Origin of the sequence: Micromonospora tarensis, assembly GCF_016803395.1 — a bacterium.
Taxonomy (GTDB): Bacteria; Actinomycetota; Actinomycetes; order Mycobacteriales; family Micromonosporaceae; genus Micromonospora; species Micromonospora tarensis.
On the sequence record NZ_JAEVHL010000011.1, the window covers coordinates 1 to 57,671 of the forward strand.

At 72.7% G+C, this 57,671-nt stretch carries 39 protein-coding genes, 1 tRNA gene and 11 pseudogenes (1 of these 51 running past the window's edge); 20 read left to right on the forward strand and 31 right to left on the reverse strand.

The window, feature by feature from the left end:
* A partial coding sequence (locus JM949_RS04245) for a single stranded DNA-binding domain-containing protein (RefSeq protein WP_203147133.1) occupies positions 1–714 on the reverse strand: 714 nt, incomplete at its 3' end.
* 98 nt (positions 715–812) lie between these two features.
* Here JM949_RS04245 and cofD point away from each other — a divergent pair.
* Both cofD and JM949_RS04255 read left to right on the forward strand, forming a co-directional pair.
* Positions 813–1,759 (forward strand): annotated as a pseudogene (cofD, locus tag JM949_RS04250) (2-phospho-L-lactate transferase).
* Positions 1,756–2,841 carry a coenzyme F420-0:L-glutamate ligase gene (locus JM949_RS04255; protein WP_203147134.1) on the forward strand — a complete coding sequence of 362 codons (1,086 nt, stop codon included), beginning with the start codon at positions 1,756–1,758 and terminating at the stop codon, positions 2,839–2,841. Before cofD ends, JM949_RS04255 begins: the two are co-directional and overlap by 4 nt.
* A 20-nt stretch (positions 2,842–2,861) precedes the next feature.
* Here the strand turns inward: JM949_RS04255 and JM949_RS04260 are convergent, their stop codons facing one another.
* The gene (locus JM949_RS04260) at positions 2,862–3,860 is read right to left on the reverse strand and encodes an ArsR/SmtB family transcription factor (RefSeq protein ID WP_203147135.1); all 999 of its coding nucleotides are present in this window, start codon (positions 3,858–3,860) and stop codon (positions 2,862–2,864) included.
* 370 nt (positions 3,861–4,230) lie between these two features.
* Between JM949_RS04260 and JM949_RS04265 the strand changes: the two genes are divergently transcribed.
* Positions 4,231–4,848, forward strand: coding sequence for an NUDIX hydrolase (locus JM949_RS04265; protein ID WP_203147136.1), 618 nt, complete (start codon positions 4,231–4,233; stop codon positions 4,846–4,848).
* Here the strand turns inward: JM949_RS04265 and JM949_RS04270 are convergent.
* Positions 4,817–5,908: a mannose-1-phosphate guanylyltransferase gene (locus JM949_RS04270; protein WP_203147137.1), complete on the reverse strand. Its 1,092-nt coding sequence runs from the start codon at positions 5,906–5,908 to the stop codon at positions 4,817–4,819. The genes JM949_RS04265 and JM949_RS04270 overlap by 32 nt on opposite strands.
* A gap of 61 nt (positions 5,909–5,969) precedes the next feature.
* The gene (locus JM949_RS04275) at positions 5,970–7,115 is read right to left on the reverse strand and encodes a glycosyltransferase family 4 protein (protein WP_203147138.1); all 1,146 of its coding nucleotides are present in this window, start codon (positions 7,113–7,115) and stop codon (positions 5,970–5,972) included.
* 154 nt (positions 7,116–7,269) lie between these two features.
* On the opposite strand from JM949_RS04275, the gene JM949_RS04280 reads away from it, so the two are divergent.
* Positions 7,270–7,959 (forward strand): TIGR03089 family protein, encoded by a 690-nt coding sequence (locus tag JM949_RS04280; protein ID WP_203147139.1) that lies wholly within the window; start codon positions 7,270–7,272, stop codon positions 7,957–7,959.
* A gap of 20 nt (positions 7,960–7,979) precedes the next feature.
* Here the strand turns inward: JM949_RS04280 and JM949_RS04285 are convergent, their stop codons facing one another.
* Complete coding sequence (locus JM949_RS04285; RefSeq protein WP_203147140.1) at positions 7,980–9,989, reverse strand: acetoacetate--CoA ligase; 2,010 nt, start codon at positions 9,987–9,989, stop codon at positions 7,980–7,982.
* A gap of 142 nt (positions 9,990–10,131) precedes the next feature.
* Positions 10,132–10,650, reverse strand: coding sequence for an acyl-CoA thioesterase (locus JM949_RS04290; protein ID WP_030337966.1), 519 nt, complete (start codon positions 10,648–10,650; stop codon positions 10,132–10,134).
* A gap of 23 nt (positions 10,651–10,673) precedes the next feature.
* Here JM949_RS04290 and JM949_RS04295 point away from each other — a divergent pair, with 23 nt between their 5' ends.
* Positions 10,674–11,348, forward strand: a complete 675-nt coding sequence (locus JM949_RS04295; RefSeq protein WP_203147141.1) for a hypothetical protein — start codon at positions 10,674–10,676, stop codon at positions 11,346–11,348.
* 65 nt (positions 11,349–11,413) lie between these two features.
* Here JM949_RS04295 and JM949_RS04300 read toward each other — a convergent pair whose 3' ends face one another.
* On the reverse strand, positions 11,414–12,706 hold the full coding sequence (locus JM949_RS04300) for a multidrug effflux MFS transporter (protein ID WP_238432570.1): 1,293 nt from the start codon (positions 12,704–12,706) through the stop codon (positions 11,414–11,416).
* A gap of 459 nt (positions 12,707–13,165) precedes the next feature.
* Between JM949_RS04300 and JM949_RS04305 the strand changes: the two genes are divergently transcribed.
* Genes JM949_RS04305 through JM949_RS04315 form a run of 3 tightly spaced genes read left to right on the forward strand, consistent with a single transcriptional unit; the run spans position 13,166 to position 15,884 of the window.
* Positions 13,166–13,405, forward strand: a complete 240-nt coding sequence (locus tag JM949_RS04305) for a hypothetical protein (RefSeq protein ID WP_238432571.1) — start codon at positions 13,166–13,168, stop codon at positions 13,403–13,405.
* Positions 13,402–13,977: an RNA polymerase sigma factor gene (locus JM949_RS04310; RefSeq protein ID WP_203147143.1), complete on the forward strand. Its 576-nt coding sequence runs from the start codon at positions 13,402–13,404 to the stop codon at positions 13,975–13,977. Before JM949_RS04305 ends, JM949_RS04310 begins: the two co-directional genes overlap by 4 nt.
* Positions 13,978–13,979: 2 nt before the next feature.
* On the forward strand, positions 13,980–15,884 hold the full coding sequence (locus tag JM949_RS04315; RefSeq protein ID WP_203147144.1) for an EAL domain-containing protein: 1,905 nt from the start codon (positions 13,980–13,982) through the stop codon (positions 15,882–15,884).
* A gap of 75 nt (positions 15,885–15,959) precedes the next feature.
* On the opposite strand, the gene JM949_RS04320 is transcribed toward JM949_RS04315, so the two are convergent.
* Entirely contained in the window at positions 15,960–17,129 is a 1,170-nt protein-coding gene (locus JM949_RS04320; RefSeq protein WP_203147145.1) for an acyl-CoA dehydrogenase family protein, read from the reverse strand.
* 250 nt (positions 17,130–17,379) lie between these two features.
* On the opposite strand from JM949_RS04320, the gene JM949_RS04325 reads away from it, so the two are divergent.
* Both JM949_RS04325 and JM949_RS04330 read left to right on the forward strand, forming a co-directional pair.
* Positions 17,380–18,807, forward strand: a complete 1,428-nt coding sequence (locus tag JM949_RS04325) for a UDP-glucose dehydrogenase family protein (protein ID WP_203147146.1) — start codon at positions 17,380–17,382, stop codon at positions 18,805–18,807.
* A 150-nt stretch (positions 18,808–18,957) separates the two neighbouring features.
* A pseudogene (locus JM949_RS04330) lies at positions 18,958–23,843 on the forward strand (SCO7613 C-terminal domain-containing membrane protein).
* A 162-nt stretch (positions 23,844–24,005) separates the two neighbouring features.
* On the opposite strand, the gene purE reads toward JM949_RS04330, so the two are convergent.
* The 7 genes and pseudogenes from purE to mca form a co-directional block, all read right to left on the reverse strand.
* On the reverse strand, positions 24,006–24,497 hold the full coding sequence (gene purE / locus JM949_RS04335; protein ID WP_203147147.1) for a 5-(carboxyamino)imidazole ribonucleotide mutase: 492 nt from the start codon (positions 24,495–24,497) through the stop codon (positions 24,006–24,008).
* 50 nt (positions 24,498–24,547) lie between these two features.
* Positions 24,548–25,722 (reverse strand): annotated as a pseudogene (locus tag JM949_RS04340) (5-(carboxyamino)imidazole ribonucleotide synthase).
* 128 nt (positions 25,723–25,850) lie between these two features.
* Positions 25,851–27,886 (reverse strand): annotated as a pseudogene (locus tag JM949_RS04345) (thioredoxin domain-containing protein).
* A gap of 116 nt (positions 27,887–28,002) precedes the next feature.
* Positions 28,003–28,725 (reverse strand): hypothetical protein, encoded by a 723-nt coding sequence (locus JM949_RS04350; RefSeq protein WP_203147148.1) that lies wholly within the window; start codon positions 28,723–28,725, stop codon positions 28,003–28,005.
* Between the two features lie 287 nt (positions 28,726–29,012).
* Positions 29,013–31,544 (reverse strand): putative bifunctional diguanylate cyclase/phosphodiesterase, encoded by a 2,532-nt coding sequence (locus tag JM949_RS04355; RefSeq protein WP_238432573.1) that lies wholly within the window; start codon positions 31,542–31,544, stop codon positions 29,013–29,015.
* A 179-nt stretch (positions 31,545–31,723) separates the two neighbouring features.
* Entirely contained in the window at positions 31,724–32,017 is a 294-nt protein-coding gene (locus JM949_RS04360; RefSeq protein ID WP_203147149.1) for a hypothetical protein, read from the reverse strand.
* Between the two features lie 47 nt (positions 32,018–32,064).
* On the reverse strand, positions 32,065–32,946 hold the full coding sequence (gene mca / locus JM949_RS04365; RefSeq protein WP_203147150.1) for a mycothiol conjugate amidase Mca: 882 nt from the start codon (positions 32,944–32,946) through the stop codon (positions 32,065–32,067).
* A gap of 202 nt (positions 32,947–33,148) precedes the next feature.
* On the opposite strand from mca, the gene JM949_RS04370 reads away from it, so the two are divergent.
* Positions 33,149–33,589 carry a DUF4307 domain-containing protein gene (locus JM949_RS04370; RefSeq protein ID WP_203147151.1) on the forward strand — a complete coding sequence of 147 codons (441 nt, stop codon included), beginning with the start codon at positions 33,149–33,151 and terminating at the stop codon, positions 33,587–33,589.
* A 156-nt stretch (positions 33,590–33,745) separates the two neighbouring features.
* Entirely contained in the window at positions 33,746–34,243 is a 498-nt protein-coding gene (gene greA, locus JM949_RS04375; RefSeq protein ID WP_151490837.1) for a transcription elongation factor GreA, read from the forward strand.
* A gap of 60 nt (positions 34,244–34,303) precedes the next feature.
* Here the strand turns inward: greA and ilvA are convergent, their stop codons facing one another.
* The 4 genes from ilvA to JM949_RS04395 all read right to left on the reverse strand — a co-directional run bounded on the left by ilvA (position 34,304) and on the right by JM949_RS04395 (position 39,311).
* Complete coding sequence (gene ilvA, locus JM949_RS04380; RefSeq protein WP_203147152.1) at positions 34,304–35,524, reverse strand: threonine ammonia-lyase; 1,221 nt, start codon at positions 35,522–35,524, stop codon at positions 34,304–34,306.
* A gap of 64 nt (positions 35,525–35,588) precedes the next feature.
* Positions 35,589–36,998, reverse strand: coding sequence for an amidase (locus tag JM949_RS04385; protein WP_203147153.1), 1,410 nt, complete (start codon positions 36,996–36,998; stop codon positions 35,589–35,591).
* Positions 36,999–37,010: 12 nt separating this feature from the next.
* Complete coding sequence (locus JM949_RS04390; protein WP_203147154.1) at positions 37,011–38,153, reverse strand: cystathionine gamma-synthase; 1,143 nt, start codon at positions 38,151–38,153, stop codon at positions 37,011–37,013.
* A gap of 111 nt (positions 38,154–38,264) precedes the next feature.
* Positions 38,265–39,311: a YncE family protein gene (locus JM949_RS04395; RefSeq protein ID WP_203147155.1), complete on the reverse strand. Its 1,047-nt coding sequence runs from the start codon at positions 39,309–39,311 to the stop codon at positions 38,265–38,267.
* Positions 39,312–39,439: 128 nt separating this feature from the next.
* On the opposite strand from JM949_RS04395, the gene JM949_RS04400 reads away from it, so the two are divergent.
* The 4 genes and pseudogenes from JM949_RS04400 to JM949_RS04415 all read left to right on the forward strand — a co-directional run bounded on the left by JM949_RS04400 (position 39,440) and on the right by JM949_RS04415 (position 42,441).
* The gene (locus JM949_RS04400; protein ID WP_203147156.1) at positions 39,440–39,862 is read left to right on the forward strand and encodes an HIT family protein; all 423 of its coding nucleotides are present in this window, start codon (positions 39,440–39,442) and stop codon (positions 39,860–39,862) included.
* 76 nt (positions 39,863–39,938) lie between these two features.
* Positions 39,939–40,600: pseudogene (gene msrA, locus JM949_RS04405) on the forward strand (peptide-methionine (S)-S-oxide reductase MsrA).
* A 407-nt stretch (positions 40,601–41,007) separates the two neighbouring features.
* Positions 41,008–41,936 (forward strand): annotated as a pseudogene (locus JM949_RS04410) (ribonuclease Z).
* Positions 41,933–42,441, forward strand: a pseudogene (locus JM949_RS04415) (N-acetyltransferase family protein). Before JM949_RS04410 ends, JM949_RS04415 begins: the two co-directional pseudogenes overlap by 4 nt.
* A gap of 214 nt (positions 42,442–42,655) precedes the next feature.
* Here JM949_RS04415 and JM949_RS04420 read toward each other — a convergent pair.
* Both JM949_RS04420 and JM949_RS04425 read right to left on the reverse strand, forming a co-directional pair.
* Entirely contained in the window at positions 42,656–44,026 is a 1,371-nt protein-coding gene (locus JM949_RS04420; protein ID WP_203147157.1) for a cystathionine beta-synthase, read from the reverse strand.
* A gap of 69 nt (positions 44,027–44,095) precedes the next feature.
* Positions 44,096–44,452: a YkvA family protein gene (locus JM949_RS04425; RefSeq protein ID WP_088946255.1), complete on the reverse strand. Its 357-nt coding sequence runs from the start codon at positions 44,450–44,452 to the stop codon at positions 44,096–44,098.
* Between the two features lie 150 nt (positions 44,453–44,602).
* On the opposite strand from JM949_RS04425, the gene JM949_RS04430 reads away from it, so the two are divergent.
* The 3 genes from JM949_RS04430 (at position 44,603) to JM949_RS04440 (ending at position 47,805) form a co-directional block, all read left to right on the forward strand.
* The gene (locus JM949_RS04430) at positions 44,603–45,655 is read left to right on the forward strand and encodes an SGNH/GDSL hydrolase family protein (protein ID WP_203147158.1); all 1,053 of its coding nucleotides are present in this window, start codon (positions 44,603–44,605) and stop codon (positions 45,653–45,655) included.
* A complete protein-coding gene (locus JM949_RS04435) occupies positions 45,652–46,464 on the forward strand; it encodes an SGNH/GDSL hydrolase family protein (protein ID WP_203147159.1) in 813 nt (270 codons plus the stop codon). The genes JM949_RS04430 and JM949_RS04435 overlap by 4 nt, the downstream gene beginning before the upstream one ends.
* Positions 46,465–46,542: 78 nt before the next feature.
* A complete protein-coding gene (locus JM949_RS04440; RefSeq protein ID WP_203147160.1) occupies positions 46,543–47,805 on the forward strand; it encodes an acetyl-CoA C-acetyltransferase in 1,263 nt (420 codons plus the stop codon).
* A 45-nt stretch (positions 47,806–47,850) separates the two neighbouring features.
* On the opposite strand, the pseudogene JM949_RS04445 reads toward JM949_RS04440, so the two are convergent.
* The 4 genes and pseudogenes from JM949_RS04445 to JM949_RS04460 form a co-directional block, all read right to left on the reverse strand.
* Positions 47,851–48,170, reverse strand: a pseudogene (locus tag JM949_RS04445) (hypothetical protein).
* A 45-nt stretch (positions 48,171–48,215) separates the two neighbouring features.
* Positions 48,216–48,974, reverse strand: a complete 759-nt coding sequence (locus JM949_RS04450) for a Bax inhibitor-1/YccA family protein (RefSeq protein ID WP_203147161.1) — start codon at positions 48,972–48,974, stop codon at positions 48,216–48,218.
* Between the two features lie 136 nt (positions 48,975–49,110).
* Positions 49,111–49,926, reverse strand: a complete 816-nt coding sequence (locus JM949_RS04455) for a Bax inhibitor-1/YccA family protein (RefSeq protein ID WP_203147162.1) — start codon at positions 49,924–49,926, stop codon at positions 49,111–49,113.
* A gap of 108 nt (positions 49,927–50,034) precedes the next feature.
* Positions 50,035–50,115: transfer RNA gene (locus JM949_RS04460), tRNA-Leu, on the reverse strand.
* A 102-nt stretch (positions 50,116–50,217) separates the two neighbouring features.
* Between JM949_RS04460 and JM949_RS04465 the strand changes: the two genes are divergently transcribed.
* Complete coding sequence (locus JM949_RS04465; RefSeq protein WP_203147163.1) at positions 50,218–52,077, forward strand: hypothetical protein; 1,860 nt, start codon at positions 50,218–50,220, stop codon at positions 52,075–52,077.
* A gap of 54 nt (positions 52,078–52,131) precedes the next feature.
* Here the strand turns inward: JM949_RS04465 and JM949_RS04470 are convergent, their stop codons facing one another.
* The 6 genes and pseudogenes from JM949_RS04470 to JM949_RS04495 all read right to left on the reverse strand — a co-directional run.
* Entirely contained in the window at positions 52,132–53,463 is a 1,332-nt protein-coding gene (locus tag JM949_RS04470) for an NAD(P)/FAD-dependent oxidoreductase (RefSeq protein ID WP_203147164.1), read from the reverse strand.
* A 102-nt stretch (positions 53,464–53,565) separates the two neighbouring features.
* Positions 53,566–54,126 (reverse strand): hypothetical protein, encoded by a 561-nt coding sequence (locus tag JM949_RS04475; protein WP_407664689.1) that lies wholly within the window; start codon positions 54,124–54,126, stop codon positions 53,566–53,568.
* A 111-nt stretch (positions 54,127–54,237) separates the two neighbouring features.
* Positions 54,238–55,679 (reverse strand): annotated as a pseudogene (locus JM949_RS04480) (DUF58 domain-containing protein).
* A pseudogene (locus JM949_RS04485) lies at positions 55,679–56,684 on the reverse strand (AAA family ATPase). Before JM949_RS04485 ends, JM949_RS04480 begins: the two co-directional pseudogenes overlap by 1 nt.
* Positions 56,684–57,270, reverse strand: a pseudogene (locus JM949_RS04490) (hypothetical protein). The pseudogenes JM949_RS04485 and JM949_RS04490 overlap by 1 nt, the downstream one beginning before the upstream one ends.
* Positions 57,260–57,671: the 3' portion of a DUF4129 domain-containing protein gene (locus tag JM949_RS04495; protein ID WP_203147166.1), read on the reverse strand. 380 nt of this gene lie beyond the right edge of the window; 412 of the gene's 792 nt are visible here — the last part of the coding sequence; its start codon lies off the right edge, out of view; it ends in the stop codon at positions 57,260–57,262. Before JM949_RS04495 ends, JM949_RS04490 begins: the two are co-directional and overlap by 11 nt.

Consider the following 57,671-nt stretch of genomic DNA (forward strand, 5'->3'; position numbering starts at 1 on the left):
CTGCGGGAACGGCGGCGCGGACTGCGGGTGTGGCGGGGCGGACTGCGGTGCCTGGAACGGCGGGGACGGCTGGGCGTACGGGCTGGAGAACTGCCCCTGCGGGTAGCCGCCCGGCTGGCCGGGAGCAGGCCAGCCGCCCGCCGGCTGACCAGCGGGCTGACCCGGGGCGGGCCAGCCGCCCTGCTGCTGCGGCCAGCCTGGCTGCGGCTGGCCGTAGACGCCCGGCTGGGGCTTGGGCCGCGGCACGTAGTAGTGGGCGCGCCAGACGGTGTAGACCACCCAGGCGGCGATCGCGAAGATCACCATCCAGGCGAACCGGCTGAGCACACCGAGCAGCGCGTCGAGCACCTCGGCGTCGGCCAGTCGGCCCACCGTCCAGATCAGCATGGTCAGCGTGCCGAACAGCGCGCTCACCGCGTACTCGATGAGAGCCGCCTGCGTGATCAGCTTCGCCTTCGGCAGCACCGGCGAGACGTGCGTCGCCAGCAGCACGGCCAGCAGCGGGAGGACCACCGCCTCCAGCCCGATGAACGCCCAGAAGGCGCCTCCCGCACCGTTGGTGAAGTCGTCCGAGGCCATCCAGCGGAGCAGGCCCACGAAGAGCAACACGGCGTTGGCGCCGAGCAGCGCGAGCGCGGCTAGCTCACGAAGCGGCTTGGTCAGCTGACGGGCCTGCGTCGCGTCGGCGGACGCGGGCTCGGCGGGGCTGGTCACGAGCTCCCCCTCGGGGCATGAGCGGACAGGGCGCACGTGAGCCTAGTCTCCTGGGCCGCCGACGGATCGGAGGCGTCACGTGCGCGAGGATGGTCGACATGCGCATCGTGGTACTGGCCGGCGGCATCGGCGGCGCCCGGTTCCTGCTCGGCGTCCGGGCGTACGCCCGGGAGGTCGGCGCGGAGGTGACCGCCGTGGTCAACGTCGGCGACGACCTGTGGCTGCACGGGTTGAAGATCTGTCCCGATCTGGACAGCGTCATGTACACCCTCGGCGGCGGCGCGACCCGGAGCGGGGCTGGGGTCGGGTGGGCGAGAGCTGGACTGTCAAACAGGAGCTGGCCGCGTACGGGGCGCAGCCGACCTGGTTCGGCCTCGGTGACAAGGACATTGCCACCCACCTGGTGCGCTCCACCATGCTCACCGGCGGTTACCCGTTGAGCGCGGTCACCGAGGCGTTGTCCAGCCGGTGGCAGCCGGGGGTGCGTCTGCTGCCGGCCACCGACGACCGGCTGGAGACGCACGCGGTGGTGGAGGACGACCAGGGCCAGCGGGCCATCCACTTCCAGGAGTGGTGGGTGCGGTACCGGGCCGAGATCCTGACCCACCGCTTCGTCTTCGTCGGCGCGGAGGCGGCGAAGCCGGCACCCGGTGTGCTGGACGCGATCGGCGCCGCCGACCTGGTGCTTGTCGCGCCCAGCAATCCGGTGGTGAGTGTGGCACCGGTCCTGGCCGTGCCCGGGCTGCGCGAGGCGGTGGCCGACGGTCCGGCACCGGTGGTGGGCGTCGCGCCGATCATCGGCGGCGCTCCGGTGCGGGGGATGGCGGACCGCTGCCTCGACGTGCTCGGTGTCGAGTGCAGCGCGGCCGGGGTGGGCCGACTGTACGGCGGTCGGGCGGACGGCGGCCTGCTCGACGGCTGGCTGGTGGCCGAGGAGGACGCCGGCACTGTGGTGCCCGACGTGACGGTCCGCGCGGTGCCGCTGTTGATGACCGACGAGGCGGCGACGGCGGCCATGGTCCGCGCCGCGGTGGAGTTGACGTGAGGCTGGAGATCCTGCCGGTGCTCGGCATCGGCCACGTGACCGAGGGTGACGACCTGGCCGCGATGATCGCGACCGCCGCGCCGTGGCTGCGCGACGACGACGTGCTGGTGGTGACCAGCAAGATCGTCTCCAAGGCGGAGGGGCGGCTGGTGGATGTCCCGGCGGACGGGCCCGAGCGGCTGGCCGCCCGGGACGAGGTGCTGGCCGGTGAGACCGCCCGGGTGGTCGCCAGCCGGGGGGCGACCCGGATCGTGCAGACCCACCACGGCTTCGTGATGGCCGCCGCCGGAATCGACGCGTCGAACGTGGACAAGACCCAACTGGTGCTGCTGCCGGTCGACCCGGACGCCTCGGCGCGGGCGCTCCGCGACGCGCTGCGGGAACGCTACGACCTGGACGTGGCCGTCATCGTCAGCGACACGATGGGTCGGCCCTGGCGCAACGGGCTCACCGACGTGGCGCTCGGGGTGGCCGGCATGCCGGCCATCCGGGACCACCGGGGCGAGGTGGACCCGTACGGCAACGAGTTGCAGTTGACCCAGATGGCCGTGGTGGACGAGCTGGCCGGTGCCGGTGAGCTGATCAAGGGCAAGTGCGACCAGGTGCCGGTCGCTGTGGTGCGGGGCTACCTCTCCGCCACGAGCCAGGACGACGCCGGTGGCGCGCGGACGCTGATCCGCGATGCCGCGCAGGACCTCTTCTCGCTCGGTACCGCCGAGGCCCGCGCCGCCGGGCTGACCGACGCCGCCACCCTGGCCGACGGGCCCGGCCCGACGCCGGCCGACCTGACCGCGGTGCGACGGGCGATCGACGCGGTGGCCGAGCTGGTCGCCCCCGGCACGGTCTTCACCCTGGTCGACGAGGTGGAGGTACGCGCCGGACTGGTCGCCGAGATGCCCGGGTGGCCGGACGGCGCCGCCCTGCTGCTCGGCTCGGCCCCGACGCCCGTCGAGCCGATGGGTCTGGTCCGGTTCGGCGCCGACCTGCACCGACTGCGCATCGCGCTGGCCGCCGAGGGCGTCGGGTCGACCCTGTTGCCACCGCCCCCGGGCAGCCCGGCCAGCGCCGCGCTCGCCCTCTGAGAGACGGCCGAACGGCCGGGTCAGGCGTTTAGCATGGCCCGGCCGAGCGGGGTCAGCGTGTGCAGCACGCTGTTGCGTTCCCGGTGGCTGACCAGCAGGCCGGCGTTGCGCAGCACGGTGGCGTGCTGGCTCGCCGCCGCTGGTGAGATGTTGAGTTGCCGGGCGACCTCGCCGGTGGTGCAGCCCTCGTCGCTGGCCTGCAACACCGCCGCCCGGGTACGGCCGAGCAGCGCGGCGAGGGAGTCGCGGGTGACCCCTGCCGATCCCGCTCCGACGCGGTCCGCCGGCGCCAGCCCGCCCAGCCTGTCGACCGGGTAGACCAGCACCGGCGGCAACGCGGGGTCGAGCAGGGCGACCGGGGTGGCCGCGCAGAAGAACGACGGCACCAGCAGTAGCCCCCGACCGTCCAGGTGCAGCTCCCGACTGTGCGGGTAGTTGTGGATCTCGAGCACGCCGCTGTCCCAGCGCATCGCGGGCCGGAGGCTGGCGAGCAGACCCTCGACGCCGCCGTCGAGCAGCGCCCGGGCCCGACGTGCGCGGTCCGCCGCGACCGCGGTCTGGATCCGGCTCCAGTACGGGCTGATCGCCAGGGACCGGTACTGCTCCATCGACTCGGCGAGGTGGTGCAGGGTGGCCACCTCGCCCCGAGCCAGCGCGGCCGCCGAGGAGGGCAGCTGGTTCTCGGTGGCCAGCACGCTCAGGTCCCGGCGCAACAGCTCGGTGGGAGTCCGGCGGAGCGCGTCCAGCCCGGCTTCGAAGCCGTCGACGCTGTCGTAGGGGGTGAGGAAGTCGGGGAAGTACCCGCGCGGCGGGCTCAACGCGAGAAGTAGGCGGAGCTGCTCCGAGGCGGCGTCGTGGCGCAGCTTCCGGGAGACGTTCCGGCGCCAGTCGGCGGTCAGCGGATCGCGGTCGCGGCCCCGCAGCACGTGCAGGCTGAGGACCAGCTCCCAGACCGGGTCCGCCGCCGGCGCCACCCGGGTCCGGAGGATGTCCTCCCCAGAAAAGTGGATCTTCAGCATGGAGCGCTCCAGTGTCGCCGGCAGGGGGATGCCAGGTGACCGTTCGACTCTACCCGGCCGGCGATAATCTCCATCTTTAAGCCAGGACTGAAAAACCTCGACGCTTCCGGGGCCGGTTCGGCATGCTTCGAATGCCCGAACACGGTGCCGACGCGTCCTTGATGCACAGGTGCTGGGCACCGGGGCCGGACAGGCCCCGACGATCGGACGGCACCACGAGGGTCTGCGGCCCTTGCTCCGCAGAGGTGCCGTCCGGTCATCCCGCACGCGCACCCCGCCTGACTCCCGGCCGGGTGGCCGCCACCGCGAAGTTGCCGAGTCGCCGGGTCACCCAGCCACCAGACAGGGCACGCGCTCGTAGAGTGTCGGGGTGCCCGACACCGCGATCACCGGACCGACCACCCCTTCGACCGACCCCGAGGCGTACGCCGCGCTGCACGCCGACGCCACCGCGCTGCTCGAAGGCTGGCAGCCCACCAGCCCGGAGTCGGCCACGGCCCGCGACCGGACCCTCGCTCTGCTCGCCGCCGGCCCGGTCGCGATGAGTCGGCAGCACCGCCCGGGGCACCTCACCGCCAGCGCGTTGGTGCTCGACGCCACCGGCTCGCGGGTGCTGCTCTGCCTGCACGGCAAGTTCGGGCGTTGGGTGCAGCTCGGCGGGCACTGCGAGCCGGTCGACCAGACCCTGGTCGCCGCCGCCCTGCGCGAGGCCACCGAGGAGTCCGGCATCGCCGGCCTGCGGATCGACCCGGTGCCGATCGACGTGGACGTGCACGAGGTGCGGTGTCAGGGCGGCTCCCTGCACCACGACGTACGGTTCGCCGTGCTGGCCCCACCGGCGGCGGTGGAGCAGGTCAGCGACGAGGCCGAGGCGCTGGGCTGGTTTCCGGCGGACGAGCTGCCCGAACCACTGGCCGGTGGGACCGTGCAGCTGGTCGCACCGGCCCTCGCGGCGCTCAGACGTAGCCCTCTTCGCCTCGCTCCTTGAGCTCGTCGACCAGGGTCTTGACGTCCTGGGCCCGGTCGCGCGGACAGACCAGCACCGCGTCCGGGGTGTCCACCACGATCAGGTCGCGCAACCCGAGAACGGCCACCAGCCGACCTGACTGCGGCACCACCACCAGGTCGCTGCTGTCCCGCAGCAGCACACCCGGCTTGGCCTCGGTGCCGAGCACGACGTTGCCCGCCTCGTCAGCCGGCAGCACGTCACCCAGGGTGTGGAAGTCGCCGACGTCGTTCCAGCCGAAGTCGCCCGGCACCGTCGCCACCCGGCCCGCCGTGGCCGCGCCCTCCATCACCGCGTAGTCGACGGAGATCTTCGGCAGGGTCGGCCAGATCGCGCCCAGAACCTCGTCCTGCTCGGGGGTGCCCCAGGCGGCGGCGATCGCGGTGACGCCGGCGTGCAACGCCGGCTGCTGCCGGGCCAGCTCGGCGAGGAAGACGTCCACCCGCCACACGAACATGCTCGCGTTCCACAGGTGCCGGCCCGAACGGACGTACGCCTCGGCGACCTCCGCGCCCGGCTTCTCCTTGAACTCGGCCACCGGCCGCCACGGCGAATCCGCTGTCTCGTCGCCGGTCTCCAGGTAGCCGTAGCCCGTCTCGGCCCGGGTCGGAGTGATCCCGACGGTCATCAGCATGCCCTGCTCGGCCCCGCGAACCGCCTCCTGAACGGTGCGCACCCAGCTGTCCGGGTCGCGGATCAGGTGGTCCGCCGCGAAGCTGCCCATCACCGCGTCCGGGTCGCGTATCGCGATCACCGCCGCGGCCAACGCGATCGCCGCGCAGGAGTCCCGGGGAGAGGGCTCGACCAGGATGTTCTCCTCCGGCAGACCGGTCAGCTGCCGAGCCACCGCCGCGACGTGCGCGGCCCCGGTGACCACCAGGGTCCGATCCGGTGTGGTCAACGGCGCGAGCCGTGCCACTGTCGCCTGGAGCAGCGACGCGCTGGTACCGGTCAGCGGGTGGAGGAACTTGGGGTGGCCAGCGCGGGACAACGGCCACAACCTTGTGCCGCTGCCACCTGCCGGAATGACCGCATAAAGCATCCGCACATCATGCCCGACGGACCTGCCCGTAGTGGCACCGGTCACGATCAGCGGCGACGGATCAGGACCGGGCCCGACTCCAGGCCGCGATGTGCACCTCGGCGCTGGACTCCCAGGTGAACTCCTTGGCCCGGTCGAAGCCCGCCTTCGCCAGTGACAACCGTCGCTGCTCGTCGTCGAGGAGGGCGGCCAGATCCGTGCCGATCTGCTCCGGGTCCTCCGAGGTGTACGCGACCGCGTCGCCGCCCACCTCGGGCAGCGAGAGCCGAGGCGTGGTCAGCACCGGGGCGGCGCACGCCATCGCCTCCAGGATCGGCAACCCGAACCCCTCGCCGTAGGACGGATAGGCGGCGACCAGCGCGCCACCGAGGAAACCCGGCAGGTCGCCGTAGCGCAGGTAGCCGGGGCGCAGCAGACGCAGGTGCGACGGCACCTCGGCCACCGCCCGGTCGATGTCGTCGTCGTGCCCCTGCCCACCGGCGATCACCAGGGCGGGCGGGTCGACCCGGTCGGCCACCGCACGCGCCCAGCCACGGATCAAATTGGGCACGTTCTTCCGCGGCTCCTTGGCCCCGAGGAAGGCCACGTAGCTGCTGTCACCCAGCCCCAGGCGGGCGCGTACCCGGGCCTTCTCCTCCTCGGTGGGAGCGTGGAAGGCGGCCTGGTCGACGCCGTGGTAGGCCACGTCGATGCGGGTCGGGTCGGCGTCGAGCAGCCGGATCAGCTCGTCCCGGGTGGCCTTGCTCGGCACGATCACCCGGTCGGCGCGGCGTAGCGAGGTCTTGATGGCACTGCGGAAGAACGTCCGCCGCGACTTGTCGTAATGCTCCGGCTCGGTGAAGAACGTCGCGTCGTGCACGGTGACCGTGACCGGACACCCCGCCCGCAGCGGGCAGGTGTAGAAGGGCGAGTGCAGCACGTGCGCGCCCACCTGCTGAGCGAGCAGCGGCAGGCCGGTCTGCTCCCACGCGAGCCGGGCCGGACGGTGCGCCACCGCGGCCGGCGCGGGGACGATCTCCGCGCCGGGCAGCATCCGGGTGTAACGCTCCAGGTCGGTGCGGAGGCTGACCACTGCCAGCTCCACCCCCGACCCGCACACCTTGCCGAGGGCACCGAGCAGGCCATCGACGTATCGACCGACGCCACCACGGTCGGCGGGGACACTCGTGGCGTCGATGAGCACGCGGGGCGGGCGACCGGCGGTCACGGGGCGACTCCTTGCACTGGCGGGTCTGTGGGGAACAACACTCCGGGGGTCAAGCCTACGCCGGCACGCGGGGCCGACGCTGACTGCGACCCGACGGTACGCCGACTTGTCATCGTCATCGAGTACGGCCCGCAGGGGCGTATCGTTCGCGCCGATGGCCGACAACATTGCCCGGGTGTTCGCCGACGCGTTCGCGACCGACCCGACCCGACCGCTGCTCACCTGGTACGACGACGCCAGCGGCGACCGTACCGAACTCTCCGGCGCCACCCTGGCGAACTGGGTGGCGAAGACCGCCAATTTGCTGGTCGACGAGGTGGGTCTCGCGCCGGGCACCCCGGCCGGCGTGCTGTTGCCACCGCACTGGCAGACCGCGGCGGTGCTGCTGGGTTGCTGGTCGGCCAAGCTGAGTGTGGTCGACACGCCGGGAGACGTGGACGTCCTCTTCGCCGCCGCCGACCAGTTCGACGAGGCGCAGTCCTGGTCGGCCGACGAGCGGTACGCCCTCGGGTTGGCCCCGCTCGCCGCCCCGCTCCGGCAGGTGCCGCCCGGGTTCGCCGACTACGTGGTCGAGGTACGCCGGCACGGTGACCACTTCCGACCGCAGCCCGGTCCGGGCCCCACCGACGCGCACCTGCTCGCCCGCGCCGAGGCCCGCGCCACCGAGCTGGGCATCGAGCCCGGCGCGCGGATCCTCGTCGACACCGCCCGGTACCCCGACCCGGTGGACTGGCTGCTGGCCCCGCTCACCCGGGCGGCCACCGTCGTGCTCTGCGCCAACCTGGCCCCGGCCAGCCTCCCCACCCGCCTGAGCACGGAGAAGGTCACCCACCCGCTGCCGTGACGCAGCCGCACCGGCGACTGTCAGGCGGGCGTCCTGTGCGGAGGTCGGCGTTGGGCCAGCGCGGCGAAGGCGGTCAGGGACTCGGGGTTGGCCAGGGCGCCCTTGGCCGCGGCCTGGTCGACCGGAGTTCCGGTGAGGATCTTCTTGACCGGCACCTCCAGCTTCTTCGCCGAGAGGGTGCGTGGCACCGAACGGACCTGATGGATCTCGTCGGGCACGTGCCGGGGTGAGAGCGCGGTCCGCAGTTCGCGGCAGATCTTCGCGCGCATCGGGTCGTCCAACTCCAGACCCTCGGCCAGCACCACGAAGAGCAGCAGCTCGCCGGCGCCGCCCTCGTCGTCCTCGAGGTGCACGACGACGGAGTCCAGCACCTCGTCCAGCCCCTCCACCACCGAGTAGAACTCGGCGGTGCCCAGCCGCACCCCGCCCCGGTTGAGGGTGGCGTCGGAGCGTCCGGTGATCACGCAGCCGCCCCGCTCGTTGATGGTGATCCAGTCGCCGTGCCGCCAGACCCCCGGGTAGACGTCGAAGTACGCCTCGGCGTAGCGGACGCCGTCCCTGTCGTTCCAGAAGCCCACCGGCATGCTCGGCATCGGCTCGGTGATCACCAGTTCGCCGAGTTCGCCGATGACCGGCGTGCCGTCGGCGGATCGGGCCTCCACCTTGGCACCCAACGCCCGGCAGGCGATCTCGCCGGCGTACACCGGCAGGAGCGGCACCCCGCCGACGAAGCCGGTGCACACGTCGGTGCCGCCGGAGAGCGACTGGAGCTGGAGGTGGTCGCCCACCGCCTCGTACACCCAGCGGAAGCCCTCGGCGGGCAGCGGCGCACCGGTGGAGCCGACCCCGCGCAGCGCGGACAGGTCGGCGCTGTCCCGGGGGACCAGCCCGGACTTGCGACAGGCCAGCAGGAACGGCGCGGAGGTGCCGAAGTACGTGGTGCCGGTCTCGGCCGCCAGCCGCCACAGCGCACCGAGGTCCGGCTCAGCCGGCCGGCCGGGCTCCGCCCGGACCCCGGGATTGCCGTCGAAGAGCACGATGGCCGCGCCCACCGCCGGCCCGGAGACCAGGAAGTTCCACATCATCCAGCCGGTGGTGGTGAACCAGAAGAACCGGTCCGCCGGGCCCAGGTCGTGGTGCAGGGCGAGCATCTTCAGATGCTCCAGCAGGATGCCGCCGTGACCGTGCACGATCGGCTTGGGCAGCCCGGTGGTGCCCGAGGAGTAGAGCACGTACAGCGGGTGGTCGAACGGCACCGGCGTGAACGTCAACGGCTCGTCGCTGGGCGCGGCCAGTTCGGCCCAGCTCACCGCACCCTCCGGCGGGACGCCAGCCGGGTCCAGGTAGCCGATGCTCACGGCGTGCCGCAGCGACGGCAGGGCGGCCCGGATCGCGGCGACCTCGGCCCGCCGGTCCACCGGCTTGTCGCCGTAGCGGTAGCCGTCCACGGCGACCAGCACTGTTGGCTCGATCTGCTGCCACCGGTCGGTGACGCTACGGGTGCCGAACTCCGGCGCGCAGGACGAGAAGATCGCACCGAGGCTGGCGGTGGCCAGCAACAGGACGTACGTCTCGGGAATGTTCGGGGCGTACGCCGCCACCCGGTCACCGGCGGTGACGCCGAGCCGCCGCAGCCCGGCCGACACCCGACGGACCTGGTCGCGCAGTTGTGCCGCGCTCACTGTGACCGGCGGGCGGGTCTGCCCGTGTGCGATCACCACCGGGTCGTCGTCCGCCCGCCCCGGCATGCGCAGCACGTTCTCCGCGTAGTTGAGGGTGGCCCCGGGGAACCAGCGGGCGCCGGGCATCCCCCGCTCGGCGAGGGTGGCGGTCGGCGGGGTGTGCGCGACGACCTCGAAGTGGTCCCAGATCGAGCGCCAGAACGCGTCCAGATCGGTGGTGGACCAGCGCCACAGCTCGTCGTAGTCGGCGAAGTCCAGCCCACGGTGCTCCCGCAACCAGCGCAGGTAGGTGCCGATCCGGGACCTGTCGCGTACGTCCGCCGGCGGCGCCCACAGCATGTCACCCACTGCTCCACCCCTCCCCTGGCCCGGCACGACACTGTGACTGGGCGTGGCGCCATCTTGCCCTACCTCGAAGCGCCATTCTGCGCACCGGGTGCGCCAACCGACGCGTGCCCGTCCCACACTCCACCCGGCCACCTCGTGTGGGTCAGCCGGCGCGGTGGGCCTGGATGGCGCGGCGGCGGGCGAGGCGGTGCGCACGGCGGATCTCCGCCTCCTTGTACCGGCGCTCGTCCTCCGCCGTCTCCGGCAGCACCGGGCGGACCGCGCGCGGCGCCCCGCCGACGTCCACCCCGACGAAGACCAGGTACGCGGTGGCGACCCGGACCGGCGCGTCCTCGGCCGAGTCCCAGCGCTCGGCGACCACCCGGACCCCGACCTCCATCGAGGTCTGGCCGGTCCAGTTGACCTGCGCGTGGGCGTGCACGAGATCACCGACCCGGACAGCCTCGGAGAAGACGATCTCGTCGATCGCGGCGGTCACCGCCGTTCCGCCGCTGTGTCGGGCGGCGGCGGCCCCCGCCACGTCGTCGACGAACTTCATCAGGACTCCGCCGTGCACGGTGCCGTAGAGGTTCACATCCACCGCCGTCATGATCTTGCTGAGAGTGACGCGCGAGTACGACGTCGGCTTGCCGTTCGGAGCGGCGGAGAGGTGCTCAGTCATGTCGAAAACGGTACGGTGCGCGGATGCGACATCTCTGGAGCTTCCTCGCCGGGCTGGTGGTGGCGCCCATCACCTGGGTGCTGGTCACACTGGGGCAGGACGGGTCGAGCCGGACGGTCGACCGCTGGGTGGAGACCGGCACCTTCAACACGGCCAACCTGATCGAGCCGGCCGTGTACCTCGGTGTCGGTGGTGTCCTGCTGGGCCTGCTCGGCACGCTGCGCTTCTCGCCGCTGGGCCCGCTGGTGGCCGGGGCGCTGCTGGTCACCCCGTACATCGGGATGTTCGTGGCACCCTTCTCGGTGCGGGACGCGATCCCGCACGACTGGAAGGTGTTCGGCGATCCGTTGCCGCTGCGGCTGCCGGTGGAGAACGGCACGCTCTTCCTGATCGGCCTACTGCTGCTGATGGCGACCTTCAGCGTGCAGCGTTGGCGGCCGTGGCCGACCCCGACGGCCGCTGCGACCTCGGCCCCCGCCCCGGCGGCGGACGCCGGCCCGGGCAACGACGACTTCACCCTGACCGACTGGCCGTCGCCCGCGCCCACCGAGCGCGACACCGCGCCCCTCACTCTCGGTTACCCGACCGACTCGACACCGACCGAGCCGCTGCCCCGTCGGGTGGGTGGCGAATCGCCCTGGTCCGCCCCGCCGCGCGGTCAACCGCGCCCGGAGGACGACACCACCGAGATCCGCTGATCGTCGGGCGGGCCGGGTGACGGCCCGCCCGCTGTCCAGCTGGAGCGCCGCCCGGTGCGGGCCGGCTAGTGCCCGGCGACCGCGAGGTCCGGGTCGACCGCGCCGAGGCTGGCGCGAGGCACGACGAGGAGCATGACGACCAGCGCGGCGGCCATGCCGCCCGCGATGACGATCGCCATCGACACGCTCCCGGTGCCGAACAGGCCGGCGAGCGGTGCCGACACCGCGCCGACACCGAACTGCACCGCGCCGAGCAGCGCCGCGGCGGTGCCAGCGGCCTCACTGTGCCGGCTCATCGCCAGCGCCGGAGCGTTCGGCAGGGCCAGACCGGCGGCGGCCAGGACCAGCCACAGTGATGCGAGCAGGGTGCCGAGACCGCCGAAGCCGGTCGCGGCGAACACGATCAGCAGCAGCCCGGCGGCCGTTCCGGCGATCAGGGCGCCGACCAGGATCTGCTGCGGGGTGTAGCGGCGCAGCAGCCGGACGTTGAACTGGGTGGCCCCGATCAGGCCGACCGCACCGGCCCCGAAGGCCAGGCCGAACTGCTGCTCGTCGAGGCCGTACTCGCGCTGGAGCACGAACGACGAGCCCGAGACGTACGCGAACAGGGCCGCCATCGCCAGCCCGGCCACCAGCACCAGGCCGACGAACGCCCGGTCGTTGAGCAACCCCCGATAGTCGCGCACTGTGGCCCCCACTCCGCCGTGCCGGCGACGGGTGACCGGAAGGGTCTCCGGCAGTCGGAACGCGGCGACGACGATCAGCAGCGCGCCCAGCACCGCCAACGCGGCGAAGACGCCCCGCCAGTCGGTCCAGCTCAGCAGGGCGCTGCCCAGGGTCGGCGCGAGGATGGGCGCCAGACCCATGACGAGCATCAGCCGGGAGAAGATCCGGGCGAACGAGGCGCCGCTGAACAGGTCGCGGACGACGGCGGTCGCGACCACGGTGGCGGCCGCGACACCGAGCCCCTGCAATACCCGCAGCGTGCCGAGCACGGCGATGTTGGGCGCGAACACGCACAGCACGGACGCCACGACGTGCGCGGCCAGCCCGGCCAGCAGCGGTAGCCGTCGCCCGACCACGTCGGAGAGCGGCCCGATCAGCAGCTGACCCAACGCCAGGCCGATCAACGTGCCGGTCAGCGTCAGCTGCACCGCGGTCTCGGTGGTTCGCAGACCGGCCGTGATGGCGGGCAGCGCGGGCAGGTACATGTCGATGGTCAACGGCCCGATCGCGATCAAGGCGCCCAGCACGAGGACGAGCTGCGTGCGCTGCCGGTTGGTCATCAGGTCGCCGGGCGGCACCTCCCGCCCGGACGAGGAGTCGTGGCCGGTCTTCGTCGACAGCTGCTTCATCATCTCGATCTCCGTGCGGGGGCAGACGCGCCGTCAACGAGAGAGTGACGAGGCGGGGCGGACGAGGATGATCCTCTAGGGTTGCAACGTCACCGAGGTCGATCACGATTCCCGTGTGTGGGGAGTCACCACCTGTGGGCGCGTTCCGCCGGGCGGTGAAGCCGCAATTCTCGGCTAATGCAAATCCCATTCGAAGGCGAGCACCATCAGCCGCAGTCCGAATACGGAGCGCGACATTCACGTTTTTTCTCCGACCCACCCGAACGGACCCTCTATTGTGGCCGGACGGTGGAGAGGGCCCAGGTCAATGACTATTAGCTGATCATGATCGCAGAATCGCCCGGCGCCGCCACCTACATTCGCCCCCTCCACAGAGAGTTATATGCGGAAAGGCAACTACGGATGCGTGAGGCGAGGATGAACGATCATTTGCGAGGGCTTCTTCCCGACAGCGCTACCGGCATGGTCTTGGGGCTGGTGGCCGGGGTGGCGATCGGACTGGTCCGTGCCTACCTCCGGCACCGCACCCGGGTCCAGGCGGAGCGGGAACTGTCCGCCCGGACGGCGACCCGAGCCGCCGGCCTGATCAGCCTGGTGAACGGTCGCCACGAGAACATCAAGGTCGACGAACGGGACCGCGACGGGCACCGCGTCGTGGAACTGCGCGGACCACAGCGGACAAGCGACAAGGAGGCGGCATGATCACGAACAGCTCGGCCGTGGCCCGCGCCGCGACCCGCTCGACGGAGCCGACGCCGGCCGAGCTCGACGCCACCTTCGCCGCCTTCTGCGACGAGAACTTCCTGCGGGTCGAGCGCTTCCTGCGCGCCCGCTGCACCGACCGCGACCTCGTGGACGAGGCCGTCCAAGAGACGTTCATCACCGCCCGGGCCAAGTGGGCCCAGATCCGCGGCTTCGAGAAGCCCCTGGCCTGGGTGTTCAAGACGGCGCGGCACAAGCTCCTGGGACAGCAGAGCCGGCGGACCCGCACCAACACCACCACGACGAACCTGGACGAGCTGCCACCCGAACTCCTCACCCAGCCGACCGACCCCCGGGAGGCGGACGAACTGCTCGTCGCGTGGCTCCAACAGCTTCCGCCACGGCAGGCAGAGGTCTTCGTCCTTTTCTTCGACGGCTGGTGTGACCTCGACATCGCCAAGATGCTGGGTCTCGCGCACACCACCGTCCGGGCGTACAAGCAGCAGGCGCGCCAACATCTGCAGCGCCTCGCGGAACAGGCCGGATTCAACAAGCCAACGACGGGGAGGTAACGGTGAACCTCGACGACGTGCTGGCTCTCGCGGCCGAACGTACCCCCACCCCACTGGAACGCGCGCGGGCCCGGCGCGCGAGCCGAAAGATCCAGCAGGCCTACGCCCACGCCGCCACGGCCGGGCGAGACCTCGTCGTGGACGTCGACCCGCACGACCCGCTGAACACCGACGCCGATGAGGCCGCCCGGATCGCCCGCGCGGCCCAACTGGCCAAGTTGGGCACCATCACCTGGATCTCCGCCAGTGGCGAGATCTCCTGGTCGGACGAGATGTCCCTCATCCTCGGGTGCGCCCCCGGCACCGTCCGGCCCTCCACCGACCTGCTCTTCGAACTGGTCCATCCCGAGGACGCGCACGGCGTCCGACGCACCATCCACTCGGCGTGGCGGGAGCAGACCGTCAAGGAGACCACGTACCGGGTGGTCCGACCGGACGGCGCCACCCGCTACGTGCACTGCTACATCGAGGTCCTGATCGACCGGTTCGACCAACCGCACGGCATCATCGGCACCGGCCAGGACGTCACCGACCTGGAGCTGGCCCGCCAGGAGCGGGACCGGCTCGCCCGCCGGTGCGAGACCGCCCGGACCGAACTGATCAGCCGCGACCCGGCCACCGGCCTGCTGACCCGCCCCCGCTTCGCCGACGAACTCGACCGGACCCAACGCGCAGGATCAGGCGCCCTGCTGGTGGTCGCCGCCGAGCCGCTGAACCTGCCGAACTCGGGGCACGACCACGCGACCCAGGATCGGCTCGCTGCCGCGATAGCCGGTGTGGTGAAGAACGTCGCCCGCCGGACCGCCGTGTGCGGGCTCGTCGGCCCCGGTGAGTTCGGCGTCCTCTTACAGAACACCACGATGACGTCGGCCACGACCATCGCGGAGAGCATCATCGACAGCCTGCGCAGTCACTCGTTCGTCGTCGGGCAGGACCGCGAACGGGTACGCCTCGACGCCTGGGGGGGTCTGGTCCGGTACCAGGAGGGCGACGACAGCAGCAGCTTCGACCTGCTGGTGGACGCGGAGAGCGGGTGGCGGCAGGCCAGGCGGCAGCGGGTGGCACTGACCGTGCTGCGACAGCCGGCCCGTCCGGAGGAGCGGCAGGAGACCTGCCGTAGCCGGATCCGGGCGGCGGTCGCCGGAAACAGCTTCGCCCTCTACGCCCAGCCGATTCTCGACCTGAGCCTCAACCAGATCACCCGTCAGGAGATTCTCCTGCGCGTGCTCGACGGCACCGGCCAGCCGGTGGCACCGTCGGCCTTCCTCGACGTCGCCGAACGGGTCGACGAGATCTGGCCGATAGACCGCTGGGTCATCGACCACACCATGGAGCTGATCGCACACGGACCGCGGACGTCGCACTACCAGGTGAACGTCTCGGGCCGTTCGCTCGGCGATCCGCACCTGCTCGAACACGTGTACGAGGTGGTGAAGCGACACGCGATCGACCCGTCCCAGGTCACCTTCGAGATCACCGAGACGGCGCTGATCGGCAACCTGACCCAGGCCATCGACTTCGCCTGCGGGATCCGGGAGATCGGTTGTCGGCTGGCTCTCGACGACTTCGGCTCCGGCTACGGCACGTTCACCTACCTCAAGTACTTCCCGATCGACCTGGTGAAGATCGACGGCGACTTCATCAGCAAGATCGAGGAGTCCCGTCCGGATCAGGTGATCGTCCGGTCGTTCGTCGACATGTGCCGAGGGCTGGGCATCCGGACCGCCGCCGAGTTCGTCGAGAGCGAGGCGACCCTGCGTCTGCTCCGCGACTACGGCGTGGACTTCGCGCAGGGCTACGCCGTCGGCAAGCCGACCCCGGTGGGCAACGCGCACCGCGCCCTGCTGGGTTCCGCCGAGATCGAGACAGCCGAGCTGGGCCCGGCGCTCCGTACGGCGATCGGATGACCGACCGCACGGGCGACCGCCGCGACGGCACCGGGACCCTCCGGCGGTCGTCCAGCGGAGCGCCGCACCAAGGCGCTAGACGACGCCGGCCAGCAGCTGCCGGGCCATGACGATCCGCTGCACCTGGTTGGTGCCCTCGTAGATCTGGGTGATCTTGGCGTCGCGCATCATCCGCTCGACCGGGTAGTCCCGGGTGTAGCCGTAGCCGCCGAGCAGCTGCACCGCGTCGGTGGTGATCTCCATGGCGGCGTCCGAGGCGAAGCACTTGGCCGCCGCGCCGAAGTAGGTGAGGTCCGCGTCGCCCCGCTCGGACTTGCCGGCCGCGGCGTACGTCAACTGCCGGGCGGCCTCCAGCTTCATGCCCATGTCGGCGAGCATGAACTGGATCCCCTGGAACTCGGCGACCGCCCTGCCGAACTGCCGGCGCTCGGCCACGTACCCCTTGGCGTAGTCGAGCGCGCCCTGGGCGATCCCGACGGCCTGCGCGGCGATGGTGACCCGGGTGTGGTCAAGGGTCTTCATCGCGGTGCCGAAGCCGGTGCCCTCCGCGCCGATCATCCGGTCGGCCGGGATCCGCACGTTGTCGAGGTAGACCTCGCGGGTGGGCGAGCCCTTGATGCCGAGCTTCTTCTCCGGGGCGCCGAAGCTCACCCCGGCATCGGACTTCTCGACCACGAAGGCCGAGATGCCCCGGGACCGGGCGGACGGGTCGGTGACCGCGAAGACGGTGTAGAACTCGGACACCCCGGCATTGGTGATCCAGCGCTTCACCCCGTTGAGCACCCAGTGATCCCCGTCACGTACCGCCCTGGTGGTCATCGACGCCGCGTCGCTGCCCGCCTCCGGCTCGGAGAGGCAGTACGAGAACATGGCGTCGCCGGCCGCGACCGGCGTCAGGTAGCGGCGCTTGATCTCCGCGGAACCGGACAACAGCAGCGGCATCGTGCCGAGCTTGTTCACCGCCGGGATCAACGAGGACGACGCGCAGGCGCGGGCCACCTCCTCGATCACGATGGCGGTGGCCAGTGCGTCAGCGCCCGCGCCGCCGTACTCCTCGGGGATGTGCGGGGCGTGGAAGTCGGCCGCCCGCAGCGCGTCGTAGGACGCCTTGGGGAACTCCCCGGTCTCGTCGGCCTCGGCCGCGTGCGGCGCCACCTTCACGGCGCAGATCTCGCGCACCGCCTCCCGGATCACCTGGTGCTCCTCGGGCAACCGGTAGACGTCGAACGACTCCCCTGCGGCCATCTCGGCCCTCCCCTTCACCGCTATCATGCGCAGTCTGTGACGACTCCTGACCGCCGACCGCGCAGACTGAAGACTAGCGACTGCAGTTCAGGTGATGTTACCGGCGCGTAGGTATGGGCGTGAGGGTGCACCCACGCGCTGGGCGATGATGGAGACCGAGACAGTGAGCCACCCCTCCGGTGCCCCGCCCAGGCGCCGCAGCAGAATGCGACGCGACGACGCGACGCCAGTGCGAGCGGAGAAGACAGGCGTGACGATCCCCTACCCCACCATCCAGCCGACCCCCGCCATCGCTGCGGTGACACCGCCTTCGGGCGCACCCCGGCCGCGGGTGACGTTCCTGGGGACCGGTTACCTCGGTGCGACGTACGCCATCTGCTACGCCGAGCTCGGGTACGAGGTGCTCGGCTTCGACGTCGACGCCGACAAGATCGCGATGTTGAACGCCGGTCAGGTGCCGATCCACGAGCCCGGCCTGGACGAGCTGCTCCGCCGCAACCTGGCCGCCGGCCGCCTCCGGTTCAGCACCGACATCGCCGAGACCGCCGAGTTCGGCGACGTGCACTTCATCTGCGTCGGCACCCCCCAGCGGGCCGACGGGATGGGCGCCGACCTGTCGTACGTCGAGGCGTCGGTCACCAGTCTCGCCCAGCACCTGACCCGCAAGGCGTTGATCGTCGGCAAGTCCACCGTGCCGGTCGGAACCGCCGAGTGGGTCGAGCAGCTCGTCGGCAAGCACACCCCCGACGGCCTGGACGTCGAGGTGGCGTGGAGCCCGGAGTTCCTCCAGGAGGGCTTCGCCGTCGACGACGTCCTGCGACCCAACCGGATCGTGGTCGGCGTCAAGAGCGAGTGGGCCAACGGCATGCTCTACGCCGCGCACAAGGGCGTGTTCGACCTGGCCGCCACCGAGGACCGCGAGGTGCCCCTGGTGGTCACCGACTTCTCCACCGCCGAGCTGGTCAAGGTCGCCGCGAACGCCTTCCTGGCCACCAAGATCTCATTCATCAACGCGATGGCCGAGGTCTGCGAGGCCTCCGGTGGCGACGTCACCCAGCTGGCCCGCGCGATCGGTTACGACCCGCGGATCGGCAACCGCTTCCTCCAGGCCGGCCTCGGCTTCGGCGGCGCCTGCCTGCCCAAGGACATCCGGGCCTTCCAGGCCCGCGCCCAGGAGCTGGGCGCCGGCGAGGCGCTGCGCTTCCTGCACGAGGTCGACCTGATCAACCTGCGCCGCCGCACCCGGGTGCTCCAGCTCGCCGCCGACCTGCTCGGCCGCCGCTCCGGCCCGGCCGGCCCGGACTTCTCCGGCACCCGGATCGCCGTGCTCGGCGCCACCTTCAAGCCCAACACCGACGACGTCCGCGACGCTCCGGCGCTCGCCGTCGCCGCGCTGCTGCACAAGGCCGGCGCCGAGGTGCACGTGTACGACCCGCAGGGCACCGAGAACGCCCGCCGGGCGGTCCCCGAGTTGACCTACGAGGACGGCATCAACGAGGCGGTCAGCGGTGCCGACCTGGTCTGTGTCCTCACCGAGTGGGCCGACTTCCGCAACGCCGACCCGGTCGCGCTCGGTGAGTTGGTCAACGGCCGCAAGGTCGTCGACGGCCGCAACTGCCTCGACTCGACGATGTGGACCCAGGCGGGCTGGGAGTACCGGGGCATGGGTCGCCCCTGACCCGAACGACACCCACCGGCCGGTCCTCGAGCATCTCGATGGCCGGCCGGTGTCGTTGTTTGCCCCGGACCCGCCGACAAGAGTCGAAATCCGGGCCAGCTTTGGGCATGCTGCGACAGTGGATGTCCACAGTGCGGGTGGAGGGGTGTCGTGGCGACCTTTCAATGCTCCTCGTGCGGCCGGGAGATCAAGCCGGCCGTTCGGTGCCCGCACTGTGCGGCGGACCAGCCACAGTGGGTCGAGCATCTGGCGGACATCGAACGCTCGATCGCGGAGATGAAGGCGCGCGACGCCGCCATCGCCCGCGAGCAGCGGCAGATCGCCGCCAAGATGCAGGCCGCGCTCTTCCAACGGGACATCCTCGCGCACGCCGGCGAGGAGCGCCTCAAGCAGGCCACCCGACCACGCCGGGTGCTCCGCCGCCGCCCCGGCCGGCGGCCACCGACCGCCACCGCCGGAGCGCCGCCCCGGGTCCCCCGCCAGGGCACCCCGCCGGCCCCGGAGGATCCGCCGCCCCCGCCCCGATGGCTCGACGCGGACGACCCGGAGCACCCCCCGGAGGCCTCCTCGCGGGAGGTGCAGAACATCCCCCTCGGGCTGGGCGCGCTGCTGCTCGGGGTGGCCGCGGTGGTCTTCGCCGCGGTGGCCACCAGCTCGATGGACGCGCTGGCCCGGCTCGGCATCCTGCTCCTGGCCACCGTGCTGATGCTGCTCGCCCCGCCGGCGCTGGCCCGACGCGGGCTCACCTCGACCGCCGAGACCATCGCCGCGGTCGGCCTGCTGCTGGTGCCGCTCGCCGGCAACGCCCTCTGGGCGGTGGACCGGATCGGCGTCGGTGGCGCCTCACCCACGATCTTCGCCGGCGCGATCTTCGCGGTCACCGCGGTCGTCGCCCTCGGGTACACCGGGTGGACGAACCTGCGCGCACCCCGCTTCGCCACCGTGCTCGCCGCGCAGCCGGTGCTGCCGTTGCTGGCGTACGACCGGATCACCGGTCCGGGCGGCTGGGCGCTGGTGCTGGCCCTGGTCGCCCTCCTCGACCTCGGCCTGGCCCGCTCCGGCGTGGCCGTGGAACGCCCGGTCCGGCCGGACCTGCCACCACCGGTCCCCCCGTCGGCACCACGGCAGCGGGGCGCCGAGCATCGGCCCGAGGGTGACCCGGAGGAAGCCGCCGAGCTGATCGACGTCAACGCGGGCGCGACCCAGGCGGGACCGGCCCGTCCGGTGCCCGGCCTCCGCGAGCTGACCTGGATGCTGCACGCGGTGGCGGTCGCCGTCTCCCTCGCGTACGCGGTCACCGCGCTGCTGCGGGCGCAGACGGTGCCGACCGCGACCGGCGCCGGGGTGGTGCTGCTGCTGGCCGCCGTGGTCGGGCTGGCCGGCGCGCTGGTGCTTCGTCGACCGCCGCTGCCCGACGTCGCCGCCGGCATCGTCACCCTCGCCGTGATCGGCGCGTTCAGCCGAATCGCCTCGGTGGCACTGCCCGGCCGGGCGTTGCTGCTGATCGCGGCGGTCATCACGGTGACCGGGCTGGCGGTGCGCGCGGTCCCGGAGGCGGCCCGACGCGGCCCGCAGCTCGCCTCGGCGGTGGCGTTGACGGTCAGTGGCCTGGTGGTCGCCGGCGGCGCGCTCCGCGCCGGAGTGGCGACGGTCCGGGCGGCGCTGCCCGCCTGGGCTCCCGACCTCGACCGGTATCCGGGCGAGCTGGCCGCCGCGGTCGGGCCGACCACCTGGCAACTCGCGGCCGCCGCGTTCCTGCTCACCGTCGCGGCGGTGCTGGCCCTACCGTCGGACATCCGGCGGGAATTCGCGGTCGCCGGTGCGCTGCTGACCGCGCTCGCCGTCCCGGCCTCGATCGGTCTGGAATGGACGATGGCCCCCTGGCCGATGGTGGTCACCGCGATCGGCATCGGGGTCGTCGGGCTGTCCGCCCGCACCGACCGGGCCGCGGTGGCGCACGCCGTCGGGGCGGCCGTGGTGGGCCTGTTCGGCGCCGGTGCCAGCCTGTCCAGCCCCGCCCTCACCGCCGCGGTCCTGATCACCCTGTTCGTGGCCGGCACGCTTGTCGCGTTGGCCGCCCGGATCCGGATCGCCTCGGCAGCCGCCGAAACGGTCACCGCCTGGGCCGCCGGCGGCGCCGCGTTCGCGCTGCCCGGGGCGGTGGCCGCGTTCGTGGCCGCCACAGTGCCGAACGACCCGACCCTGACCCCGGCCAGCCTCCGCGAGGTGACCGTCCCGGTCCTGGCGGCAAGCTTCCTGGCGGTCTGCGTGACCCTCGGCTACGCCGCCGTCGTGCAGGTCTCCCAACGCCGCATCCCCGCGCCGCTGTCGGTGGGCACCGGGCTGGGCGCGCTGATCGTCACCGCCGCCGCGTTCGGGGCACCCGGCGCGACCGTCGCCGATGCCTGGGTGGGTGCGCTGCTGCTGGTCGCGGCGGTGCTGCTCTTCCTGGCCCCGTCCATCGACGCCGGCCGACGGGCCGACCTCACCCTCGACGGCTCCGACCTGGCCGCGGCGGCGGTCACCACCGCGCTGGTCGCCACCCTGGTACGGATCGGGGCGGTCCTCGCCCCGGGCGGCAGTTGGCGGTGGCCGCCGCCCTGCTCCTGGTGGTCGCCGTCGGAGCCCGCAGCATGCCCGAGGAGTGGCGACGCGGGCCGATCCTCGGCCTCGCCCTCGGCGGCGCCCTGATCGGCGTGCTCGCCGGCTGGTCGGCGGTACGCGGTGGGGTCGGCGTGCTGGCCACCCCCGGCCCGATCTGGGACGGCGACCTGAGCGGCTGGCCGGCCGCTCCCGTCGGCGGCGCCGCGTGGCAGGCACCCGTCGCGCTGGCGCTGCTGGCCCTCGCCGCCGGCATCCTGCTCCCGCCGCCCTGGCGCTGGGACGTGTCCGGCGCGGCGGTGGTGCTGGCCACGATCGGCGCCCCGGCCGCGTTCGATCTGGCCTGGTGGTCGCCGGTGCTGGTGGGCGGAATGGTCGCCACCGTGTACGGGATGGCCGCGGTGGCCACCGAGGAGGCCCGGGCCGGGCTGTCCCGGGCCACCGTCGCCGGCGTCGTCGCGCTGCACGCCGCCGGTGCCGGCCTGGTCCGGCCCTGGACCACCGCGCTGGCGCTGGGCAGCATCGCGCTGATCGGGGTGGTGGTGGCCGCGCTGGCCCGCGTCCTCGCCGGCCCCCAGGTCAGCGACGTCGACACCGAGGGGATGCCACCGCACCTGGCGCAGATCGGTGGTGCGGCGATCGGCGCGCCCTGCTCGCCCTTCCCGGTGCGGTGGCGGCGCTGTCCGCCGAGTTCGAACACTCGGCCCAGGTGGTGTTGACCGCCGCGCTGGCCGCGACCAGCCTCGGCCTGGCCGCCGTGGCCGCGGTCCGCCGACAGGTGCCGCAGTACCTGCCCTGGGTCAGCGTGGCGGTGGTCGGCGGGGCCCTCATCAGCGCCCTCGCCGCCATCCCCACCGGCCTCGCCGCAGGCGTCTACGCGGCCGCCGCAGCCCTGCTCGGCGTACTGGCCGAGCTGATCCGGGCGGCCACCGTGCCGCCCACCAACTCCGCCCAGCCGGTCCGGCGCTGGGCGGTACGGCTCGACGGCGCGCTGCGACGACTGCCGGACGACCCGGAGCGCCGGCGGTGGCGGGTCAACCCGGCCGCCAGGGGCGTTGGCCGCGGCGGCCCTGCCGACCGCGCTGGCACTCGCCTCGATCGCGCCCGCTCTGGTCGCCGCTCTGGTCGAGCCGCACCGCACGCTGAGCCGGATCTGGCAGGGCCCGCCGCCGGAGCTACTGACTCCGCCCCCGGACCTGGTGGACCCCACCCACGTGCTCACGGCGTTGCTGCTCACCGCGACGGCGGCACTCGCCGCCACCGGCTTCAGCGGTGGGCGTCGCTCCCGCGCGGTGCCGGTGGTGCTGCCGGGAGCCGCCGTCACGCTGCTGATCGCGCCCGTCGCGTTGGGCAACGGCTGGCCGGCGAGCACCCTCGCCGCGCTCTCCGTCTTCACCATCGCGATGCTCGGCCTGGCGCTGACCCCGCCACCGCCGCTGGTCGAGCCGGCCCGCTCGTTGCGGCTGGCCCGGGTCCTGGTGTTCGTCATCGGGTTGGCCGCGGGGGGCGCCGGGCTCGCCGGCAGCCTCGCCGCCCGGGAGTTGACACTGTTCACTCTGGGTGGGGCGGTCGGTGTGGGCGTGGTGGCGGCCCTGTTCGGCACCACCCAACGAGCCCGCATCCTCGGCTGGCTCTTCGCCTCGCTGATGGCGCAGCTCTTCGTGCTCACCGCCGGCCTGGTCGCCGGGCTGGCCCCGGTCTGGTCCGCGTTCGGGGTGCTCGCGGTCGGGGCCGTGCTCCAGGTGTTCGCGGCGGTCCTGCCCCGACTGCGACAGCCTGAAGCGCAGCGGGAAGCCGCCACGGTGCAGTGGAGCGGGTACGCTGCCGCACTGATCGCGCTGGCCCTCGCGTTCGACTCACCCCGGCACATCGCCGCGCTGCTGGCCGCCTGGGGTGCGGTCCTCGGGGTGGCGGCGACCCGGCCCGGCCGGCGGCCGGTGGAGCGCCGGATCCTGTTCTGGGCGGTGGTGGTCTGCGAGATCACCGCGTGGTGGATCCTGATGCGCGTCGCCGACGTGGCGCTGCCCGAGGCGTACACGCTGCCGTTCGCCGCGTTGGCCCTCCTCGTCGGAGTCCTGGAGTTGCGCCACCGACCGGACCTGAGCAGCTGGGTGGCGTACGGGCCAGCGTTGGTCGCCGCCTTCGTACCGACGTTGGCCATCGTGCTGGCCACCGAGTCCAGCACGATTCGGCAGATGCTGCTGCTGCTCGGCGCGGTCGCGGTGCTGATCTTCGGCTCGTCCAGCCGGCAGCAGGCGCCGGTGATCGTCGGCGCGTCGGTCACCGCGATCACCGCGATCCACGCGTTGTTCAGCCTCGGTCCGTGGCTGGCGCTCATCCCGGTCGGCATCCTGTTGCTGGTGCTCGGCGCGAGCAACGAGCGTCGCCGCCGCGCCCAGGAGCGGCTACAGACCGCGCTCCGCGGCATGAGGTGAGACCGGAGGGTCACGGCGGGGTGGGTGAGCGGGCGGCCTGAGTGGGCAGCGTTCGTGGGACGGCTGCCGGCACGGGGGCGCGGTTCGTGGGACGGCTGCGGGCACGGCTCGCGGGTCGGGTGCGGGCGATGCTCCGGGTTTGCCGGCGAGCTGTGGCAGTGGTTACGGCAGAGTTGCGTGCAGGGCGGCTTCCTTGTTGGCCACCAACTCCTCCAGCTCCTGCTGGTAGGCCGTCATCCTGGCGCGCAGCTCCTCGTCGGCGGCGCCGAGGATCCGGACCGCGAGCAGGCCGGCGTTGCGGGCGTTGCCGATCGACACGGTGGCCACCGGGATCCCGGCCGGCATCTGCACGATGGAGAGCAGCGAGTCCATGCCGTCGAGGTGCTTCAGCGGCACCGGCACCCCGATCACCGGCAGCGGCGTCACCGAGGCGACCATGCCCGGCAGTGCGGCGGCACCCCCCGCCCCGGCGATGATCACCTTGAGCCCCCGGTCGGCGGCGTCGCGGCCGTACTCGATCATCGCGACCGGAGTCCGGTGCGCCGAGATCACCCGCACCTCGTACGGCACGCCGAAGTCGTCCAGCACCTCGGCGGCGGCCCGCATGGTCGGCCAGTCCGAGTCACTGCCCATGATCAGCCCAACCGTGCTCACTGCGGCCCTCTCCTCGTTCCCGGTGGCGTCGCTGGTCCCGACGGCGCGGCTCACTCGTGCCCCTCGCGCAGCCAACGCGCGGCCCGCCCGGCCCGTGCCCGTAGCTCGTCCAGGTCGTCACCGAGCACCGTGACGTGCCCGATCTTGCGGCCGGGTCGCACCTGCTTGCCGTACAGGTGCACCTTGCGCCCGGCTCGGCGGCGAAGAGATGGTGCAACCGCTCGTCGATCGAGATGCCGCCCGGCTCGCCGCCGAGCACGTTCGCCGACACCACCACCGGCGCGGTCAACGCGGTGTCGCCCATCGGGTAGTCCAGCACCGCCCGCAGGTGCTGCTCGAACTGCGAGGTCCGGGCACCTTCGATGGTCCAGTGCCCGGAGTTGTGCGGGCGCATCGCCAACTCGTTGACCACGATCGCCGGCCGGCCGGCGTCGTCGCGTACCTCGAACAGCTCCACGGCGAGCAGGCCGATCACCCCGAGCGCGGTGGCCAGGTCGATGGCGAGTTGCTGGGCGGAGACCGCCAGCTCCTCGTCCAGGCCGGGCGCCGGGGCCAACACCTCCACGTTGATGCCGTCCCGCTGCACCGTCTCCACCACCGGGTATGCGGCCACCTGCCCGAACGGCGACCGGGCCACCTGCACGGCCAACTCGCGCCGCAACGGCACCCGCTCCTCGACGATCAGCCGGGTGCCGCCGGCGAGCAGCGTGGCCGCCAACTCGGTGGCCTGGGCGGCGTCGTCGACCATCCAGACGCCCCGGCCGTCGTAGCCGCCCCGCGCCGCCTTGAGCACCACCGGCCAGCCCACCCGCTCGCCGAAGCCGACCAGGTCGGCCGGCTCGGCGACCGGCTGCCAGGCCGGATTGGGCGCACCCAGCTCGGTCAGGCGTTCCCGCATGACCTGCTTGTCCTGGGCATGCAGCAGCGCGTCCGCCGGCGGGTACAGGGTCACCCCTTCCGCCGCCAGCGTGCGGATGTGCTCGGCGGGCACGTGCTCGTGGTCGAAGGTGACGACGTCGCAGCCCTTGGCGAAGGTGCGCAGGGCGGCCAGGTCGGTGTGGTCGCCGTACTGGACGTCGGCGGCGATCAGCGCCGCTCCGTCGTCAGGGGCGGTCGCGAGCACACGCAGTGACTGGCCGAGGGCGATCGCGGCCTGGTGGGTCATCCGGGCCAACTGGCCGCCACCCACCATGCCGACAACAGGCAGACCGGTACGGGAATCCATAGCGCGGCCAGCCTATCGGGGCCGGGTGCGGGACCGCCCGGAGGGCCGGCAGGCGGACCGCCGGACCCATCGGGAGAGTGTCGGCAGGTTCCGGATGCGGTGGCCCAGCGGCTACCGACCGTGCGCGCTCAACCGAGCTCGGCGACCAGTTCCTCGACCGAGGTGACCGGCCGTTGGCAGACGAAACCCCGGCAGACGTACGCGGCGGGGCGGCCGTCGACCAGCGGTCGACCGGCGAGCAGCGGCACACCGGGCTGGTCCGGGCGCCGGCGACGACCACCGCCCCGGGTGGGGCGTGCCGGTGGGCCGCGGCCACCAGGGGGTCGCCCGCCGGGTCGTCGGTCACCACCGCGATCTCGTACGGCCCGGAGAGCAACGCCTCACCGACCATTGCCGCGTACCCGGTGAACCGGGGGTGCTGCCCGACGATCGGCGCGACAGTGCCGAGCGCCTTCTCGGCGGCCTCCCGGTAGCGGGTCTCCCCGGTCAATGCCGCGTACGCCACCAACCCGGCGACCAACGCGGACCGGCCGGACGGGGTGGCGTTGTCGGTCGGGTCGGCCGGGCGGGCGACCAACCGCTCCGCGTCGTCGGCGGTGTCGTAGAAGGCGCCACCGGGCGCGGCGAAGCGCTCCAGAGCGGTGTCCAGCAGCTCGCCGGCCAGGGTGAGCCAGCGCCCCTCGCCGGTGAGCTGGTGCAGCGCGCAGAAGGCCTCGGCCACGCAGCCGTAGTCCTCCAGGACCCCGGCCGGCTCCCCGACCCGGCCGTCCCGGGAGACCCGACGCAGCCGGCCGTCCACCAGGTGCACGGTGGCCAGGTGCTCGGCCGCCTGGCGCATCGCCCCGTCGGCGACGATGGTCACGCCGTCCATCAGGTTGGCGTCCTCGTCCTGCGGCGCCGCGTACCCGGCGGCGACCTGCTGGAACTCGGCGATGGCGGTGATCGCCAAGCCGTTCCAGGCGGCCACCACCTTGTCGTCGCGGGCCGGCTGCGGGCGGGTGTCCCGGGCGGCGAGCAGCCGGCCCACCACCTGCTGCCAGCGGGCGCGGACCTCGGGCGCGGCGTCGTCCACGTCCCGGGCGAGCCGGAGCACGCTCATCCCGTGCTCGAAGCTCCCCTGCTGGGTCACTGTGAACAGGTCGGCGGCGAACCGACCGTCCTCCTCGCCCAGCACCTCGACCAGTTGGGCGGGGGTCCAGGCGTAGGTGAGCCCCTCGACGCCCTCGGTGTCGGCGTCCAGCGCGGAGGCGAACCCCTGCCCCGGCAGATGCAGCTCGTCGGCGAGGAACCGGGCGGTGTCCCGCGCCACCCGGCGGGCCAGCCGGTCGCCGGTGAGCCGCCACAGCTGGGTGTAGAACCGCAGCAGCAGCGCGTTGTCGTAGAGCATCTTCTCGAAGTGCGGCACCGTCCAGTGCTCGTCCACCGAATACCTGGCGAAGCCGCCGGCGAGCTGGTCGTAGATGCCGCCCCGGGCCATCGCCTCGGCGGTGTGCCGGGTGATCTCCAGGCTGCCCGCGTCGCCGGTGCGCTGGTGGTGGCGCAGCAGGAAGAGCAGGTTCATGTGCGGCGGGAACTTCGGGGCGCCGCCGAAGCCGGCGTTCGTCGCGTCGTACTCGTCGGCCAGTCGGGCGGCCGCGGCGTCGAGCAGCGCCGCGTCCAGCGGGGCGGTGCGGCCGCCGACGGCCTGGGCCCCGCCGATCGCCTCGACCACCGTGGCACCCTGGCGCAGCACCGCCTCGCGCTGCTCCCGCCAGGCGGTGGCGACCGACTGGAGCAACTGGACGAAGTTGGTCCGTGGGAAGTAGGTGCCGCAGAAGAACGGGGTGCCGTCCGGCGTGGCGAAGACGGTCATCGGCCAACCACCCTGGCCGGTCATCGCCTGCGTCGCGGTCATGTAGACCGCGTCCACGTCCGGGCGCTCCTCACGATCCACCTTGATCGACACGAAGTTGTCGTTCAGCAGGGCGCCGACCTGCTCGTTCTCGAACGACTCGTGCGCCATCACGTGGCACCAGTGGCAGGCCGCGTAGCCAACCGAGATGAGCACCGGCACGTCCCGACGCTTGGCCTCGGCGAACGCCTCGTCGGACCACTGCCACCAGTCCACCGGGTTGTCGGCGTGCTGGAGGAGGTACGGACTGGTGGCGTCGGCGAGTCGGTTCACCCGACGACCATAGCCAGCCGGGGCGCGGACCGCGCGGGCTCCACCCGGACTGCCGACGGTCCGCTACCCGGCCGAGGGCAGCCGGCCCGGGCCAGCACGCCCGGGCCCGGAGCCCGTCAACCCCTCCCCAGTCGGACCGCGGCGGTGTCCGCGTCACTGACAAAGACGTCGTACGTCGTGTCGTAGGAGGTGGCGTTGGCGGACACCGTCACGGTGCCCCGCCGGAACGGGACCGAGGTGAACGACGGCGAGCTGGACGTCCACCCGACCGGGCCGCCAGGAGTGCACGCCACCTCCGCCCGGACGATGCCCTCGGCGTTCTGACCGTGCCACGTCTGGGCGACGTCACCCTCGACGTACACGGTGGCCGGTGCGGTGCAGGTGACCGTGCCGTGCACCGTCACCTCGTCGGTCCGGGTGTCGATCGTGCCCGACGTCGCCACCTCGACTCCGACGGCCAGCACCGGCGGTGCCGGCGGGTTGGCGACGTGCACCTCACCCCGGGCCGTGCCGGTGCTGTAGTTGCAGCGCTGCTCGAATGTGGCGTCGAAGCGCTCCAGGTAGCCGTACGGACCCCAGGAGATGTCGGTGACGGTGAACGAGCCGGTCTGCCCGGACGGACAGATCCGGTCGTTACCGCTCAGGGCGATGCCCGGAAGTGGACTTTCGTAGGTGTTCTCGGTGGCACCGGTATAGGTGCCCACGGCCAACGGCTGGTTGACCGGCGCGCTCAGGTCGATCGTCCACGGACCGGCAGGTGGGTCGAAGACCTGCACGGTGAGATGGTTCGCCGAACCCCAGACGTTGAAGCCGTCGCCGGAGGCGGTGGAGAACGCCACTGCCGCGCCCTGGCTGATCGGGTCGTCCGGGTCGCCGCTGACCGCCAGCGAGGCGGACTCGGGCGCTTGGCCGGTGCGGGTGCGGCGAAGGCCAGCGTGCCGATCGTCGTGACGGTCAGCGCGAGTGCCGCGGCGAGGATCTGACGTTTACCGGGGAGTCGCATGATGTCCCTTCGAACGAGGATGCGTAGCAGATCAGCTGATCCACATGACTCGATCGACTGTAGGGGTTTGACAGGCGGTTGGCGGCCCCGTCCGAGACCGACCAGCGGGGTCACGCCGGGGGTTCAGGAGGCGCCGTCGGCGCGCAGCCGGAACACGTTCGACTCGGCGGAGTCACGCAGCGACCCCAGCACCGCGCCGATCTTGTCCGCCGGCATCGGCTTGAAGAAGTGGTAGCCCTGCGCGGAGGTGCAGCCCAGCTCGGCCAGGGCCGACCGCTGCTCGGCGGTCTCCACCCCTTCGGCGACCACCCGGAGCCCCAGCTCGTGCGCGAGGCCGACGGTCGTCCGTACGATCGCCGCGGCCTCCGGCGAGTCGGCCATCCGGATCACGAAGGAACGGTCGACCTTCAACTCGTCGACCGCGATCCGGGTGAGGAAGGTCAGCGAGGAGAAGCCGGTGCCGAAGTCGTCGACCGCGAGCTGCACGCCCATCGACCGGAGGGTGGCCAGCACCTCGTCGATGACCTCCAGCTCACTCATCACCACCGTCTCGGTGATCTCGAGAACCAGCCGGTGTGGCGGCACCTGGTGGCGGCGCAGCGCGTCGGCGATCTCCGCCGGCAGCCGGGGGTCGAGCAGGCTACGCGCCGACAGGTTGACCGAGATCGGGACGTCCAGCCCCTCGCGGGCCCAGTCGGCGGCCACACCGAGCGCCTTGTTCAGCACATAGCGGGTGAAGGTGCCGAGCTGCTCGCTGTTCTCCACCGGCCGGATGAAGTCGGCCGGGTTCAGCCACCCGCGCCGGGGATGCTGCCAGCGGATCAACGCCTCCACCCCGGTTGGCGCGCCGGTGGCCAGGTCGACCGCCGGTTGCAACGCCAGCACCAGCTGGTCGTCGACCTTCAAGGCCTCGCGCAACTCGGCCAGCAGGGCGAGTTGATCCGTGTTGGCCGCGTCCCGGCTGCCGTCGTACGCGGCGACGTTGCCGCCGCCCTCCTTGGCCTGGTACATGGCGATGTCGGCGCGGCGCAGCAGCTCGGTCAGGTCGGCGGTGCCCGCGTTGGCCACCACCACCCCGACCGAGACCTCGATCGACATCCGCACGCCGGCCACCTCGGTCGGCGCGGCCAGTCGCTCGGCGATCTCGCGGGCCTGGCGCAGCGCGTGAGCCATCGGGGCGGCCCGGTCGCCGAGCACGGGCACCGCCGTGAGCAGCAGGGCGAACTCGTCGCCACCCAGCCGGCCGAGTAGGTCGCCGGGGCGGACCAGCGCGTTGAGCCGGTTCGAGGTGAGCCGCAGCAGCTGGTCACCGGCGGCGTGGCCGAGGGTGTCGTTGACCTCTTTGAACTGGTTGATGTCCAGCAGCAGCAGGGCCACCGGGTGGTCGTGGGCGAGCTGCCGCAGCGACTGATCGCCCTTGCTCAGCATCGCCGCCCGGTTGGCCAGCCCGGTGAGCGGGTCGTGCACCGCCTCGTACGACGAACGAGCGGTCACCATGCGCAGCTCGCGATGGGTCGCGGCGTCGTGCAGCGCGGCGGCGAGCGCGTCGCCGAACGCGGCCACCGCGTCGCGTTCCCGGGCGGTGGGCGGTGCCGAGCGGGGGAACCGGACGCGCAGCCGACCGACCGGTGCCGCGCCGACCGACAGCGGGCGGCTCAGCTCGTGCTCGTCCGGCTCCGTCTGGTCCGGTGGGCCCGCCGTCCGGTCGACCAGTTGACCGCTGGCGTCGCCCCGGTACCGGTGCCACCGACCGTCGGCACGGGCCACCTCGACGTCCACCAGTTCGGCGTTGAACAGCGCCAGCGCCCCGGTGACCGCCGCGCTGGCCACCCCCCGCTCGTCGAGCTGGTTGAGGGCCGCGGTGGCCTCGGCGAAGGCCCGCCAGGTGCGGCGCTCCTGGTCGGCGCGGAGCCGGTACCGGTAGGTCTGCTGGAGCAGCCAGAGCAGCGGGGGCAGCAACAGCAGCCAGCGCGGATCGAGCTCCAACAGGGCGACCACCACGAGACCGACCGCCACGTTGCCGACGAACATCAGCAGTTTGCCGCGCAGCGCGGCGAGCAGCGTCGGCCCGATCGGCAGCCCGTGCCGCAGGCCCAGCGTCACCCCACCCAGCCAGGCGGTGACCAGGAGGTAGGTGATCGACCCGGCGATCACGGCCAGCGCCAGGATGGGGGTGGGCGGGGAGAGGAACGGACGCCCGAGCGCTGTGGTCACGGAGACGGCCAGCGCCGTCGCGGCGGCCAGTGACGCGGCGATCCGGACGATCTCCAGAGCCGGGCGGCGGTCGTTGTGCACTGACAGCAGCGTCCAGGCCAGCCCGGTGCCGAGCAGCGTGGCGGACGGCAGCCAACCGGCCGGGGTCAGATAGAGGCAGACGATCAGCGCCGCCTCGCCCCAGGTGATGCTCACCATGCCGGCGGCCGAGCGGAACCGCAGCCGGGCGAGCTGGGCGAGCGCGAGCACGGCGACCGCGATGCCGAAGCGGGCCGGACCGCCGAGGGGGTCGTCGGCTGGCAACCGGACGGGGATGCTCAGGCCGACCGCGGCGGCGATCACCGCGGTCAGCGTGACGGCGGCGGTGAGCACCAGCAGCCGGCCCGGTGTGCCGCGCACGCCGAGGCGATCGAACGGGTCGCCGGGCAGACCGGAGGTCATCGACCTCCTCCGTCAGCCGACCGCCCGGCCTGGCGGCGGGCGGCCGGTGCTGTGCTGGTCATCGGCGCCCCCTTCCGCACACGGCTCGGGAACTTTTGGTCCCCCCGGCGGAAGGCTAAGCCAAACCGGGTAGCCGCAACAGGGGGCGACCAACCGGTTCGGCGTGATTCACGCGCGGACTACCCGTTCCGCTGCTGCTGGTGCCCGTTGGGAGCGGGCGTGGATGAATCCCGCCCTCCCGTCCCGTCTGTCGGATCGACGACTGACGCGTCGGCCCTGCTCGGGTCGGTCGGCCCCGCCTGCTGAGAGAAACGATCGGGCAGGCGGCGCAGCCGAGAGTTCATGTTGCGGATCAGCAGGATGGTCGCGGTGGCCAACAGCAGGATGAGGAAGAGACCCATCGGGCCGGCCAGACCACCCGTGCGGGTGTCTCCGAAGTTGTTCTCCGCGAGCACCTGGGCAGCGGTCAGCATGGCGTTCCTCCGATGTGCGGTTGGTAATCAGGGTAGCTCCGCCGGAATCAGCGGGCGTGGGCCGTCTCCCGTACCCCCGCGAAGAGATCGGACTCGGGCATCGGGCTGTCGACCACCGAGCGGGCCAGCTGGAAATCCTCGGTGGGCCAGGCCCGCTGTTGCAGCTCCATCGGGACGTGGAACCAGAAGCCGTCCGGGTCGACCTGGGTGGCGTGCGCGCGCAGCGCGTCGTCGCGGACCGGGAAGTATTCGGCGCACTCGACCCGGGTGGTGATCCGCGGGCCCTTGTCCGGCCGGTCCTCCCACCGGGTGAGCCACTCCTCGTACGGCGACTCCAGGCCGGCGGCCAGCATGCCCTCGTGCAACGCCATGATCTTGGCCTTGGAGAAGCCGATGTCGTAGTAGAGCTTCAACGGCTGCCACGGCGCGCCCAGCTCCGGGTAGCGCTCCGGGTCACCGGCGGCCTCGAACGCGGCCACGCTCACCTTGTGGCACATGATGTGGTCCGGGTGCGGGTAGCCGCCCTCTTCGTCGTACGTGGTCACCACGTGCGGACGGAACTCACGCATCAGGCGGACCAGTGGGCCGGCGGCCACCTCGACGTCCTGGAGGGCGAAGCAGCCTCCGGGCAACGGCGGCAGCGGGTCACCCTCGGGCAGACCCGAGTCGACGAAGCCGAGCCAGGCCTGGTCGACGCCGAGGATCGCCCGGGCGGCGTCCATCTCGGCACGGCGGATGTCGGCGATGTTGGCCCACACGTCCGGTCGGTCGAGCTTCGGGTTGAGCACGCTCCCGCGCTCGCCGCCCGTGCACGTCACGACCAGGACGTCCACCCCCTGTGCGACATACTTCGCCGTCGTCGCCGCACCCTTGCTCGACTCGTCGTCCGGGTGCGCGTGCACGGCCATGAGACGCAGTTGCTCTGCCAACTTCGGCGCTCCTCGTCTGTGCCGGACGGTGGACCCGACCGGGCTCGACCGGCTGACCTGCCGGGATCGTTGCTCACCACACTCGGTCACCGGCCACCAGCGCAGGCACGACCTGCCATTCCTGCCGCTGGACCGGGTGGGAGGATGGGATTCTGTCATTCTTGCCGATGAGGCCGACAACAACGCCAGGAGATACCCGCCGGTGACCGAGACGCACACCACAATTTCGCCGAGCGCACCGGTATTCCCGGTCGGGCGTTACGGCCGGCGCCGGGCACCGGGCGGACGTCGCCGCCGGCTGATCTCGGCCACGGTGGCGCTGCTCCTGCTGCTCGGGACGCTGACCGTGATCTCGGTCCGGCTCTACCGCCAGTACGGCGACCCGGTCTACGACGCCCAGGTGATCACGTACACCGACATCACGGACAAGCAGGTGCTTGTCGACTTCCGGGTGACCGTGCCGCCGGGCGGATCGGCGGTCTGCGTGCTGCGGGCCCGGGACCGTTCGGGCGCCGAGGTGGGCCGGGCACAGCTCACCGTGACCGCTGATCCCGGCGACCGGCATGTCACCACCCGGCACCGCCTGGCCACCACCGCGCGGCCGTTCATCGGCGAGGTTCTGCGCTGCCAAGCACCGTCCTGAGCTGCCCGAACAGCATCGACGACGGAGCCGGACGGGCGCCTACCACGGGTAGCGGATCCGGACACCTGTGGTGATGGCCGACACGCTGTGTCGTAGCGCACTGGTAACTTGGTAGTTCACCTGTTCGCCAGCCACGCACAACTGAGGAGAACGCCTGTGTCCACTGGCAACGAGGCGCCCGCCACCTGGCTGTCGCAGGACGCGTACGACCGCCTCCAGGCCGAGCTCGACGAGCACATCGCCAACCGTCCGGCGATCGCAGCCGAGATCAACGCCCGGCGCGAGGAGGGCGACCTGCGGGAGAACGGCGGCTACCACGCCGCCCGGGAAGAGCAGGGCAAGGCCGAGGGTCGCATCCGCTACCTACAGGAGCTGCTCCGCACCGCGAAGGTCGGCGAGGCGCCGACGGCGGACGCGGTGTCGCCCGGCATGGTCGTGACGATCTACTTCGACGACGACACCGACGACACCGAGACCTTCCTGCTCGGCTCCCGGGAGATCGCGGCCACCACCGACCTGACCGTCTACAGCCCCGAGTCGGCGCTCGGCAAGGCGATCCTGGGCGGGCGCGCCGGGCAGACCTGCACCTACACGGCGCCGAGCGGGGCCGACATCAAGGTGACAGTGGTCAGCTTCGAGCCGTTCTCCGGCTGACCGTCGCCGGTCGCACCACCCGCTCCACCGCAGCTTCCCGAGGCGTGGCACCTTCCGGTGTCACGCCTCGGCCGCGAAGACCACCTGGTAGCCGCTGGCCCGCAACGCGCTGATCAGCGTGTCCGAGTGCTCCACGCCGCGGGTCTCCACCGACAGCGCCACCTCCACCTCGCCGAGGCCGAGGTGCGGGTTGGCCCGCTGGTGCTCCACGTCCACCACGTTCGCCCGGTGCTCGGCGATCTGGCTGAGCAGCGACGCGAGTTGCCCCGGCCGGTCCGAACAGCGGACTGTCACTCGCAGGTAGCGGCCGGCGGCGGCCAACCCGTGCTCGATCACCCGCAGCATCAGCAACGGGTCGATGTTGCCCCCGGAGAGCACCGCGACCACCGGTGTCTCCACCTCGACCACGCCGGCCAGCAACGCGGCGACACCCACCGCGCCGGCCGGCTCGACCACCTGCTTGCCGCGCTCCAGCATCATCAGCAGGGCCCGGGAGATGTCCTCCTCGGAGACCGTGACGATCTCGTCCACCAGCTCGCGCACGTGCTTGAAGGTGATATCCCCCGGCCGGCCGACCGCGATGCCGTCGGCGATGGTGGCGAAGGCGGGCAGCCGGACCGGCTCCCCGGCGACCAACGAGGGCGGGAACGCCGCCGCGCCGGCCGCCTGGACGCCGATGATCCGGACGTCCGGCCGCAGCGCTCTCGCGGCGACCGCCAGGCCCGAGATCAGACCGCCGCCACCCACCCCGGTGATGATCGTCTTGACGTCCGGGCACTGTTCCAGGATCTCCAGCGCCACAGTGCCCTGCCCGGCGATCACGTCGGGGTGGTCGAACGGGTGGATCAGCACCGCCCCGGTGCGCTCGGCGTAGGTGTGCGCCGCGACCAGCGACTCGTCGACGGTGTTGCCGGCCAACTCGACCTGCGCGCCGTACCCCTTGGTCGCGGCCACCTTCGGCAGCGGGGCGTTGACCGGCATGAAGACGGTGGCGTGCGTGCCGACCAGGCCAGCGGCGAGGGCCACGCCCTGCGCGTGGTTGCCCGCGCTCGCCGCGACCACGCCGCGCTCCCGCTCGGCCGCCGACAACCGGGAGATCCGCACGTACGCGCCCCGCACCTTGTACGAGCCGGCCCGTTGCACGTTCTCGCACTTGAGCCAGGTCGGCCCACCCAGTGCCGCGCTGAGCGGGCGGGAGGGTTCCAGCGGGGTGGTGCGGGTGACGCCAGCGAGCAACTCCCGTGCGGCCCGCACGTCGTCGAGACCGACCAGTTCCGTCATGCCCCGATCGTGCCACCCGCCGCCGGAGCCGTCGGCGGCGACACCGGGGCCACCGGCTCGACGGTCAGACGCCGGTCGGTGAGCCCGCGTCGACCAGGGGGTAGCCGGGGGCGTGCCGCGTCCACGGTGCGGCCATCTCGAACTGCCCGGCCACGCCGAGCAGCAGCAGCTCCGAGCCGGGTGGACCGACCAGTTGCACGGCGACCGGCAGGCCGTCCGGGCGGCGGCCGACCGGCACCACGACCGCCGGCAGGCCGGCGATGTTCCACGGGGCGGCGTACGGGGCGTACCGGATGTTGGCGCTCATGTTCGCCCGCCAGGACCGCCCCGACCAGCGTGCCGCCTCCGGTGGCGCGGTGGCCAGCGCCGGGGTGAGCAGCAGGTCGACCGAGTGGTCGGTGAAGAAGTCGACCGACCGTTGCCGCCAGCCGGCCCGGTCCGCCTCCCGCACGTAGCCGCGGCGCTGCGCCCACTCACCCAACGTGACGTGCCGCCGGGTACGCCGTTGCAGGCCGCGCCGGTCCACCCCGGAGGCGCGGACGTCGCTGGCGGCGGCGGCCAGCCAGGTGGCGATGCCCTGCAGGCCGAGCGCGGTGGGGTAGACCGGGTCGGCGGGCACCGTGTCGTGCCCGGCGGCGGCGAGAAGCCGACCGGCGGCGGCGACCGCGTCCCGGTTGGGCGCGTCAGGTGTGACACCCCGCACCGGGGAGCGCAGCGAGACGCCCACCCGCAGGCGTTGCGGCGGAACCAGCTTCTCCGGACGCCGGCCGGCGAGCACCGAGAAGCCGACGGCCGCGTCGGCGACAGTGCTGGTCAGCATGCCGTGCTCGGTGAGGCCGAACCAGTCGTCCGCGCCGAGCTGGCACGGCACCACGCCGCGACCGGGCTTGAGCCCGACCAGCCCGCAACAGGCGGCGGGAATCCGGATCGAGCCGAGACCGTCGTTGGCGTGCGCGATCGGCACCAGCCCGGCGGCGACCGCCGCGGCGGCGCCACCGGAGGACCCGCCCGGGGTACGCGTGCTGTCCCACGGGTTACGGGTCACCGCGCTGTCGTCGTCGGTGACTGCCCACAGCCCCAGCTCCGGCATCCGGGTCACGCCGAGGATCACCGCGCCGGCGCCGCGCAGCCGGCGCACCACCTCGTGGTCGGCCTCCGCGACGTCGGTGCGGGCGGCGGCCGACCCGTTCCAGGTGGGCAGGCCGGCGACGGGGGTGTTCTCCTTGACCGCCACCGGGACCCCGGCCAGCGGCAGGTTGGCCAGGTCCTCCTGCTCGTCGACCTTCTCCGCCTCGGTGATCGCCTCGCCGCCGCGAACGGCGCGGAAGGCGGCCAGGTCCCGGTCGGCCCGGGAGATGTACTCAAGGTGGTCGGCGACGACCTGGGTTGCCGAGACGTCGCCCCGGCGTACGCCCCGGGCGATCTGCTTGGCGGTCGCCCCGACCCAGGTCGCCATGATGTCCTGCACGGCCATCCTCCCCAGCGGTCAGCCCAACGCCTGCTCCAGATCGGCGAGTAGGTCGTCGACCGTCTCGATGCCGACAGACAGTCGCACGAGATCGCCGGGAACTTCAAGCGGCGAGCCGGCAGCACTTGCGTGTGTCATCCGACCCGGGTGCTCGATCAGGGATTCCACGCCGCCCAGCGACTCGGCGAGCACGAAGAGCCGGGCGCGGTTGCAGATGTCCACCGCGTGCTCCTCACCGCCGGCGGCGCGGAACGAGATCATCCCGCCGAACCGGCGCATCTGCTTGGCGGCCACCTCGTGACCTGGGTGCGACGGCAGCCCCGGGTAGATCACCTGCGCCACCTTGGCGTGCCCCTCCAGGTACCCGGCGAGCCGCTCGGCGTTGTCGCAGTGCCGGTCCATGCGTACCCCGAGGGTCTTGATGCCGCGCAGGGTGAGCCAGGCGTCGAACGGGCCGTTGATCGCGCCCATCGCGTTCTGGTGGTAGCGCAGCTCCTCACCGAGCGCGGCGTCGGCGACGACGAGCGCGCCACCGACCACGTCCGAGTGCCCGCCGATGTACTTGGTGGTGGAGTGCACCACCACGTCCGCGCCGTGCGCGATCGGCTGTTGCAGGTACGGCGAGGCGAAGGTGTTGTCCACCACCAGCAGCGCGCCCGCGTCGTGCGCCACGGCGGCCAGCGCGGCGATGTCGGCGATGCCGAGCAGCGGGTTGGTCGGCGTCTCCACCCAGACGATCTTCGTGCGCCCCGGCTGCACGGCCGCCCGGACCGCGGCCGGGTCGGAGACCTTCGCCGGGGTGAACTCCAGGCCCCACCGCTGGGCGACCCGGGCGAAGAGCCGGTACGTGCCGCCGTACGCGTCGTCCGGGATCACCACGTGGTCGCCGGGCTGGCACACGGCCCGCAGCAGGGTGTCCTCGGCCGCCAGGCCGCTGGCGAAGGCGAGCCCCACCGGCCCGCCCTCCAGCGCCGCCAGGCACTCCTGGAGCGCGTCCCGGGTCGGGTTGCCCGAGCGGCTGTACTCGTAGCCGAGGCGGGGCGCGCCGACGGCGTCCTGCGCGTACGTGCTGGTCTGGTAGATCGGTGGGATCACCGCGCCGGTGCGGGCCTCAGGATCCTGACCGGCGTGGATGGCGAGCGTCTCGAAGCCGTGACTCATGCTGGTGAGGCTAGCGCCCCGTCCCGAGGGCTGGAACGCAACCGCGCACCCGGGTGGGGGCCGGACCGAACGGTCGACCCCCGAGCGCCGACCTGTGCCCCGGCGCGCCGGTCAGCCGACCGGGACGGGCAGGACGTGCAGGGTGGCCTGGGTGACGCCGGTCCAGTCGTAGCCGACCGCGTAGAGCCTTGCACCGTTCGGGGACCAGGCCAGCGCGCCGGAGCTGAGCTCGTCACCGAGCTCGAAACGGGCCAGCTCGGTGCCGTCCGGGGTGAAGACGAAGACGTCCGGGTCGTAGCTGGCGTCCGCCCCGCCGGCGATCCGGGTGCCGTCGCGGGAGACCTCGACCGCGTTCGGGTACGCGCCGGTGGGGAACGTCGCGGACGGGGTGGTGATGTCCGCGAACGGGAACGCCTGCACCTCGTAGGGCGCACCGGCGGCGGTGTAGAGGGTGGTGCCGGTCGGGTCGAGGGCGACGTCCCGCAGGTTGCTGCCCACCACCGACCAGGCGTTCGTCCGCAGCGTGGTGAGCGCACCCGCGGTGCCGATGCCGTAGGCGTACACCGACGCCGGGCTCAACCCCGGCTGCCCGGCGAGCAGCACCGACCGGTTCTGGCCGGCCGCGGCGAGCAGCGGAAAGTCATGGAAGTCCTGCTCGGCCACCCGGGTGGTCAGCCGGGCCGGTTGGCGGCCGAGGTCGATCTGGCCGATGTTGCCGCCCCACTGGTCGCAGCCGTAGCCGAACCACAGGTAGCGCCCAGTCAACGCCAGCGACGACGGGCACTCGCCGGCGCCGGTGTCGTAGCGGGCGGACTCGACGAGCGAGCCGGTGTCGAAGGCGGCGATGGCGTTGGCGGTGGGCAGCGCCACGTAGAGCGTCCGCCGGTCGGCGCTGAGCAGCAGGTCGGTGGGGCCGGGCAGGCCCGCCAGGGTGCCGACCACCTCTCCGGTCGCGCTGGTCACCACGACGTCCGTGGACGAGCGGCCACCGCTGACGAAGACCCGGTCGCCGGCCGACACCACGTCGGCCACCGTCTTCAGCGGCAGCGGGGTCGCGGTCGGCGCGGCGGCGGCCTGGGCCTGGCCCGGAACCGCGCCGGTGAGCAGCCCGGCGGTCAACGCCGCCAGCGCCAGACTGATGCCTCTTCTGATGTGCAAGGTTCGTCCCTTCGGAGCGTCGCCACAGCACGTCACCCCCGTGCTGATCTATTCGCATTGATAAGTACCACAGGCGTCCGACACGCAGAGGGCGCCGCCTCCCGGAAGCTCCGGCATAGCCTGGGCGGATGAGCGGTTGCGTGTTCTGCGGGATCGTGGCGGGCGAGGTGCCGGCGTTCCGGGTTGCCGACACGGCCGACGGGGTGGCGTTCCTGGACACCCGGCCGGTGTTCAGGGGGCACGTGCTGGTGGTGCCCCGGGTGCACCTGGTGACCCTGGCCGAGTTGCCGGCCGAGCTGCTGCCCGGCTACTTCGCCATGGTCCAGCGGCTGGCGGTGGCGGTAGAGACCGCTCTCGGTGCCGGTGGGACGTTCGTGGCGATGAACAACAAGGTGTCCCAGTCGGTGCCCCACCTGCACACCCACGTGGTCCCCCGGACCAAGGGCGACGGGTTGCGCGGCTTTTTCTGGCCGCGCACCCGGTACGCCGACGACACCGAGGCCCAGAGGTACGCGGACCGGGTCGCCGCGGCGCTCCCGGCTGGGGCCTGACTCACTCGCACGCGGGTAAGGAAGCAGGACCCTCCGGTGTTGCACGCTGCGAGCGGTACGAGAGGAGATCCCCACCGTGTTTTTGCGCCGTATGAACGCCGAGATGGTCACGCCCGACCAGGCCCTGCCGGGCCGCCCGATCGCCATGCCGGTCGCCGACCGCCACGAGGTGCTGGGCACCCCGTTGAAGAGCCCGTTCCCTGAGGGCCTTCAGCTCGCGGTCTTCGGCATGGGCTGTTTCTGGGGCGCCGAGCGGCTGTTCTGGACGCTGCCCGGCGTTTACACCACCTCCGCCGGCTACGCGGGCGGCATCACCAAGAACCCGACGTACGAGGAGACGTGCTCCGGTCGGACCGGGCACGCCGAGGTCGTCCAGGTGGTGTACGACCCCAGCAAGATCAACTATGAGGACCTGCTGAAGGTCTTCTGGGAGAACCACGACCCGACCCAGGGCATGCGCCAGGGCAACGACGTGGGCACCCAGTACCGCTCGGCGATCTACACCACCACCGACGAGCAGCGGGCCATCGCGGAGTCGTCCCGGGACGCGTTCCAGCCGATCGTGACGCGGCCGGCAAGGGTGAGATCACCACCGAGATCGCCCCGCTCGGCAGCTACTACTTCGCCGAGGACTACCACCAGCAGTACCTGGCCCCGACCAAGAACCCGAACGGGTACTGCAACCACGGCCCGAACGGGCTGAGCTGCCCGGTCGGCGTGGCCCGCGTCGGCGGCTGACCGCCCGACACGCCGGCCCTTCGCAGCGCCGCCGCGCCACGAAGGGCCACTGGCACCACGCGGTGCTGGGGACGACCGCTGAGGTGGCCGGGCATTCCCGGTCGGCCCTGTGATCGAAATCCGTTGCCGAGCCCGACGAGAACTCGATAACGTGGCCGTACACGTGAAAGGAGGTGGTCCAGACTTGTATAGCAATCGGACTCGTGAGGTGGCTGTCAGCTAGCCGCTGTCCTCGACAGTGATCGGTCCGCCGCGAGGCGGGCAACAGCACCATCGTCGAGACCGTGTGGCAGCGGTGCGGCGAATCCACGACAGCCACCCGACCCCCGGGGTGCCGGCCAAGTCCAGCCGGCCCGCGCGAAAGCGCGGAGCGCCCCGGGGGTCGCTCCATATCCGCAGGAGTGGCCATGTCCATGCGTGAGCTGGTGGTGCTGGGTACGGCCAGCCAGGCGCCGACCCGGCAGCGCAACCACAACGGGTACGTGCTGCGCTGGGACGACGAGGTGATCCTCTTCGACCCGGGCGAGGGCAGCCAACGTCAACTCCTGCACACCACGGTCACCGCCACCGATCTGACCCGGATCTGCGTCACCCACTTCCACGGCGACCACTGCCTCGGCCTGCCCGGCACCATCCAGCGGCTCTCCCTGGACCGGGTGGCGCACCCGGTCGCCGTGCACTTCCCCGCCGGCGCGCCGAATACTTCGCCCGGCTGCGGCACGCGACCTCGTTCTACGAGACCGCCGAGCTACGGGTCGAGCCGATCGAGGCCGACGGGCAGCGGATCACCCTCGGTTGCGGCACGCTGGAGGCACGCCGGCTCCGGCACCCCATCGAGACGTACGGCTATCGGCTGGTCGAGCCGGACGGCCACCGGATGCTGCCGGAGCGGCTGGCCACGTACGGCATCGCCGGTCCGGCCGTCGGCGAGCTGATCCGCGTCGGGCACCTGGACCTCGACGGACGCCGCGTCACCCGGGACGAGGTGAGCGTGCACCGGCCGGGGCAACGGTTCGCGTTCGTGATGGACACCGGCCTCTGTGACGGGGTGTACGCCCTCGCCGAACACGCCGACCTGCTGGTCATCGAGTCGACGTTCCTGGAGTCGGAGGCCGCGCTGGCCGCCGAGGTCGGCCACCTCACCGCGGCGCAGGCCGCCCGGGTGGCGACCGAGTCCGGGGTACGCCGACTCGTGCTCACCCACTTCTCCCAGCGCTATCCCGATCCGCGCCGGTTCCACGACGAGGCGCGTGCGCACTTCGACGGTGAGCTGATCATCGCCGAGGACCTGACGACGGTGCAGCTTCCGCCACGCCGGGTAGCCTCGGCCGGGTGACCGTCACGCTCCGCCCCGCGACCGGCGACGACCTGATGGCGGTGGGTGCCCTGCACCAGCGCTCCCGGGTCGCCGCGTACTCCTCGTTCCTGCCGGCCGAGGCGCTGGCGGACCCCACGCCGGAGGCGATGGGGCGTTACTGGGTCGAGCGGTGGAGCTGGGAGCGGGACACCCACCGGATGACGCTCGCGGAACGGGCCGGGGCGCTGGTCGGCTTCAGCCACCTGGGCCCGGACGACGAGGACGATCCGGCGACCGGGCTGCTCAACGCGATCCACCTGGACCGGCCGAGCAGGGCCGGGGCATCGGCCGCCTGCTGATCGTGGACGCCCTGGACGCCATGCGCGTGCAGGGCTGGCGGCGCGCGGCGCTCTGGGTGCTCCGCGACAACGCCCACGCCCGGGCGTTCTACGAGCGCGGTGGCTGGACCCCGACCGGAGCAGAGCGTGCGGAGCACATCGGTACGGCCCTCACCCCGCAAGTCCGCTACACCCGCCCCCTCTGAACTGCCCGGCCCGGCAGCAACCCAGCCACCCCCACCCCAGCGTCGCGGGCTGGCCCGCCAGGCCGGTGTGCTGTCGAGCGGTATACCTCAGAGGTATGAATATGACTCTGAGGTATACCGCTCACTACCGCATCCGCCCCGACGGAGGTGACCGACGGTCGCCGCCGGCCACCGGCTGCGCCCACAGCCCCGGCCAGGGTCAGGACTCACTCGTCTAGTGGGCACCCAGGTGGGCCAGGAGGTCCTGGCGGGTGAGGACGCCCTTGGGCTTGCCGTCGACGAGCACCAGCGCGGCGTCGGACTTCTCCAGCAGACCGACCGCCTCGCTCACCGGCTGACCGCCGCCGATCATCGGCAGCGGAGCGCCCATGTGCCGCTCGATCGTGTCGTGCAGGTGAGCCTGGCCGGTGAAGAGCGCGTCGAGCAGGTCCCGCTCGGCGATCGAGCCGGCCACCTCACCGGTAACCACCGGCGGTTCGGCCTTGAGCACCGGTAGCTGCGAGACGCCGTACTCGCGCATGTAGTCGATCGCGTCCCGGACGGTCTCCGTCGGGTGCACGTGCACCAGCTCGGGCAGCCCGCCGGGCTTGCTGGCCAGCGCGGCGGCCACCGTCGGCTCGGCACCGGAGTTGTCGAGGAAGCCGTACCGGGCCATCCACGAGTCGTTGAAGATCTTCGAGAGGTAGCCCCGGCCGCCGTCGGGCAGCAGCACGACCACCACGTCGTCCGGGGCGGCCCGGCGGGCCACCTCCAGCGCGGCGACCACCGCCATCCCGCAGGAGCCGCCGACCAGCAGCCCCTCCTCGCGGGCCAGCCGACGGGTCATCTCGAACGACGCCTTGTCGGAGACCTCGACGATCTCGTCGGCGACACCCCGGTCGTACGTCTCCGGCCAGAAGTCCTCGCCGACGCCCTCCACCAGGTAGGGCCGGCCGGTGCCGCCGGAGTAGACCGAGCCCTCCGGGTCCGCCCCGATGATCCGGACCCGCCCCTCGGAGGCCTCCTTGAGGTACCGGCCGATGCCGGAGATGGTGCCGCCGGTGCCGACGCCGGCCACGAAGTGGGTGAGCCCGCCGTCGGTCTGCTTCCACAGCTCCGGGCCGGTGGTCTCGTAGTGCGAGCGCGGGTTGGCCGGGTTGCTGTACTGGTTGGGCTTCCAGGCGCCGGGGATCTCCCGGGTCAGCCGGTCGGAGACGTTGTAGTACGAGCGCGGGTCCTCCGGGGCGACGGCGGTCGGGCAGACCACCACCTCGGCGCCGTACGCCCGGAGCACGTCCTGCTTGTCCTGGCTGACCTTGTCCGGGCAGACGAAGACGCACCGGTAGCCCTTGAGCTGGGCTACCAGGGCCAGCCCGACACCGGTGTTGCCGCTGGTCGGCTCGACGATGGTGCCGCCGGGCCTGAGCAGGCCGGCGGCCTCGGCGTCCTCCACCATCCGCAGCGCGATCCGGTCCTTCACCGAGCCGCCCGGGTTGACGTACTCCACCTTGGCGAGCACTGTCGCCTGGATGCCCTTGGTGACGTTACGCAGACGCACCAGCGGGGTGTTGCCGATCATGTCGACGACGTTGTCGTAGTACTGCACGGTGTGCCCTTCGTTGCGGCGCCGGCGATGGCGGCCGGGCAGACGTTTCCTCGCCCAGCGTACGTGCCGTCAGGGCACCAGCCCGCCCGGGATGACCGAGCTGCGACGGGCCTCCCACTCGAGGAAGCGGTCGGTCTCGGCGAGCACGCTGCCGGCCAACCAGGTGATCATGACCGCGTCGTCGGCCAGTCCGAAGATCGCCAGTGGGATCTCCGGGAGCAGGTCGATCGGCGAGACGATGTACGCCGTCGCCGCCGTCATCAGGGCCAGCCGGAGACCGCCGTCGTACTCCCCCTTGGTGGTGGCCCGGATCATCCGGGGCAGCGCGGCCAACCGGGTGCCCAGTGACGGGCCGCCGCGCGCCCCGGCCGCCAGTGCCCGCGCCAGGGCCGTGAACGCCGCGCTGCGCTTCAGTGTCTTACCCATCGTCGCGCTCCTCTCCGCCGGATCATCGTGGCGGGTCGGCGCAAGTCGGCCGGCCTCTCCGGTACCGGTACCCCGTCGCGTCGGTTTCCAGGCACCCGGCTGCCGTCACGACGACAGCGATGTGTCGTCCCCGCGCGATAATGTCGCGGTATGGGGGTGGCACGTTCCGTCGTACCCGGTGGTGAGCGCTGGCGGCAGGCCCGGCGGTTCGCTCGGCTGGCTGCCATCGGGACCGGCGCCACCGCGGCGGCCGCGGTGGCGACCGGCGGGGTGCTGCTCGGCCAGGCCCGCCAGGCCCGCCGCACCATCCCGATGGCCGAGGCGCCGCCGCCGCGCTGCGACGGTAGGTACGGCGCGAAGTTTCCCGGCCCGGCGCTGACCATGGTCGTGCTCGGTGACTCGTCGGCGGCCGGCTACGGGGTGCACCGCCGCCGGGAGACGCCCGGCGCGCTGCTCGCCACCGGCCTGTCCCGCCGGCTGAACCGGCCGGTGCAGGTGCATCGCTTCGCGGTGGTCGGTGCCATCTCGGCCGCGCTCCGCCACCAGGTGGAGGCGGCGCTGGAGTGCCGACCCGACCTCGCGGTCATCCTCATCGGCGGCAACGACATCACCAACCGCACCCCGCGCGGGCTGGCGGTGCGCTATCTCGTCGAGGCGGTGCACACCCTGCGCGACGCGGGCTGCGAGGTGGTCGTCGGCACCTGCCCCGACCTGGGCGCGATCCGCCCGATCCAGCCGCCGCTGCGCTGGCTGGCGCACCAATGGAGCCGTCAACTCGCCGCGGCCCAGACGGTGGCAGTGGTCGAGGCGGGCGGCTGGACGGTCTCCCTCGGTGACCTGCTCGGCCCCCGGTTCGTGGCGGAGCCGACCCGGATGTTCGCCTGGGACCGGTTCCATCCCTCCGCCGAGGGCTACGCGATGGCCGCCGCCGCGCTCCTCCCGACGATCCTCTCCGCCCTCGGCGCGACGCAGGAACGGCGGGCCACACCGACGCGGGGAGAAGGCGTACGGTCGCTGCCGGAGGCCGCGCAGGTGGCGGCCCGGCACGCCGGCACGGAGGTCAGTGGCGTCCAGGTTCGGGGCCACGACCGAGGTCCGGCCGGCCGGTGGGCGCAGCTGCGCCGCCGGGCGTTCTTCGGTGTCGGGGCGGTGCCGCAGCACGGGTCCGCCTCGGGCACCTCGACAGTGGAGGGACTGGCATGAACGAGCGCAGCGCGCCGGGCGTGACCTCCGGCCGCACCGGCCGACTGGGTCGGGCGGCGGCGTTCTCGCTGCTCGCCGGCACCGTCGGGGGCGCTGCCGTGCTCGCCGGTGAGGCGTTCGTCGCCCGGCACCGGCGCTACGCCCAACCGGAGCTGGGGCTGGCCCTGCGTGCCACCATCGGCCGGGCGGGCGCTGCCCCGCTGCGGCTGGTGCTGCTGGGCGACTCGTCCGCGCTGGGCGTGGGTGTCGACCGGCTGGAGGACACCATCGGCGGGCAGCTCGCCAACCTGCTCGCCGAGGGCCCGACCGGCCGCCGCGTGCACCTGTCCAGCGTCGGCGTCTCCGGGTCCCGCTCGACGGATCTGGCCACCCAGGTGGCCCGGGCCCTGCTCGGTGATCGGCCCGACGTGGCGCTGATCCTGATCGGCGCGAACGACGCCACCGGGCTGCGCCGTCCCGCCGACGCTGCGGCCTATCTCGGCGCGGCGGTGCACCGGCTGCGTGAGGCGCGCGTCCAGGTGGTGGTGGGCACCTGCCCCGATCTCGGCGCGGTGCGTGCCATCGCGCCGCCGCTGCGCCAGGTGGTCGGCTGGTCCGGGCGTCGGATGGCCCGAGCCCAGACCACGGCGGTGCTGGAAACGGGCGGTTCGGTGGTCGACCTGGCCGCCGAGACCGGGCCGGTGTTCCGGGCCGACGCGGGGACGCTCTGCCCGGACGGCTTCCACCCCTCCGCCGACGGCTACCGGGTCTGGGCGCACGCGCTGCTGCCGGCCGTCGCCACGGCGGCGGCGGCCACCACCCGGCGCTAGATCGTCGCTGGCCGGGGTGACATTTCCCGCCGCGCCGGCTCCTTCCGCGCCAAGTTACCGGCGGGTTAACGTTGGCCCATGCCGATTGAGTCGTCCCGCGACGCTGTCATCGTCGCCACCGCCCGTTCCCCCATCGGCCGTGCGCACAAGGGGTCGCTGCGCGATGTCCGCTCCGACGACCTCGCCACGACCATCGTCCAGGCCGCGCTGGACAAGATCCCGCAGCTCGACCCGACCACGATCGACGACCTCTACCTCGGGTGCGGCCTGCCCGGCGGCGAACAGGGCTTCAACATGGGCCGGGTGGTGTCCACGCTCCTCGGCCTGGACACGGTGCCCGGCGCCACGCTGACCCGCTACTGCGCCTCGTCGTTGCAGACCACCCGGATGGCGATGCACGCGATCCGGGCCGGCGAGGGGGACGTGTTCGTCTCCGCCGGCGTGGAGATGGTCTCCCGCTACGCCCGGGGCAGCTCGGACGGGCTGCCTCCGGAGGCGCAGGCAGTGGTCGGCGGCGGCTGGGAGAATCCGCGCTTCGCGGCGGCCGGGGAACGCTCGAAGCTCCGCGCGCAGGGCGGCGCCGAGACGTGGACCGACCCGCGGGAGGCCGGTGAGCTGCCCGACATCTACCTGACCATGGGGCAGACCGCGGAGAACCTGGCCCAGGTGTACGACGTCACCCGCGCCGACATGGACGAGTTCGGCGTCCGCAGCCAGAATCTCGCCGAGAAGGCGATCGCCGACGGCTTCTGGGCCCGGGAGATCACCCCGGTCACCACCCCGGACGGCACCGTGGTGAGCACCGACGACGGTCCCCGGGCCGGCGTCACCCTGGACGCGGTCGCCGGCCTGAAGCCGGTCTTCCGCCCGGACGGCCGGATCACCGCCGGCAACTGCTGCCCGCTCAACGACGGCGCGGCCGCCGTGGTGGTGATGAGTGCCCAGCGGGCCGAGGACCTCGGGCTCACCCCGCTGGCCCGGATCGTCTCCACCGGGGTGACCGCCCTGTCGCCGGAGATCATGGGCCTCGGGCCGGTCGAGGCGTCCCGGCAGGCGCTGCGCCGAGCCGGCATGACCATCGACGACGTCGACCTCGTCGAGATCAACGAGGCCTTCGCCGCCCAGGTCATCCCCTCCTACCGGCAGTTGGGCATCCCGGAGGAGAAGCTGAACGTGATGGGCGGCGCCATCGCGGTCGGGCACCCGTTCGGCATGAGCGGCGCCCGGATCACCGGCACCCTGCTCAACGCACTCCAGTGGCACGACAAGACCATCGGTCTGGAGACGATGTGCGTGGGCGGTGGCCAGGGCATGGCCATGGTGCTGGAGCGGCTCAGCTGAGCTGACGCCGGCGCGCCCGCCGCTCGGCTCGCGGAGGCGGGGGCCTCAGAGCGCGCCGCGGGTCGCCGTCACCTCGGCGGCGGCCCGCGCCAGCACCTCGTCGCCGCCCCGGCGGCCAGCAGGTCGGCCGTCACCACCCGCAACTGGTCGGGCAGGGCCAGGTCGTTGTCGAGCCGGGGGACGACCCGACGGGGCTCCCCCTCGGCGTCGGCGGCCAGGTTGGCGATCTCCTGGACCAGACGGTGCACCAGGTCGGCGCGGGACACGTTGCCGGTGGTCGCGACCGCTGCCCACCGCGGCTGCTCCCAGTGCCCGACCTGACGGACCAGCAACCGCACGGCCTGATCCAACTCCGCTGCGCTCATCGCCGCCGAGTCTACGGCCGGCACTCCCACGGCGGGTCCGGCCGGTCAACGGCGCAGGTAGCTGAGCAGGCGCAGCAACTGCCAGTACAGGAAGACCAACCCGGTGAGCAGGCCGAACGCGGTCAGCCACGCGTACCGGCGGGGTCGACCGTCGCGCACCGAGCGCTCGACGAGGTCGAAGTCGAGGATGAAGCTGAACGCCCCGGCGATGATGGCCACCACCGAGAAGGCGTACGGCAGCCAACCCACCTCGCCGCTGACGCTGTAGACCGCCAGACCCGGCCGCCCGGTGAACAGGTACGACACCAAATTGACCACGCTGAGCACGGCGATGCCGAGCAGCGTGCCGATCACCAGCCGCGCCAACCGGGGCGTCGCCCGGATCACCCGGGCCCGGTAGAGCGCCGCCATGCCGAGGAAGACACCGAACGTGCCGGCCACCGCCTGCACCACGATGCCCGGGTAGACCTGCTCGAAGGTGCGGCTGGCGACCCCCAGTAGCAGCCCCTGGAGAACCGCGTAACCGACGATCGGCACCGGGTTGGTGATCCGCCGCAGCGAGATGACCAGGACCAGTGCGATCGAGGCGAGCGCGCTACCGGCGAGCGCGGCGCCCAGCCACACGACGTCCGGGATCACCGCCCAGGAGACCGCCGCGGTGGCGCCGGTGACGAGCAACAACCCGACGGTACGGACCACCACGTCGTCGACGGTCATCGGCTCGACGTCACGGGCGCCGAGCACCCGGGCCTCCACCCGGCCGGTCTCGTCGAGCCGGTTGAGCACCGGGTTGTTGCTGCGCACCGTCGCTCCCTTCGCCCGCGTACCCCTCGCAGCCACTCTGCCCCGGGCGGGCCGGCGGCGGCGGGCAAACGGCGCGGACGACGGCGCCCGCCCCCGCGAGAGCGGGAGCGGGCGCCGGTCGGCAGTGCGGACGAGGTCAGTCGTCGCCCTGGAAGTAGCTCAGCATGCGCAGGATCTCGATGTAGAGCCAGACCAGGCTGACCAGGATGCCGAACGCGGCCACCCAGGAGTAGCGCTGCGGCAGGCCCATCCGGACGCCGTCCTCGATCTCCTTGAAGCTGAGCACGAAGCTCAGCGAGGCGACCACGATGCAGACCAGGCTGAAGCCGATGGCCAGCGGGCTGCCGTCACGCAGCCCGGTGTTGACGTCGAACAGGGCCAACACCAGGTTGATCAGCATGACCGCGAAGAGACCGGCCATGACCGCGATCATGCCCTTGACGAACGCGGGGGTGGCCCGGATGACCTTCGCCTTGTAGAGCATCGCCATCAGGAAGAAAATGCCGAAGCTGGCCGCGGCGGCCTGGAGCACGATGCCGTCGTACGCCGTCTCGAAGGCCTTGCTGACCATGCCGACGAAGACACCCTCGACGACCGCGTACGCGATGACCAGCGCGGGGTTGGCCATCCGGGAGAACGAAATGATCAAGCCGAGGACCAGGCCGACCACCGCGGCGCCGATCCAGGCGGTCCCGACGAACCGGTCGGGCACCAGCACCCAGGCGGCCGCGGCGGTGACGCCGAGGATGCCGAGCAGGGCGACCGTCTTGACGACCACGTCGTCGACAGTCATCGGCGCCACGGTCGGTGGCGCCGCCGGGTAACCGGCCTGGGACGGGTACTGCTGGGGAATGCCGGGCTGTCCGTACGGCCCGGCCGGGGCGTACCCGGCGGAGCGCTCCCGCTCGGCCGCCTGGCCGAGCCGGGCGAGCACCGGGTTCGAGGTCTTCACTGTCTGGCCTCCCTCAGGGGGTCGTTTGCACGTGAACGTGCCCTCCAAGAGTAAACGGCGCAGCCAAGTCCTGGTGATCACGAATGAGAATGCGTGGCAGCCGACCGGTGCCCGGGGCGGGGGTCGAACCCGCACGCCTTGCGGCAGCCGCTTTTAAGGCGGCCGTGTCTGCCGTTCCACCACCCGGGCGGGTGGCACCGGCGCGCCGACACGCACGGTGCAACTGTCACCGTAGCGGGTCTGCGGCGACCCGGCGTACCCCGGCGGCCTGGTCACATTAGGGTCGATGCCGTGAGCAGCGCAGCCCCAACGGCCTCCGACGCCGCCCGCGAGCAGGCCTTTCGCCTCGCCGATCGGGTCAACCGCCGACCTTGGGCCGCCCGGCTGCTGACCGCAGCCCACCGACACCGGACGGACCTGATGGTCGCTCTGGTCTGGGCGGTGCTGGCCGGCTGGCTCACCCACGGCCTGTGGCCCGACCCGGGCAGCCGCACCCTGGCGCTCAACCCGGAGGACCAGACCCTCTACGAATGGTTCCTGGCGGTGGACGCCCGCGCGCTGCTCGGCGACTTCGACCTGCTCACCGACCGGCTCAACGCCCCCGACGGCGTCAACCTGATGGCCAACACGACGGTGATCGCGCTCGGCGTCGTCTGCTCGCCGGTCACGTTGCTGCTGGGCGCGCCGGTCACCTTCGCGCTGCTCGCCGCCGCCAACCTCGCCGGCACCGCCCTCGCCTGGTACCTGCTGTTCCACCGGACGCTGCGGGCCCGCCGGCTCGCCGCCGCGCTCGGCGGCGGGCTGTGCGGATTCGGCCCCGGCATGGTCTCGCAGACCAACAGTCACCTGCACATGACCGCCCAGTGGCTGGTGCCGGTGATCATCTGGCTGGTGGTCCGGCTGCTGCGGGCGTCCGACCCCGGGCCGGCGACCCTCGACGTCGCCGGCCAGGCCCGCACCACCGGACCGGGCCGCCGACGGATCATGACCTCCGCGGCGGGGCTGGCCGCCGCGGTCACCGCGCAGGTCTTCATCGGCGAGGAGGTCCTCTTCCTCGCCGCGATCACGCTGCTGGTGATGGCGATCAGCTACGCCGTGACGGACCGGGACCTGGCCCGCCGGGCGCTGCCCAACTTCACGGCCGGCCTGGCGGTCGCCGCCGGGCTGGCCCTGCTGGTGCTCGGCTACCCGCTGTGGTTCCAGTTCGCCGGGCCGCAGGGCGTCGCCGACGGGATGTTCACGCCGGCCTACTTCTCCGCCGACCTGAGCAGTTGGTGGACGGTCTCCCCGCTGTCGGTGGTCGGCAGCGACGAGTCGGCCCGGCTGACCACCGGCCCGGCCGAGTACAACACCTTCCTCGGCTGGCCGCTGCTCCTGGCCGCCGTGGCCTGCGCGATCTGGGTGGGGCGACGCCGACTGGTCTTCGCGTGCGTCGTGGCCGGCCTGGTGATGGGTGCGCTCTCGCTCGGCCCGGAGGTGGTGCTCGGCGGCACCAAGACCGCCATCCCCGGCCCGTACGCGCTGATCGGCGGGCTGCCCGTGGTGGACGGGGCGTTGCCGATGCGGTTCGCGCTGGCGTTGCTGCCGATCGTCGCGACGGTGCTGGTCCTGGCGGTCGACCGGGCGCTGGCCGGTGCCGGCCGGGCACGGCGGCTGGTGCCGGTCGCCGTCGGGGTGGCACTCATACCGATCTTCCCGACTCCGCTGCCGACCACCGGCCGACCGGCCGTGCCGGAGTTCGTCACCGGCGGCCACTGGCGGCAGTGCGTACGCCCCGGCGGGGTGCTGGTCCCGGTGCCCCTGCCCACGCCGAAGGAGCCCTGGCCGATGCGCTGGGCGACCGCCGCCGACGCCGGCTTCGGTCTGCCCGAAGGGTTCTTCATCGGCCCGTACGGGCGGGGCGGCACCGCCGCGATGGGCACCTTCAAGCAGCCCACCTCGGCGCTGCTGGCGGACGTCGCCCGGCGCGGCGACCAGCCGGCCATCGGCGACGAGCAGCGCCGGCAGGCGGCCCGGGACGTGGACTTCTGGGGCGCCTCCTGCGTGGCGTTGGCCGACGACGCGCCGCACGCCGACAGCCTCCGCAGCACCCTGGAGCAGCTCTACGGCCCCGGCACCCGGATCGCCGACGCCTGGACCTGGCGCGTCTGAGGACGTACGACGAGGGGCCCCGCCGAAACGGCGGGACCCCTCGTCGTCGCTCGGTCAGACCCGGGGTGCGCCGACCGGCTGGGACGCCTCGGAGAACTCCTCGCGCGGGTCGTGCAACTGCCCGAGGGCGACCACCTCACGCTTGAGGAAGAACGCCAACGACCAGTCCACCACCACCCGGACCTTGCGGTTGAACGACGGGATCCGGCTCATGTGGTACGTCCGGTGCATCACCCACGCCGGCCAGCCGGTCATCTTGATCCCGTACACCTGGGCCACGCCCTTGTGCAGGCCGAGGCTCGCGACGCTGCCGACGTGCTTGTGCTTGTAGTTGACCGGCTCGCGGCCCCGGATCACGGCCGCGATGTTGTCGGCCATCCGGGCGGCCTGGCGGACCGCGTGCTGGGCGCTCGGCGAGCAGAAGTTGCCGGGCTCCTTGGTCAGGTCCGGCACCGCGGCGCAGTCGCCCGCGCTCCACGCGCCCTCGACGATCTGGTCGCCGTCGACCACCTGGAGAGTGGGCAGGCAGGTGACCCGCCGGCGGTCGTCCCGCGGCAGGTCGGTCGCGTCCAGCATCGGCGACGGCTTCACACCCGCCGTCCAGACGATCGTGTCGGACCGGAAGCTGTCACCGTCGGAGAGCTTGACCACCCCGTCGACGCAGGACTCGAGCCGGGTGTCCAGCCGGATGTCCATGTTCCGCTTCATCAGCTGCTGCACGGTGTACGCGCCCATGTCCCGGTCGACCTCGGGCAGCACCCGCTGGGTGGCCTCGACCAGCACCCAGCGGACCTCGTCCTGCCTGAGTTCCGGGTAGTAGCGCAGGGCGTCGCGAGCCATGTCCTCCATCTCGGCGAGCGCCTCGATGCCGGCGTACCCACCGCCGACGAAGGTGAAGGTCAGCGCCGAGCGGCGGACGTCCGGGTCCGGCGTGGCCGCGGCCACGTCGAGCCGGTCCAGCACGTGGTTGCGCAGGTAGATCGCCTCGCCGATGGTCTTGAACCCGATGCCCTGCTCGTGCAGACCGGGAATCGGCAGGGTGCGGGAGACCGAACCCGGGGCCACGATCACGTGGTCGTAGGTGATCTCCCGGGCCGGGCCGCTGATCGGCTGCACGGTGGCCACCTTGCGGGCGTGCTCGAGCCGCGTGACCGTGCCGGCGACCATCTTGCAGCGCCGCAACTCCCGCCGCAGCGGCACCACGGAGTGGCGCGGGGAGATGTTGCCCGCCGCCGCCTCGGGCAGGAACGGCTGGTAGGTCATGTGGGGTTGGGGGTCCACCACCATGACCTCAGCCTCACGGGAGCTGAGCTTCTTCGACAGGCGCAGGGCGGCGTACAGACCGACGTGCCCGGCACCCACCACAAGGATCCGCTTCGGATTCACGTTGTCTATCTTTCCCCGGCCGGCTCAGGTAATCCCGCTCGCGCCCCCCATCTGTGACGGAGCACAACCCCTGTGACCTGCCTAACCCTCGCGCAACAGCGGTCACCGACGGCGCAGCAGCCAGCCCAGCAACGCGGCCGTCCCCACCGCCACCAGCAGCCCCAACACGGTCACCCACTGGTATCCGGCGTCCCCACCCGTCCCCGCCGCCTGCAACAACAGCACCCCCAGCACGGCGCTGCCCAGCAGGACGGCAGCCGACCGGGTCAACCAGCGGGTGATCAACTCGGGGTCCACCACGGCGTCGTACGGCAGCAACGCGGCCAGCGCACAGAGCGTGTGCCCCAGGTAGAGCAGGGTCGCCACGGCGAGCAGCCGCCACAGCGCGACCGGACGGCCGTACCCGTCGGTGGCGAGCAACCAGCCGCCGACCGTGACCAACGCCGTGAAAGTCGCCCAGAGCCGGCGCGGACCGAACGCGGGCAGGAGCGCGGCCACCGCCAGGAACAGGATCGGTCGGCCGGAGAGCACCTCGGCGGGGAAAGCCAGGGCAAACCCGGCAAGCACGACGACGAAGATCGCGGCCCGCACCAGCAGTGGGGCGGCGCTGATCCGCGCGACGGCGTTCTGGGTCGCCCGTACCCGCCCGGTGACGGCGTCGATCATCTGCGCCTACCCTCGTTCGCGACTGCGGGGCTCGCAAGCTCACTCCTCGCGCTCACCGCACCCGCCTTTCGTTCGCGACTGCGGGGCTCGCAAGCTCACTCCTCGCGCTCACCGACCACCCACCCTTGGCGCCGTCGCCAACGGGCCACGTCCCGCAGCACCTGGTCCAGGCTGCCGGCGCCGGCCCAGCGCACCACCGGCACGCCGTGCTCCCGGAGCTGTCCGATCATGATCTCCCGATCCAGGCGCCACAGCCGGTACGCCACCTCGGCCCAACCCCGGTCCTTCGGCGACGCCAGGTCGGCCGGCAACGTGTCGACCGCCACCACGAACCGCCCGCCGCGGGCCAACCGGGCGAGCATCTGCGCCGACCGTTCGTCCAGCAGCGGGGTGAGCACCACCACCAACGCGTCCGAGGAGAGCAGCTGCGGGCCGAAGACCTGGTCGTACGGCTCGTGCGCGGACGCGTGCACCCGGACGTCGAGCAGCCACTCCAGCACTGTCAGGTACTGCCGCCGGCCGGCGGCCGGACGCAGCCGGCGGGCCGCCGGCCCGTACTCCAGCAGGGACACCCGGTCGCCGCGGTGCAGGTAGTGCTCGGCGATCGCGGCGGTGGCCCGGACGGTGGTGTCCAGCACCGAGGCGGCGCCGCCCACCCCACCGGAGCGGCCGGCCTCGGCGAGCACGTCGAGCAGCACCACCACCTCCGCGTCCCGGTCGGAGAGGGTGGCGGCCACGTGCAGCTGCCGGGCCCGCAACGACACCCGCCAGTCGATCCGGCGCAGCCGGTCTCCGGGGGCGAAGACCCGTACGCCGGCCAGTTCGCCGCCCTCACCGGGCCGCCGGGAGTGGTGCGCCCCGACCAGGCCGGCGGCGCGGGGCATCGCCTCCACCGCCTCGAACGGCTCGGTACGCGGGTACACCCGCACCCGGACCGGCTCGGTGATCACCGCCCGGGAGACCAGCAGGCCGCCCGCCGTGGCGACCCGGGCACCCGCCGGGCCGACCGGATGCCGACCCCAGCGCAGGGCGTTACCGGCCAGCTCCAGGTCCACCGCCGCACCCGTCGGCACGGACGTCACGAACGGCCGATCCGCGGCGGAACGCCGCGCGCCATTCGCCGGAGTCGGCGCGCCGGCCTCCGCAGTGACATTCGGTGCCACCACGTCGCCGGCCTCGTCGCGGGCGAAGCCGGCCCGGTCGATCCGCAGCCACGGTGACACCCGGGACCGCACCACCACCAGGTCGTAGTCGACAGTGTCCGGGTTGCCGACGCTCACCGCGGCCGTCACGTCGCCACCCTCTACCAGTGGCCCGCCGTCACCGGAGGTGATCCACACCTGGGGCAGCGCCGTGGGCCGGCGACGAAGCGCGTACGCGGTGCCCAGCGCGAACGGGGCGGCGAGCACGATCAGGTCGACCCGACCCAGCAGCACGCCCGCCACCAGCAGCAGACCGGCGAGCAGCACCGCCCGGCCGAGCGCCGGGGTGGGCGCCCAGCCGGCGGCCGGTTCCGGTTCGCTGGCTCTCGACACGGTCGGTCCGGTCATCAGCGCCGGGGCCCACCGGCGGCGTAGCTGGGCAGCGCGCCACTGGCCGGGGCGGGCGTCGCCTCCAGCACCTCGCCCACCACGAACGCCGGGTCGACCGGCGCAGCCACATCTCCGGCCGCAACGTGATCCGGTGGGCCAGGGCGGGCGCCGCCACCGCCTTGACGTCCTCGGGCACCACGTAGTCCCGTCCGCCGAAGACCGCGCGGACCCGGGCCAGCAGCAGCAGCGCCAGCGAACCGCGAGGTGAGGCACCGACCAGCACCGACGGGTGCTCCCGGGTGGCCGCGGTGAGCGACACGATGTACCGGCCGATGGAGTCCTCCACCACCACGTCCTCCAGGGCGGCCTGCATGGCCCGCAGCGTCGCCGCGTCCACCACCGCCTTGATGTCCGCCTCCTCACGGCGGCGGCCCATCCGGCGGCGCAGCACCTCCCACTCCTCCTCGTGCTGCGGGTAACCGAAGGACACCCGCAGCAGGAACCGGTCCAGCTGCGCCTCGGGCAGCGGATAGGTGCCCTCGTACTCGATCGGGTTTGCGGTGGCCAGCACGTGGAACGGCTCGTCCAGCTTGTAGGTCACACCCTCCACCGAGACCTGCTTCTCCTGCATCGCCTCCAGCAGCGCGGACTGGGTCTTCGGCGGGGTCCGGTTGATCTCGTCGGCGAGGAGCAGGTTGGTGAAGACCGGGCCGGCCGGAAGGCGAAGTCGCCGTTGCGCTGGTCGTACAGGAACGAGCCGGTGACGTCGGCGGGAAGCAGGTCGGGGGTGAACTGCAACCGGCGGAAATCCAGCCCGAGCGCCTGGGCGAAGGAGCGCGCGGTGAGCGTCTTACCGAGCCCCGGCAGGTCCTCCAGGAGCACGTGCCCGCCCGCGAGGATGCCGGCGAGGACCAGCTCCAGGGCGTCCCGCTTGCCGACCACGACGGTGCCGACCGCGTCCAGGACCGCGCGAGCCAGCTGGCCGACCTCGGCGGGGGCGATGCTCCGGTCCACGTCGTTCATCAGATGCTCTCCAGTTCGGCGACGATCACCGCGAGGTCGCGCGGTGACGGGGTGCGGCGAGGCGGGGTCTCCAGGAACGTCCACAGCCGCTCGCCCAGCAGGGCGCGGGCGCGGGCCGGGTCGACTCACGGGTGACGCCGTGCTTCAGGCGCAACCGCTCGTCGGCCAGTTCACCGATCCGGGGAAGGACGGTGCCGGTGAACCGTTCGGGTCGGGTGCTGGACCAGTCCAGTGGCCACTCCCACCGGTTGATCGCGGTCCGCAGCGCGTCCCGGGCACCGAAGTGGTAGCTGCCGTCCTCCTCGCCCGTCCCGGCCCGACCACCCGCCGGTGGCGGGGGTGGCGGCGCGAGCAGGGCGGTGACCCGACGCACCGCCAGCACGGCGAGCACCCCGGCGATCAGTACCGGCAGCGAGACCTGGAGGCCCACCGCGCGGAGACCGACGAGCAGTACCGCGACCAGCGCGGCGGCCCAGGCGAGGGAGCGCAGCACCGGACCCCACCGGGAGGAGCGGCCCTGCGGACCGGCCGGCGCCGCCTCCTCCTCGAACGCGAGCAGGTCGTCGATGCTGGTGCTACTGCTCAAGGCTCACCGCCGAGGTCAGCTCTCCGCGCAGCCGGCGGAGCGCGGCGCGTGCCTGGTCGCGGGTGCGCTCGTCCACCGGTCGGGTGGCGTAGCGGGCCTCGCGGTAGACGTCCGCGAAATCGGCGAGCACGTCGGTGCTGACGATCGCCGGCACGCCGGCCGTCGGGTCGCCGCGCAGCAGGCGGCTGACCAGGTCGGTGGAGGTGTCCCCGGCGAGCCGTGGCACACCTGCCGCGGCGGCGGCCTCCTCCAGCCGCACCCAACAGGCGATCACCGCCACCCGGGGGTCGGTGTCCCGGTCGTCGAGTTCCACCAGGCCGGCGTCGAGCGCGGCGACCACCTCACGGGCGGTGCCCTCGGCGCTGCGTCTGGTCCGTTGCGTCGGCAGCGCCCGGGTGGTG

Coding starts and splice junctions, on each gene's coding strand:
- JM949_RS04260 (WP_203147135.1), bottom strand. CDS start 3,860: ATGCTGAAGATCCACTTTTCTGGGGAGGACATCCTCCGGACCCGGGTG.
- JM949_RS04270 (WP_203147137.1), bottom strand. CDS start 5,908: ATGCTTTATGCGGTCATTCCGGCAGGTGGCAGCGGCACAAGGTTGTGG.
- JM949_RS04280 (WP_203147139.1), top strand. CDS start 7,270: ATGGCCGACAACATTGCCCGGGTGTTCGCCGACGCGTTCGCGACCGAC.
- JM949_RS04290 (WP_030337966.1), bottom strand. CDS start 10,650: ATGACTGAGCACCTCTCCGCCGCTCCGAACGGCAAGCCGACGTCGTAC.
- JM949_RS04295 (WP_203147141.1), top strand. CDS start 10,674: ATGCGACATCTCTGGAGCTTCCTCGCCGGGCTGGTGGTGGCGCCCATC.
- JM949_RS04300 (WP_238432570.1), bottom strand. CDS start 12,706: ATGATGAAGCAGCTGTCGACGAAGACCGGCCACGACTCCTCGTCCGGG.
- JM949_RS04305 (WP_238432571.1), top strand. CDS start 13,166: ATGGTCTTGGGGCTGGTGGCCGGGGTGGCGATCGGACTGGTCCGTGCC.
- JM949_RS04310 (WP_203147143.1), top strand. CDS start 13,402: ATGATCACGAACAGCTCGGCCGTGGCCCGCGCCGCGACCCGCTCGACG.
- JM949_RS04320 (WP_203147145.1), bottom strand. CDS start 17,129: ATGGCCGCAGGGGAGTCGTTCGACGTCTACCGGTTGCCCGAGGAGCAC.
- JM949_RS04355 (WP_238432573.1), bottom strand. CDS start 31,544: ATGACCTCCGGTCTGCCCGGCGACCCGTTCGATCGCCTCGGCGTGCGC.
- JM949_RS04360 (WP_203147149.1), bottom strand. CDS start 32,017: ATGCTGACCGCTGCCCAGGTGCTCGCGGAGAACAACTTCGGAGACACC.
- ilvA (WP_203147152.1), bottom strand. CDS start 35,524: ATGACGGAACTGGTCGGTCTCGACGACGTGCGGGCCGCACGGGAGTTG.
- JM949_RS04385 (WP_203147153.1), bottom strand. CDS start 36,998: ATGGCCGTGCAGGACATCATGGCGACCTGGGTCGGGGCGACCGCCAAG.
- JM949_RS04390 (WP_203147154.1), bottom strand. CDS start 38,153: ATGAGTCACGGCTTCGAGACGCTCGCCATCCACGCCGGTCAGGATCCT.
- JM949_RS04400 (WP_203147156.1), top strand. CDS start 39,440: ATGAGCGGTTGCGTGTTCTGCGGGATCGTGGCGGGCGAGGTGCCGGCG.
- JM949_RS04425 (WP_088946255.1), bottom strand. CDS start 44,452: ATGGGTAAGACACTGAAGCGCAGCGCGGCGTTCACGGCCCTGGCGCGG.
- JM949_RS04430 (WP_203147158.1), top strand. CDS start 44,603: ATGGGGGTGGCACGTTCCGTCGTACCCGGTGGTGAGCGCTGGCGGCAG.
- JM949_RS04435 (WP_203147159.1), top strand. CDS start 45,652: ATGAACGAGCGCAGCGCGCCGGGCGTGACCTCCGGCCGCACCGGCCGA.
- JM949_RS04440 (WP_203147160.1), top strand. CDS start 46,543: ATGCCGATTGAGTCGTCCCGCGACGCTGTCATCGTCGCCACCGCCCGT.